At 72.1% G+C, this 52808-nt stretch carries 50 protein-coding genes and 1 tRNA gene (1 of these 51 only partly in view); 29 read left to right on the top strand and 22 right to left on the bottom strand.

Going from position 1 to position 52808, the window contains the following annotated elements:
• Window positions 1–73: 73 nt before the first annotated feature.
• The 3 genes from ABT122_RS11045 to ABT122_RS11035 form a co-directional block, all read right to left on the bottom strand.
• A complete protein-coding gene (locus ABT122_RS11045; protein WP_351548658.1) occupies window positions 74–346 on the bottom strand; it encodes a hypothetical protein in 273 nt (90 codons plus the stop codon).
• 673 nt (window positions 347–1019) lie between these two features.
• A complete protein-coding gene (locus ABT122_RS11040; protein WP_351548655.1) occupies window positions 1020–2231 on the bottom strand; it encodes a helix-turn-helix domain-containing protein in 1212 nt (403 codons plus the stop codon).
• 577 nt (window positions 2232–2808) lie between these two features.
• Window positions 2809–2880: transfer RNA gene (locus tag ABT122_RS11035), tRNA-Val, on the bottom strand.
• Between the two features lie 289 nt (window positions 2881–3169).
• Here ABT122_RS11035 and ABT122_RS11030 point away from each other — a divergent pair.
• The 3 genes from ABT122_RS11030 (at window position 3170) to ABT122_RS11020 (ending at window position 5651) form a co-directional block, all read left to right on the top strand.
• Window positions 3170–3907 (top strand): DUF4097 family beta strand repeat-containing protein, encoded by a 738-nt coding sequence (locus ABT122_RS11030; RefSeq protein ID WP_351548652.1) that lies wholly within the window; start codon window positions 3170–3172, stop codon window positions 3905–3907.
• A 100-nt stretch (window positions 3908–4007) separates the two neighbouring features.
• Window positions 4008–5375 (top strand): hypothetical protein, encoded by a 1368-nt coding sequence (locus ABT122_RS11025; protein WP_351548649.1) that lies wholly within the window; start codon window positions 4008–4010, stop codon window positions 5373–5375.
• Window positions 5376–5429: 54 nt separating this feature from the next.
• The gene (locus ABT122_RS11020) at window positions 5430–5651 is read left to right on the top strand and encodes an FmdB family zinc ribbon protein (protein ID WP_351548646.1); all 222 of its coding nucleotides are present in this window, start codon (window positions 5430–5432) and stop codon (window positions 5649–5651) included.
• A gap of 29 nt (window positions 5652–5680) precedes the next feature.
• Here ABT122_RS11020 and ABT122_RS11015 read toward each other — a convergent pair whose 3' ends face one another.
• Both ABT122_RS11015 and ABT122_RS11010 read right to left on the bottom strand, forming a co-directional pair.
• The gene (locus ABT122_RS11015) at window positions 5681–6325 is read right to left on the bottom strand and encodes a response regulator transcription factor (protein WP_351548644.1); all 645 of its coding nucleotides are present in this window, start codon (window positions 6323–6325) and stop codon (window positions 5681–5683) included.
• Window positions 6277–7488 (bottom strand): sensor histidine kinase, encoded by a 1212-nt coding sequence (locus tag ABT122_RS11010; RefSeq protein WP_351548642.1) that lies wholly within the window; start codon window positions 7486–7488, stop codon window positions 6277–6279. Before ABT122_RS11010 ends, ABT122_RS11015 begins: the two co-directional genes overlap by 49 nt.
• A 117-nt stretch (window positions 7489–7605) precedes the next feature.
• Between ABT122_RS11010 and ABT122_RS11005 the strand changes: the two genes are divergently transcribed.
• Window positions 7606–8253, top strand: a complete 648-nt coding sequence (locus ABT122_RS11005; RefSeq protein ID WP_351548679.1) for a DedA family protein — start codon at window positions 7606–7608, stop codon at window positions 8251–8253.
• A 95-nt stretch (window positions 8254–8348) separates the two neighbouring features.
• Here the strand turns inward: ABT122_RS11005 and ABT122_RS11000 are convergent, their stop codons facing one another.
• The 3 genes from ABT122_RS11000 to ABT122_RS10990 are packed head-to-tail and all read right to left on the bottom strand — an operon-like array spanning window position 8349 to window position 13060.
• The gene (locus tag ABT122_RS11000; protein ID WP_351548639.1) at window positions 8349–9164 is read right to left on the bottom strand and encodes an HAD family hydrolase; all 816 of its coding nucleotides are present in this window, start codon (window positions 9162–9164) and stop codon (window positions 8349–8351) included.
• A 32-nt stretch (window positions 9165–9196) separates the two neighbouring features.
• The gene (locus tag ABT122_RS10995) at window positions 9197–11857 is read right to left on the bottom strand and encodes a phosphoribosyltransferase (protein WP_351548636.1); all 2661 of its coding nucleotides are present in this window, start codon (window positions 11855–11857) and stop codon (window positions 9197–9199) included.
• A 36-nt stretch (window positions 11858–11893) separates the two neighbouring features.
• Window positions 11894–13060, bottom strand: coding sequence for an HpcH/HpaI aldolase/citrate lyase family protein (locus tag ABT122_RS10990; RefSeq protein ID WP_351548633.1), 1167 nt, complete (start codon window positions 13058–13060; stop codon window positions 11894–11896).
• A 211-nt stretch (window positions 13061–13271) separates the two neighbouring features.
• On the opposite strand from ABT122_RS10990, the gene ABT122_RS10985 reads away from it, so the two are divergent.
• On the top strand, window positions 13272–14057 hold the full coding sequence (locus ABT122_RS10985; RefSeq protein ID WP_351548630.1) for a TerD family protein: 786 nt from the start codon (window positions 13272–13274) through the stop codon (window positions 14055–14057).
• Between the two features lie 14 nt (window positions 14058–14071).
• On the opposite strand, the gene ABT122_RS10980 is transcribed toward ABT122_RS10985, so the two are convergent.
• From ABT122_RS10980 to ABT122_RS10955, 6 genes are all read right to left on the bottom strand, one after another.
• Window positions 14072–14806, bottom strand: a complete 735-nt coding sequence (locus tag ABT122_RS10980; protein WP_351548627.1) for a TerD family protein — start codon at window positions 14804–14806, stop codon at window positions 14072–14074.
• A gap of 127 nt (window positions 14807–14933) precedes the next feature.
• On the bottom strand, window positions 14934–16064 hold the full coding sequence (locus tag ABT122_RS10975) for a DUF475 domain-containing protein (protein ID WP_351548676.1): 1131 nt from the start codon (window positions 16062–16064) through the stop codon (window positions 14934–14936).
• Between the two features lie 99 nt (window positions 16065–16163).
• Window positions 16164–16739, bottom strand: coding sequence for a TerD family protein (locus ABT122_RS10970; protein ID WP_351548624.1), 576 nt, complete (start codon window positions 16737–16739; stop codon window positions 16164–16166).
• A 95-nt stretch (window positions 16740–16834) separates the two neighbouring features.
• A complete protein-coding gene (locus ABT122_RS10965) occupies window positions 16835–17410 on the bottom strand; it encodes a TerD family protein (protein ID WP_351548621.1) in 576 nt (191 codons plus the stop codon).
• A gap of 204 nt (window positions 17411–17614) precedes the next feature.
• Window positions 17615–18073, bottom strand: a complete 459-nt coding sequence (locus tag ABT122_RS10960; protein ID WP_351548619.1) for a peroxiredoxin — start codon at window positions 18071–18073, stop codon at window positions 17615–17617.
• A gap of 322 nt (window positions 18074–18395) precedes the next feature.
• Entirely contained in the window at window positions 18396–18818 is a 423-nt protein-coding gene (locus ABT122_RS10955) for a DUF3052 domain-containing protein (RefSeq protein ID WP_351548616.1), read from the bottom strand.
• A 472-nt stretch (window positions 18819–19290) separates the two neighbouring features.
• Here ABT122_RS10955 and aceE point away from each other — a divergent pair, with 472 nt between their 5' ends.
• On the top strand, window positions 19291–22023 hold the full coding sequence (gene aceE, locus ABT122_RS10950) for a pyruvate dehydrogenase (acetyl-transferring), homodimeric type (RefSeq protein ID WP_351548613.1): 2733 nt from the start codon (window positions 19291–19293) through the stop codon (window positions 22021–22023).
• Between the two features lie 63 nt (window positions 22024–22086).
• On the opposite strand, the gene ABT122_RS10945 is transcribed toward aceE, so the two are convergent.
• Window positions 22087–22452 carry a peptidase inhibitor family I36 protein gene (locus ABT122_RS10945; RefSeq protein WP_351548610.1) on the bottom strand — a complete coding sequence of 122 codons (366 nt, stop codon included), beginning with the start codon at window positions 22450–22452 and terminating at the stop codon, window positions 22087–22089.
• A gap of 235 nt (window positions 22453–22687) precedes the next feature.
• The gene (locus ABT122_RS10940; protein ID WP_351548607.1) at window positions 22688–24304 is read right to left on the bottom strand and encodes an MFS transporter; all 1617 of its coding nucleotides are present in this window, start codon (window positions 24302–24304) and stop codon (window positions 22688–22690) included.
• A gap of 123 nt (window positions 24305–24427) precedes the next feature.
• On the opposite strand from ABT122_RS10940, the gene ABT122_RS10935 reads away from it, so the two are divergent.
• From ABT122_RS10935 to ABT122_RS10915, 5 genes are all read left to right on the top strand, one after another.
• Window positions 24428–25108 carry a TetR family transcriptional regulator gene (locus ABT122_RS10935; RefSeq protein ID WP_351548604.1) on the top strand — a complete coding sequence of 227 codons (681 nt, stop codon included), beginning with the start codon at window positions 24428–24430 and terminating at the stop codon, window positions 25106–25108.
• A gap of 121 nt (window positions 25109–25229) precedes the next feature.
• The gene (locus ABT122_RS10930; protein WP_351548601.1) at window positions 25230–26441 is read left to right on the top strand and encodes an alpha/beta hydrolase; all 1212 of its coding nucleotides are present in this window, start codon (window positions 25230–25232) and stop codon (window positions 26439–26441) included.
• A 75-nt stretch (window positions 26442–26516) separates the two neighbouring features.
• Window positions 26517–27371, top strand: a complete 855-nt coding sequence (locus tag ABT122_RS10925) for a DUF4429 domain-containing protein (RefSeq protein WP_351548598.1) — start codon at window positions 26517–26519, stop codon at window positions 27369–27371.
• Window positions 27372–27549: 178 nt separating this feature from the next.
• Window positions 27550–28878, top strand: coding sequence for a sensor histidine kinase (locus ABT122_RS10920; RefSeq protein ID WP_351548595.1), 1329 nt, complete (start codon window positions 27550–27552; stop codon window positions 28876–28878).
• Window positions 28875–29561 (top strand): response regulator, encoded by a 687-nt coding sequence (locus ABT122_RS10915; RefSeq protein WP_351548592.1) that lies wholly within the window; start codon window positions 28875–28877, stop codon window positions 29559–29561. Before ABT122_RS10920 ends, ABT122_RS10915 begins: the two co-directional genes overlap by 4 nt.
• A 402-nt stretch (window positions 29562–29963) precedes the next feature.
• On the opposite strand, the gene ABT122_RS10910 is transcribed toward ABT122_RS10915, so the two are convergent.
• Both ABT122_RS10910 and ABT122_RS10905 read right to left on the bottom strand, forming a co-directional pair.
• Window positions 29964–30983: an aldo/keto reductase gene (locus ABT122_RS10910; protein ID WP_351548589.1), complete on the bottom strand. Its 1020-nt coding sequence runs from the start codon at window positions 30981–30983 to the stop codon at window positions 29964–29966.
• Complete coding sequence (locus tag ABT122_RS10905; RefSeq protein ID WP_351548586.1) at window positions 30971–31414, bottom strand: MerR family transcriptional regulator; 444 nt, start codon at window positions 31412–31414, stop codon at window positions 30971–30973. Before ABT122_RS10905 ends, ABT122_RS10910 begins: the two co-directional genes overlap by 13 nt.
• A gap of 104 nt (window positions 31415–31518) precedes the next feature.
• Here ABT122_RS10905 and ABT122_RS10900 point away from each other — a divergent pair, with 104 nt between their 5' ends.
• Window positions 31519–32034, top strand: coding sequence for a GNAT family N-acetyltransferase (locus ABT122_RS10900; RefSeq protein WP_351548583.1), 516 nt, complete (start codon window positions 31519–31521; stop codon window positions 32032–32034).
• Between the two features lie 10 nt (window positions 32035–32044).
• Window positions 32045–32857: a serine hydrolase domain-containing protein gene (locus ABT122_RS10895; protein ID WP_351548580.1), complete on the top strand. Its 813-nt coding sequence runs from the start codon at window positions 32045–32047 to the stop codon at window positions 32855–32857.
• Window positions 32858–32867: 10 nt separating this feature from the next.
• Here the strand turns inward: ABT122_RS10895 and ABT122_RS10890 are convergent, their stop codons facing one another.
• A complete protein-coding gene (locus ABT122_RS10890) occupies window positions 32868–33533 on the bottom strand; it encodes a pirin family protein (protein WP_351548577.1) in 666 nt (221 codons plus the stop codon).
• A 142-nt stretch (window positions 33534–33675) separates the two neighbouring features.
• On the opposite strand from ABT122_RS10890, the gene ABT122_RS10885 reads away from it, so the two are divergent.
• The 5 genes from ABT122_RS10885 (at window position 33676) to fabF (ending at window position 38626) form a co-directional block, all read left to right on the top strand.
• Window positions 33676–34860, top strand: a complete 1185-nt coding sequence (locus tag ABT122_RS10885; RefSeq protein WP_351548574.1) for a PucR family transcriptional regulator — start codon at window positions 33676–33678, stop codon at window positions 34858–34860.
• Between the two features lie 83 nt (window positions 34861–34943).
• On the top strand, window positions 34944–35873 hold the full coding sequence (locus ABT122_RS10880) for an ACP S-malonyltransferase (protein ID WP_351548571.1): 930 nt from the start codon (window positions 34944–34946) through the stop codon (window positions 35871–35873).
• 15 nt (window positions 35874–35888) lie between these two features.
• Window positions 35889–36890: a ketoacyl-ACP synthase III gene (locus ABT122_RS10875; protein ID WP_351548568.1), complete on the top strand. Its 1002-nt coding sequence runs from the start codon at window positions 35889–35891 to the stop codon at window positions 36888–36890.
• A gap of 116 nt (window positions 36891–37006) precedes the next feature.
• Complete coding sequence (locus tag ABT122_RS10870; protein ID WP_351548566.1) at window positions 37007–37261, top strand: acyl carrier protein; 255 nt, start codon at window positions 37007–37009, stop codon at window positions 37259–37261.
• A gap of 102 nt (window positions 37262–37363) precedes the next feature.
• Window positions 37364–38626, top strand: a complete 1263-nt coding sequence (gene fabF, locus ABT122_RS10865) for a beta-ketoacyl-ACP synthase II (protein ID WP_351548565.1) — start codon at window positions 37364–37366, stop codon at window positions 38624–38626.
• A 201-nt stretch (window positions 38627–38827) separates the two neighbouring features.
• Here the strand turns inward: fabF and ABT122_RS10860 are convergent, their stop codons facing one another.
• Window positions 38828–39322, bottom strand: a complete 495-nt coding sequence (locus ABT122_RS10860) for a DUF3145 domain-containing protein (RefSeq protein ID WP_351548562.1) — start codon at window positions 39320–39322, stop codon at window positions 38828–38830.
• Between the two features lie 268 nt (window positions 39323–39590).
• On the opposite strand from ABT122_RS10860, the gene ABT122_RS10855 reads away from it, so the two are divergent.
• From ABT122_RS10855 to ABT122_RS10840, 4 genes are all read left to right on the top strand, one after another.
• Window positions 39591–40517, top strand: a complete 927-nt coding sequence (locus ABT122_RS10855) for an SGNH/GDSL hydrolase family protein (protein ID WP_351548559.1) — start codon at window positions 39591–39593, stop codon at window positions 40515–40517.
• 70 nt (window positions 40518–40587) lie between these two features.
• Entirely contained in the window at window positions 40588–41880 is a 1293-nt protein-coding gene (locus ABT122_RS10850; RefSeq protein ID WP_351548556.1) for a pyroglutamyl-peptidase I, read from the top strand.
• 198 nt (window positions 41881–42078) lie between these two features.
• Window positions 42079–42432, top strand: a complete 354-nt coding sequence (locus tag ABT122_RS10845) for a hypothetical protein (RefSeq protein WP_451069178.1) — start codon at window positions 42079–42081, stop codon at window positions 42430–42432.
• The gene (locus tag ABT122_RS10840) at window positions 42429–43151 is read left to right on the top strand and encodes a carbon-nitrogen hydrolase family protein (RefSeq protein ID WP_351548553.1); all 723 of its coding nucleotides are present in this window, start codon (window positions 42429–42431) and stop codon (window positions 43149–43151) included. Before ABT122_RS10845 ends, ABT122_RS10840 begins: the two co-directional genes overlap by 4 nt.
• A 45-nt stretch (window positions 43152–43196) precedes the next feature.
• On the opposite strand, the gene ABT122_RS10835 is transcribed toward ABT122_RS10840, so the two are convergent.
• Complete coding sequence (locus ABT122_RS10835) at window positions 43197–44081, bottom strand: EI24 domain-containing protein (protein ID WP_351548551.1); 885 nt, start codon at window positions 44079–44081, stop codon at window positions 43197–43199.
• A 158-nt stretch (window positions 44082–44239) separates the two neighbouring features.
• Between ABT122_RS10835 and ABT122_RS10830 the strand changes: the two genes are divergently transcribed.
• The gene (locus ABT122_RS10830; RefSeq protein ID WP_351548548.1) at window positions 44240–46816 is read left to right on the top strand and encodes a M14 family zinc carboxypeptidase; all 2577 of its coding nucleotides are present in this window, start codon (window positions 44240–44242) and stop codon (window positions 46814–46816) included.
• A gap of 138 nt (window positions 46817–46954) precedes the next feature.
• Here ABT122_RS10830 and ABT122_RS10825 read toward each other — a convergent pair whose 3' ends face one another.
• Window positions 46955–47974 carry an NADP-dependent oxidoreductase gene (locus ABT122_RS10825; protein WP_351548546.1) on the bottom strand — a complete coding sequence of 340 codons (1020 nt, stop codon included), beginning with the start codon at window positions 47972–47974 and terminating at the stop codon, window positions 46955–46957.
• Window positions 47975–48063: 89 nt separating this feature from the next.
• On the opposite strand from ABT122_RS10825, the gene ABT122_RS10820 reads away from it, so the two are divergent.
• The 6 genes from ABT122_RS10820 to ABT122_RS10795 all read left to right on the top strand — a co-directional run.
• Entirely contained in the window at window positions 48064–48498 is a 435-nt protein-coding gene (locus ABT122_RS10820; RefSeq protein ID WP_351548543.1) for a MarR family winged helix-turn-helix transcriptional regulator, read from the top strand.
• A 54-nt stretch (window positions 48499–48552) separates the two neighbouring features.
• Window positions 48553–49152 carry a hypothetical protein gene (locus ABT122_RS10815; protein WP_351548540.1) on the top strand — a complete coding sequence of 200 codons (600 nt, stop codon included), beginning with the start codon at window positions 48553–48555 and terminating at the stop codon, window positions 49150–49152.
• Window positions 49153–49666: 514 nt separating this feature from the next.
• Window positions 49667–50710, top strand: a complete 1044-nt coding sequence (locus ABT122_RS10810; RefSeq protein ID WP_351548537.1) for a rod shape-determining protein — start codon at window positions 49667–49669, stop codon at window positions 50708–50710.
• Between the two features lie 20 nt (window positions 50711–50730).
• A complete protein-coding gene (locus ABT122_RS10805; protein WP_351548534.1) occupies window positions 50731–52428 on the top strand; it encodes a GAF domain-containing protein in 1698 nt (565 codons plus the stop codon).
• Between the two features lie 125 nt (window positions 52429–52553).
• Window positions 52554–52697 (top strand): hypothetical protein, encoded by a 144-nt coding sequence (locus tag ABT122_RS10800; RefSeq protein ID WP_351548532.1) that lies wholly within the window; start codon window positions 52554–52556, stop codon window positions 52695–52697.
• 73 nt (window positions 52698–52770) lie between these two features.
• A protein-coding gene (locus tag ABT122_RS10795) for an acyl-CoA synthetase (RefSeq protein ID WP_351548529.1) crosses the window boundary here: on the top strand, window positions 52771–52808 show its 5' portion. Its footprint extends 1402 nt past the window's final position; 38 of the gene's 1440 nt are visible here — the first part of the coding sequence; the start codon lies at window positions 52771–52773; its stop codon lies beyond the right edge, outside the window.

Below are 52808 nucleotides of genomic sequence, written 5' to 3'. Positions count from 1 at the left end.
TCACCGGGGCCGGGGCAGAGGCCGCATTCGCCCTGCCGGCACTCAGGGGTCAGGTAGCGGGGCGTGGGGGTGGTCATGAGGCGGGCCGCCGGAACGCCCGGACGGGAGCGGCGTCGTCGCCGGCCGGGGGGTGGGGTGCGGCGGTACGCAGAGCCTCGGCGATCTGTTCCGTGATCTCCGCGCTGGGCGCTCCGAGGGAGACGTACGCGCCACCGCCGCGCGTCACGACCGGGGCGACCTGGCGCCAGGTCTCCTCAGGGACACCGAGGTCCGCGAGGGCCGTCCGCATCGCGCGAACTGCGGCCTCGGCGGCATCCAGACTGGCTCGCCACGCCTGCGTGTCCATCACCGGCCCCCCTGGCGACTGCCTTGCTCAGATGCGACCTCACATCCGCGCCAGGCAGGAGCCGCACGGGCTGACCTCCCCAGATCGGCGGAGTGTCCCACCGGACGAGGTGGGACGGAGGCAGAGGAATCCAGCCGTGGGGCCCGGATCGTACGTCGGTCACCCCCTGGGATCGCGGGCCGAGTGCGGAGCGGCCGGTGCCGGGGAGCACGAGGAGCGCGGTAGTGGTGTCTCCCATCAGGAGGCAGGGGATCGGTACCGGTGCCTCCGCATCGAGGCGGACCATCATGTCCATGCCCACACTTCTGGGGAGTACGAGCGCGTCGAAGGTGTACCGCGTGGTCGCGATGAGGGCGGCTCCGGGCGATTCCCGGAGTCGCTCCATGATGTCGTTCTGAGCAGCGGGCGCACCCGGGATCGGATGGGCGCCGGGCGTGGAGCAGTCGGCGCTTTCACAGGTGCAGCCCGAGCGGGGCCGGTGACGGTGGCCGAGTGCGAGCGGCCACCCCAGCGTGTGGGTGTAGATGTGCGCAGCTTCTACCGCGTCTCGGGTCTCGATCGGCCCCATCGCCGCTCCCTGGTGATCGTCTGAATGCGTTGCGTGACGATCCGAGGGTGAGGCAGCAGGTGGGGCGCGTCCCCTAGATTTTCTAGGGGACGTTCGCTGGGGTGATCAGTGGACCAGCTCCATGTTCCTGACCAGGAACGACAGACTCGCCGCCTGTGAGGGGACACCGACGCGCGCCATATCCGCCACCGCTGCCCGGGCCATGGGATCGCCGAACACGTAGTGCGGGGCGGCGGAGGCGGCCGACCGGAGTTTTGTCACCGCGGAGGCGTTGCGTCCCATGCGGTGCAGCGCCCGGGCTTCATCGATGGCGAAGTGAGTGCGGCGCTCGCGGCTCGGGACCGTGGAGATGTTCACCTCCGGGACGGTGGTGAGCCCGGCCTCGGGCTGGTCGACCTCCACACCCACCTCGGCGGCGTGGACGGCCACGGTGCCCCGGCCGAACACCGTTTGAGATTCCAGGTCGTAGAACTCGGCGCCCAACCGATCGGCGTCTTCGAGCGCTGCGCCCAGCCGCGCCCACGCGGCCGTGCCCTGTGTGGAACGTGCGTGGGCGATGGCGCACCGCAGATGCAGGGCTCCCCTCATGGCGAGAGCGGCGGATGGCGGACGGGGCGCGGCGGCGATCGGCTCCAGGTCCCGCAGAGCGGCCTCCGCCACGACCACAGTCTCCGTCAGCGACGCCTGATGGAGCAGCGCCCCGCAACGGTCCCACGCCACAGCCGCCTTGGTGATCGGGTCATCCAGGGCAGTCGCTGCTCCGGCGGCGACCTCGGCAGCGGACCAGGCCAGATCGGGATAGCCGAGGCTGTTGAGGCACATGCGGGCGGTACGGGCGGCGTCGACCATGAGCCGCAGCGATTCCTCGCGGATGCCGCCTTCGGCCATCAGGAGTGCGCCGTTCAGGTCTTCGACCATGGCGGGAAGCAGGCTCGCGAGGCGCGGGAGATTGGCGGCCTGACGGGCTCTGTTGGCTTCCCAGGAGGCGGCGTGCATCTGGGCCAGCCCGGGGATCGATGTTCCGTGCTGCCTCAGGCCCGGGTGCCCGGACAGGATCAGACCTGCTCGGCGGAGGCCGGCACGGAGGGCCGGGATGTGAGCGTGGGCGATGGCACCGCTGTGGTGCTGAAGTCGATAGGGCTGCCCGAGGAGCCAGACCACGTCCACATCGGTCTGATCGGCGATGGCGGTGATGACGGAGTACCGGTCGAGGGGCTGCCGACCCGACTCGACGTTGGCCATCCAGGACTCGGTTCGGCCGAGGAAGTCGGCGAGTTGCACCTGTGAGAGGCCGGCTGCGTTGCGTGCGATCCGCACGCGAGTACCAATGTGCTCATGGGCAGGAAGAGGCATGATGAGGGCTCCTGTTCTGACCTGGACATTCAGAACGTACCCCCCTCCTGTGGCGCGGGGAACGGCGAATCCTCCCCAACACCCTTGGGGCACCTTCGTGTTGACAGGTCCGGGCCTCATGGGTGCGGTGGGTCCGCCACGATGGGCCCATGACCACGGAGGTGACCAAGCCCCCGACGCCCCGCGAAGAGCCGACAGCGGTCCCCGACCGCCTGGGCTCCGGTCCCGCCGGGGTTCACGACGCGGGGCGCACGGCACACCCGCGACACCTGGGTGAAGGAGGACCGGGTCGACCGCGCGCTGCGGTTCGCGACGACGGAGGGTGGGTGCCGAAGGACATCGAGGGCGGGTACGAGCGCGTCACGCCCGAGATGCGGCGGCACCGGCTGGACCGTCTGGACCGTCTGGAAGCACGGTGGCGACGGGGTCGGGGGCGAGGGAATGATCTGCCGTCGGGACGATCTCCCAAAAATCCTCTGAATGATCAAGAAAACCCCCCGGACCGACCTTGGTCCGGGGGGTTTTGCCTGTTCAGACACCGTGGGCGCGGACGGTTTCGAACCGCCGACATCTGCTTTGTAAGAGCAGCGCTCTACCCCTGAGCTACGCACCCGTGGATGAGGGAACAGCGTACATGCCGGACGGCCCTGCCCCGCAAACCCGTTCCCCCGGCCCGGGCGGCGGCGGGAAGCGGGCGTGGGAGAGGGGGGCTGGCCCCACCAACGAGACGGTGGCCGGCCGGATCGTCGGCGGGTGGGTGGGGTTCTAGCGTGAGGGGACATCGCGGGAACCAGCAGGGGGAATGATCACCAATGGCCGGGAGCCTTGTTCGACTCCGTCGTGAGCAGCGTCGTCGTGAGCACCGTCGTCGTGGGCGCGTCCGCCGGGGGGTGGTGGCGCTCGTGAGTGGGGGGCTGCTGGCCGGAGCGGTGGCGGGGTGCGGGAGTGCCGACGCGGAGAGCGCCCCCGAGGAGCGGAAGGTGTTCGCGCTCGCCGGGGAGAGGCTCACCATCGACAGCGACAACGCGGCCGTCGAGGTCGTCGCCGCCGATGTCGAGAAGGTCGAGGTGACCCGGCGGGTCGACGGGTGGGTCTTCGCCGGCAGCGGGCCCGAGGCGTCGTGGCGGCTCACGGGGGACCGGCTGGTGCTGCGGGTCAAGTGCTCCGGCGTCGTCACGGACTGCCAGGGGCTGCACCGGGTGACGGTGCCGCGCGAGGTCGCCGTGACCGTGATCGACGACAACGGGGGTGTCACCGCGTCCGGGCTCCGGACGCCGCTGCGGATCGAGACCGACAACGGGGATGTGACCGTGCGGAGGACCAGCGGGGCACTCGACCTCGTGAGCGACAACGGCACCATCACCACCGAGGGGGTCACCGCCGGCACCGTGCGAGCCCGGTCCGACAACGGGGACATCCGGATCGGGCTGGGGGCGGGGGCGGTGCCCGAGCGGGTGGAGGCGGTCAGCGACAGCGGGGACATCCGGATCGCGCTGCCGCGCGCCGGAGCCCCGTACGACGTCGGCGCCAAGAGCGACAACGGCTCGGTCGACATCGGCGTACCGACCGACGACGGCAGCCGGAACGCGGTGACCGCGACGAGCGACAACGGCTCGGTGAAGGTGCGCACCGCCGAGTAGGGCGGCCGGGTGGCGGGGCCGCGAACCAATCGGCCCGTGTGTTCGTCGGTACCAGGTGGGAGAATGTACCGGGTACGGCGACGCAGCACGGGAGAGGGATGTGACGGCGACACACACGCAGCCGCACGCAAGAGCGACAGCGAGTGGCGTCCGGGATGTCCTGGCCCTGGTGCTGCTGCCGGTTCCGCTGGCGGTGGCCGTCCTCGCCGGCTCCTTCACCGGCGGGGGTACGCGGCGCTGGTTCGGCGGGCGGGGCGAGAGCCGGCGGGCCGACGCGCAGGCCGCGAAGGACGCCGCCGCCGCTGCCTTCTACGAGCTGGACAGCGCCCAGCGCGAGCTGCGGATCTCCATCGAGACGATCACGGCCGTGGACAGCACCCCGCGGGCACAGCGGGCCGTGGACGGCTTCGCGGCCCTCGGCCGGCGGATCGACGAGGTGAGCCACCACTACATCACCGCCGTCGACGCGCACGATCTCGACCGGGACGACCTGGAGCCCGCCGCCGCCTCCCGGGCCCGCGACGAGCTGGACCGGGCGAAGGACGAGCTGGCCGGGGTGAAGGCCGATCTCGACCGGTTCGCCGAGGGGCTCGGACCGCTGCTCGACACGGCGGAGAGCCAGCTCGCCCGGCTCGCGCCGGCCGTGGAGCGGGCGCGAGCGGCGCTCCTCTCCGCGAGCAATGCTCTCGACACGGTGCGCGGCTCCGGAATGCGGGCGGACGATCTCGCCGCCCGGCTCGCCGCGCTCGCCCCCGAGCTGACCAAGCTCAACCAGGGCGCGGGCCGCCATGGCGTCCCCGGGACACTGCACCGCGCCGACCGGGTGCTGCGCGACGCCGAGGCCGTGCGCACCGAGGCCGAGCGGCTCCCCGAGCGCGCCGCCGAGATCGACCGGCGGCTGGTGTCGCTGCGTACCCGCGCGGAGGCCCTCACCACGCGGACCGAGTCCGTGGAGCCGGTCCTCAGCGAGCTGCGGCGCCGTTTCTCCGCCGCCTGCTGGCAGGATCTCCAGCCCGTGCCCGAGCAGGCCGCGCGCGGTCTGCGCCAGGCCGGGGAGAAGCTCCGCGAGGCCGCCACCGCCCGGGACGAGCAGCGGTGGCCCGACGCGACCGCCCTGCTCAGCACCGTACGAGCCCTGCTGAACAGCACCGACGAGGCCGTCTCGGCCGCCGGTGACCGGCTTCAGCAGCTCAACGCCGTCGCCAAGGACCCCCGGCAGGAGATCGAGCGCACCCGTTTCGCGGTGCGCGACGCCCAGCGCCTCGCGATGACCGGGCGGCAGACCCCCGATCCCCGCCACGCCCGTCCGCTCGACGAGGCGGTCGCCCGGCTGGACCGGGCCGTCGCCGGGCTCGACGGCCGCCACCCCGACTACTGGCACTTCCTCACCGAGACCGAGGCCGTCCGGCGCGCCGCCGCCCTCGTGGTCGAGCGGATCAGGGAGGACCGGGTCGCCGGAAAGCCGTGATCCCGGGCCCGCGGCCCCTGCCGCGCCCCGGGGCGGAACGCGTAGCCTTGCGCCATGCCCCGATATGACTTTCGCTGCCGCAGCTGCGGCGACACCTTTGAAGTGAACCGGCCCATGGCCCGGTCCGCCGACCCGGCCGTCTGCCCCGCCGGTCACCAGGACACGGTCCGGCTGCTCTCCACCGTCGCCGTCGGCGGGTCGAGCACCGGGCCCGCCCCCGCGCCGAGCGGCGGTGGCGGAGGCGGTGGCTGCTGCGGCGGGGGCTGCTGCGGCTGACCCCGCCCGCCGCGCGGGACGCGCGCGTCTCATGTGCCCAGGTACCGCAGCACCGCCAGCACCCTGCGCGAGTACCCCGGCGTCCCGCTCAGCCCCAGCTTCTCGAAGATCGCGTTGATGTGCTTCTCGACCGCGCTCTGCGAGACATGGAGCCGCGCGGCGATGGCCCCGTTCGCATGGCCCTGCGCCATCTCCGCCAGCACGTCCCGCTCCCTGGCCGTCAGCCGGGAGAGCGGGTCCGTGCGGCTGCCGCGCGTCAGCAGTTGGCGTACGACATCGGGATCGAACGCCGCCTCCCCCCGCGCCACCCGCTCCAGCGCGTCCAGGAACTCGTCCACCTGGACCACCCGGTCCTTCAGGAGATAGCCGACGCCCCCGGAGTCCGAGGTCAGCAGCTCGGTGGCGTACCGCTTCTCCACGTACTGCGAGAGCACCAGCACCCCCACCCCCGGCCAGCGGCGGCGGATCTCCAGGGCCGCGCGGAGCCCCTCGTCGGTGTGGGTCGGGGGCATCCGGACATCGGCGACGACCACATCGGGGCGCTCCCCCGCGACGGCCGCCAGCAGCCGCTCGGCGTCGCCGACCGCCGCCAGGACCTCATGGCCCTCCTCGGCGAGCAGACGTATCAGCCCCTCCCTGAGGAGGGTCGAGTCCTCGGCCAGCATGATGCGCACGGCAGCTCCGCGGTGATGGTGGTGGGTCCGCCGGCCGGGCTGTGCACCCCGAACCGGCCGTCGAGAGCGGCGACTCTGCTCGCGAGTCCGGTGAGCCCGCCGCCGGTGGGGTCGGCGCCGCCCGCGCCGTCGTCCTCGATCCGCAGCCGGAGCGTCCCGCCGTCGCCGCGCAGCTCCACCGCTATCCGGGTGGCCCCGGAGTGCTTCACCACATTGGTGACGGCCTCGGAGACGACGAAGTACGCGACGGTCTCCACCTGTCTGCCGGGCGGCTCGGCCAGTTCGCAGATCAGCCGCACGGGCAGCGGGGTGCGTTCGGCGACCGTCTCCAGGGCGGCGCGCAGCCCCGCCTCGTCGAGGACGGTCGGGTAGACGCGCCAGGCGACCTCGCGCAGTTCGACCAGGGCGCGGCGGCTCTCCTCATGGGCCTGGAGGAGGAGCTGGTCGGCGCGTTGGGGGTCGCGGCTGCGGCGGGCGCGGCCCAGCAGCATGCCGAGGGCGACCAGACGCTGCTGGACGCCGTCGTGCAGGTCGCGCTCGATACGGCGGCGCTCGTCGTTGACCGCGTCCATGACCTCGGATCGGCTGGTGGCGAGCTGGGCGATGCGCCGCTCCAGCGCGTCCTGGCGGCCGGGGCCGAGGAGGCGGCGGACGAGCCAGGCCTCCAGGAGTACGGTGCCGTGGACGCCCTGGGCGCAGAGGATCGCGACAAAGACCCCCAGGAGGCCGGTGGCGATCACTTCCAGCGGATAATCGATCCCGATGACGAACCAGCCGAAGAGGGCGAAGAGCATCCAGGACAGCCCGGTGAGCAGACAGGACAGAATGAAACCGCCGAGCAGGCCGAGCGGGATGCGGGCGAGGGCGTAGCGTGCGGCGCGGAGGTCGTCGTACGGCACGGGGGCGCGGCCGGGGGAGAGCCGGAACCGGGCGAGACGGCGCAGTTCGATCCCGGTCACCCGGCGGGCGAGCGGTCCCAGACGGCGCGGCAGCGCCCGGCGGGCCCGGGGCCAGGCGGCGACCGGAAGTGCGGCGAGCCCCGTGAGAAGCGCGAGAATGAGTTCCAGTACGGCGGTGACGGCCCCTGCGGCCAGCCCCGCCGTGCAGAGCGCGCCGCGCACCGCGACCGCTCGACCGGTTCCTCGTTCCCCCGTCCCATTCATGACCGGCAACCTAGCCGTTCGTTCCGTCCCGCACACTGGGGTACACCGCAAGGAAGTCTACGGACCTCTTCAGCCTCTCTTCAGCTGCGGTTTTCTACCGTGAAAGGCATGCATTCCATGATCATCAGCAGCGCTGCGGGCGCTGAGGGCGGTGCTCCGGGTTGGGTCACCGACATGATGGACACCCTGGGGGCGCCGGGGGCCGGCATCCTCATCGCCCTGGAGAATCTCTTCCCTCCGCTGCCGAGCGAGGTCATCCTGCCGCTGGCGGGCTTCGCCGCCAGCACCGGGAAGATGAATCTGTACGCGGCGCTGCTGTGGACCACCGCCGGCTCGGTGATCGGCGCGCTGGCGCTGTACGGGGTGGGGGCGCTGCTCGGCCGTGACCGGACGATCGCCATCGCCTCCAAGCTGCCGCTGGTGAAGGTCTCGGACATCGAGAAGACCGAGGCGTGGTTCAACAAGCACGGCACGAAGGCGGTGTTCTTCGGGCGGATGATTCCGATCTTCCGGTCACTGATATCGGTGCCGGCCGGGGTCGAGCGGATGCCGATCCCGATCTTCCTCGGGCTGACCACGCTGGGCAGCGCGATCTGGAACACGATCTTCGTGATGGCCGGGTATCTGCTCGGGGAGAACTGGACGGAAGTCACCGGCTATGTCTCCACCTACTCCAAGGTGGTGCTGGTGTTCGCGGTCATCGGAGTCGTGGCGTTCATCGGGGTCCGGGTCTTCAAGCCGGGAGCGGGCAGCCGGCGCAAATGAGCACGGGGGCATGACAGCGCCCCCGGGACCGGCCGTCTCTCCGCCGGTCCCGGGGGCGCTGTCATGCCCGCGGCCATGCTCACTGTGCCGCCGCCTCAGGGGGCGAGGAACCGCCGGAGGATCTCCTCGCCGGCGGCGACGCCCTTCTCCGCCAGCGCCCCGACGTGCGGGGCGCTCCAGCCGCTGTCCGCCAGCTCGCCGTGGCCGGGCCGCCAGCCCCGGTCGGCGGCGAGCAGCAGATCGGCGTCGAGGAGGGAGTCCCCGGCCGCGAGAATCCGCTCGGCACCGGTGCGGCGGGCCACCTCGCGCAGGGCCGCGCTCTTGGTGAGCGGCCTCGGTACGGCGTAGATCTTCCGGCCCTGGAGGGAGACCGACCAGCCCCGGGCGCCGGCCCAGTCGGCCAGCTCCTTGACCCAGCCCTCGGGCAGCAGGGCCCGCTCGACCACCAGATAGGCGAAGAGCTCCTCGGCGGTGCGCTCCTTCAGCAGCCAGGCCGGGTCGGCGGTGGCCCGCAGATGGGCGCGGATCTCGGCGAGCGGCGCGCAGCCGTCGGCGAGCCGGCCCGCGACCTGCCGCCGCCAGTGCGGGTCCGACTCCCCGTCGACGAGGATGTGGCCGCCGTTGGCGCAGATGGCGTACGCGGGGGGCGGGCCGGGGAGGTGGATGCGGCCGTACTGCTCCCGGGTGCGGGTGGTGGCCGGGACGAAGACGGTCTCGGCGGCGAGCCGGGGCAGCAGACCGGCCGCCTCCTCGGTGACATACGAGAGCGGGCGGCCCTGGTAGACCTCGACGCAGAGCAGCCGGGGGGCGTCCGCGTCGGCCATGGTGAGCTGGAGGGCCCCGGCGGAGTAGATGAGCGTACGGTCCAGATCGCTCGCGACCAGGGTGGCGGCGGGGCGGGGGGTGCTCACGGGACCGCTCGCCAGGGGGGTCACGGGGGTGCTCACAGGGACGTCACCGCCGTGCCGTCGGCGCCGGTCGCGCCGCGGGTGAAGCGCGGGTGGATCAGCCCGACACAGCTGTACGGGAGATCGCCGACCTCTTCGACGGGAACGCCGCGCTGGTCGGCGAGCAGCCGCACATGGTCGAGGTCGGCGCCGGCGCCGGCCCGGGCGAGGATCTTCCAGGGGACGCGCCGCAGCAGCACCCGGGTGGTCTCGCCGACTCCCGGCTTGACCAGGTTCACATCGTGGATGCCGTACTCCTCGCTGATCCGCTCGACGGCCGCCCAGCCCTCCCAGGTGGGGGCCCGGTCCGCCGCCAGCATCTCCTTGGCCTCGGCCTCCACGGTCGGGGCGACCTCGGAGAAGCGGGCGGCGACGGTGTCGAGGAAGTGTCCTGAGACATCGGCGGCGGCGAGGTCGCGGTAGAACTTCGCGCCGTGGAAGTCGTCCGGGCCGACGAGGTCGGCGCGGAGGACGGTGCGCGAGACCAGCCCGGAGACGGTGGAGTTGAGACAGGCCGAGGGTATGAGGAAGTCGTCGCGGGTGCCGTAGGTGCGGACGCAGCCGCCGGGGTCGGCGAGGACGGCGATCTCGGGCCGGAAGCCCTCGAACGCGGCGAGGGCGGCGCTCAGCTCCCGGGTGATGGCGCCCTTGCCGGTCCATCCGTCGACGAAGACGATGTCCGCCGGGTCGTGGTGGAGCCGGAGCCAGCGCAGGGCGTTGGCGTCGATGCCCCGGCCCCGGACGATGGAGACGGCGTAGTGCGGCAGCTCCAGGCCGTGCCGCCACTGGGCCCAGCGGCGCATCAGGATGCCGACGGGGGTGCCGGCCCGCGCCAGCGACACGAGGACGGGGCGCTCGGACTCCCGCTCGGCGAGAACGGTCTCGGTGACCGTGCCCACGGCGCGCGCGATCCGGGCGGCGGAGCCGGCCAGCGCGGTGCGGAACAGCCGCTGGTACTCCTCGCTGGGCTGGTACTCCACCGGCAGCGACTCGGCGTAGTGCGCGCCACCGCTCTGGATGGCCTCCTCGCGCTCCTCGGTGGGGGCCTCCAGCTCGGTGTCCGAGAGGTCCTGGAGCAGCCAGCCGACCTCGTCGGCGGCGTAGGAGGAGAACGCGGGGCCCCGGAGCGGGCCGGGGAGGGTGCCGGGCGGCGGCTCGGACGGCGGCTCGGACGGCATGGCGGCCCTTTCGGGTACGTGGCTGGGCACGACGGCGAGGACGAGGCGCGGGGTGTGGCCGGCGAGCCGGTCGAGCAGCCCGCCGGGGGCGTGGAGCGCGGGCGTGTCGGCGGTGGAGTCGACCACGGCGACGACCGCGTCGAACCCGGCGCCGGCGACGTTGTAGGCGTACCGCTCGCCGGGGCCGTCCGCCGGGCCGTCGTGGGCGGGGAAGACGAGCCGGGTGCGGATGGCGTAGCCGGGGTCGTCGACGGCGAGGACGGGTGAGCGGGTGGTGGTGGAGTACCGCACCTCGGCGGAGGTGAGCCGCTCCAGGGCGGTGGCGAGGCGCAGGGGCGCGTACATCAGCTCCTCGCACCCGAGGACGAGGACGCGGGCGGGGGGCTCCGCCCCGGGGGCCGCACCGGGGCCCGTGCGCGGGTCGGCACCGGGAGTGCCCGGGGCCGGGGGCAGGCCGATGACGCGGGCGGGGGCCTCCGCACCGGGGGCCGTGCCGGGGGCAGCGCCCGGGGCCGGGGGCAGGTCGAGGGCGTGGGCGAGGCGGGCGGCCATGGCGGGGAGCGCCGACTCCAGCCGGTGCCGGTGGGCGGGGAGGAAGCCGTGACGACCGCCGTCGGGCAGCCCGGCGGGCCAGTCAAGGGCGACCCGGCGCACCCCGCCGGGGCCGGTGAGCGGGCCGGCGAGCGGGCCGGGGGCAGGACCAGGAGCAGGACCGGGGGCCGGCTCGTCCCGCTCGTGCTCGGCGACCAGCGCCTGCCCGGCCGCCAGCACCCCCTCGGGAAGGCTGACCGTGCCCGACATCAGCGTCACCAGCTCCACGCGCGCGCCGATCTCCGCGGCGAACTCCGTCAGCCGGCCCCGGTCGGCCGGGGAGCGCACATCGACCAGCGCGACGATCACATACCGCTCGCGCGGCGCTATCCGGTGCAGCTCACGGATGGTGTTGAGGACCGTGTTGCCGGTGGAGAACTCGTCGTCGACAAGGATCAGCGGGCCCTGCCGGGAGAGCAGACCGGGGTCGTCGGGCAGCAGGAGGTGCGAGGTGGCGTGGGAGTGGGACTCCTCGAAGCCGCCCGCGCTCTCCACCCCGGCGACCGGACGGCGGGTGGAGTGGAGATACGGCGCGAGCCCCACCCCGTCCGCCACCGAGTGGCCGAGGCCGGTCGCGGTCTCCGCGTAGCCGAGGACCACCGCGCGGGCGGCCTCCTCGTCGCCCAGCAGCTCCCGCACCCGGACCCCGAGGCCGCGGCCCGCCTCGTACACCACGGCGGGCGACTGGGGCACATGCTTGCCCAGCACATTCGACACCAGCAGATGCGCCCGTTTGGGGTTGCGCCGCAGGGCGAGGCCCAGCAGGGCGGGGAGCCGCTCGTCCCCTTCGAGCCCTATGCCGAGGCGCCGCGCGACCCATGTTCCGGACCAGACCACCGTGACCGTCTCTTCTCTCTCGTCGTTCGTGCCGCGGGGTGCCGCCCGCACGGTCCACCGTTCACCGTTCGCCGCTCACCGGGTGTGTCAGGTGCCGGAGAGGCCCGCGGTGAGCAGCTCCACGAAGCCGATGTCCTCGCGGGCGACGCCGAACGCCTCGGCGCGCAGCAGGGTGCGCTCGGCCCAGGCCCGGTGCGGCTTCACCTCGTTCATCTTGTTCGTGTAGGAGGAACGCAGCACCCCGCCGCCGCCGCGCTCGGGGCGCAGGATGTCCTGGGCGTCGCTGTACTCCTCGTGGCTGACGACGGAGAGCGCGTGGACGGGCAGGACGTGGGAGGGGTGGATACAGGTCTTTCCGGTGAGCCCGTTGGCCCGGTCGAGTGCTATCTCGCGGAGGAGGCCGTCCAGGTCGTGCTCGATGAGCGCGGTGCGCACGGCCTCGGCCCGGACCTCCAGGAAGGGGCTGCGCCGCAGCTGGGGCTTGAACATGCGCTCCTGGAGGCGGAAGTACTCCCAGACGGGGCCGGTGACCGTGAAACCGGTGCCGTCCGCCCGGCCGAGGACATTGACCACGTCGGCGATGACGGCGGCGACGATGCGGACGTCGTAGGCGGTCATGTCCGGCGAGCGGCGCAGTCCGTAGGCGGAGCAGAAGTCGGTGACGCCCAGGCGCAGCGCCAGCACCCGGTCGCGGTACTTGTCGACGGTGCGGGCGATACCGGCGAGGGTCTCGGTCCTGGTCTCCAGATGGAGCAGCTCCGGTGACTCCAGGACGGGCATGGCGAAGAGCCGGTGCCCGGTGGCGGCCTCGGCGGCGGTGAGGGCCTCCAGGAAGGGGACGCCGCGCTCCTCCGTGAACTTGGGTAGTACAAAACCGGACAGTCTGCGGACGGAGGGTCCGAGGCGCCGGGCGAGATCGGGGATCTGGGCGGGTTCGCGGACCCGGATGAAGAGCAGCGGCAGCTCCCCGCCGCGCGCGTCGAGATCGGCGAAGTGGCGGACGAGGTTCTCCTCGGCCTCCTCCACGTCGGCGTCGTCGATGGAGTCCTCCAGGCAGAGGACCATGGAGACGACTCCGCTGGCGATCTGCTTGCGCACGTCGTCGGCGAGCCTGGGCCGGTTGGCCGGGCTGTAGAGCGTGGCCCCGAGCGCGGCCGCGAGCATCCTCGGCGAGGACGCGGCGGTGAACTCGGCGGGCTGCCGATGGAACAGCCGTTCGCGGGCGGCAGTCGAAATCTGCCCGAAATGACGCATGTGACTCCCCCGTACTGCTGAGCGGCCTGCCCTACTGACGTGGCCGGTAATAGTACGTACAGATGTATGTCATGAGTTCCCGGAGCCCATGAACTCCGCGTAACACCCTGATGTGGTTTAAATGTCCCATACCGTCCTGGGAGCGGGGCAACCGGCCCGGGGCACCGTGACGCGTTGTCCGGGCCGCCCCCGAGCAGGCAGGATGACGGGCATGACGCACACGATGATGAAGGGCTCGAACGTCCCCCTCCACGCGACCGCGGTACGCGCCGTGCTGCGCTGGACCCCGGGTGCCGGCCTCCCCGATGTGGATGCCTCGGCCCTGCTGCTCGGCCCCGATGCCCGTGTGCGCTCGGACGAGGACTTCGTCTTCTACAACCAGCCCCGGCACCCCTCGGGGCTGGTGCGGCGGCTGTCGAAGAAACAGGTCGGCGAGGAGCTGACGGACGCGGTCGAGGCCGACCTCGCCGCGCTCGACGGCTCCGTCGATCAGGTGGTGCTGGCCGCCTCCTCCGACGGCGACACCTTCCGGAACGTGCGCGACCTGCGGATTCTGATCTATGACGCCGCGCGCGGCGACGGGGAGCCGCTGGCGGTCTTCGATGTGCGGGCGGAGACCGGCGAGGAGACCGCGATCATCTGCGGGGAGCTGTACCGGCGCGGGGACCGGTGGAAGTTCCGGGCGGTGGGGCAGGGCTATCCCACCGGTCTGGTGGGGCTGGCCACCGATTTCGGTATCTCCGTGGACGAGAACAGCCCGGAGGCGGAGGCGGAGCCGGGCACGGCACCCGCGCCCCCGGTCTCGTACGGCTATCCGCACACCGCGCCGGGAGCGCCCGGCGCACGGCAGGCACCGGACCGCCCCGCCTACGGCTACCCCCAGCCGTCCTCGGGACAGGGCCGTACGGGGTACGGCTATCCGCAGCCCGCCGCCGTCTCCGCGCCCGATCCCGAGTTCCGGCTGCCGCCGATGGGCCCTCAGTTCATCCGCCCCTGAGAGCCCGGAGCCCGCTAGGCCCGGGTCTTGTAACCGCGGCCCCACTGGAGGCCCCAGCCATAGAGTCGGTCCAGCTCCGCCTGGAAGCCGTAGACGAACTTGACCTCGCGGCGCACCACCAGGTCGCCCTTGACGTTCTCCAGCGAGAAGACCGCGCAGGAGCGGGCCTGGGGGGCCTGTTCGTCCAGCTCTATCTCCACCCGGGGGCCGCTGCTCGGGTAGAGCGTCACCAGCGCGTGGGTGCGGTCGAAGGCCGGCGTCTGGTCGTAGATGTAGACGAAGAAGAGCAGCCGCTTGATCTCGGCGTGATGGTCGAGATTGACGTAGATCGTCTCGCCGGAGCCGGAGCCGAACCGGTCATCGCCGCTGAGGCGGACATACGGGGCCTCGTTGGTGGAGCCGAGGAAGTCGCCGAGCGGCTGGACGACGCCCTTGGTGCCGTCGGCCAGCTCATAGAGACAGCCCAGGTCGAGGTCGACATTGACCATGCCCTGGGTGTGGGCCTGCACCACCTCGGGCTTGAAGAGCTTGAGGGGGTGCCGCAGCAGCTGACCGCTCTGCCGGGACCTGCGCCCGATGTCCGAGGTGCGCATCCGCCAGGAGAGGTTGACGCGCAGATGCCCGGTGGCCGCCCCCTGCTTGCTCAGCGACACGGACGGGCGGCGCCGCGTCAGTGCGATGGAGTTCCCGGCGCTGCCCGTGTCGAACTGCGCCGATCTGCCCTGCCACAGGCTGTCCCAGAAGGCCATGCCCCGCCCCCAGTCCTCTCGTCGGTCCCCGCCGCCCCGCGCTCCGCGGGGCGGCCCGAGGCCGGTGCCTCGCCGCCGCCCCGCTCAGAGCGTTCCCTCATTGGGTGCCCGGTCACACCCCGGGGTCTCAGTGTGGCTCAGCCTTTTCGCCCAGGGCTTTCCCCTGGCCCGCGAGGGAGCGGTTGCGCCGGACCGAGGACCAGAAGGAGGCACCGATCAGCAGGACGCCGATCGAGCCGGTGATGATCTCGGGGATTTCGTACTGGATGGTGACGAGCAGGATGACCGCGAGCGCGCCGATCGCGTAGTGGGCGCCGTGCTCCAGGTAGACGTACTCGTCGAGGGTGCCCTGGCGGACCAGATAGACGGTGAGGGAACGGACGTACATCGCGCCGATACCGAGACCCAGGGCCATGAGCACGATGTCGTTGGTGACGGCGAAGGCGCCGATGACACCGTCGAAGGAGAAAGAGGCGTCCAGGACTTCGAGGTAGAGGAACATGAAGAAGGCGGCCTTGCCGCCGATGGCGACGGCCGAAACCTTCTTGCCGCTCGCCCTGGCCTTCTCCTCCTGCTCGTGCTCGCGCTCCTCCTCTTCCTCGAGTTTCTTCTCGAAGAAGCCCGAGAGCCCGCCGACGACGAGATAGGTGATCAGACCGGCGACACCGGACAGCAGCACCGTCTCGGCCTTGTCGGCATGTCCGCCGCCGTGCTGGTGGGCGCTCTTGGCGAAGGTCATGGCGCTGCCCATCAGAATGATCAGGGCGATGCAGACCGAGAGCATGTCGACCTTGCCGAGCTTGGCGAGGGGACGCTCCAGCCAGCCGAGCCACTTGATCTCCCGGTCCGCGAAAATGAAGTCCAGGAAGATCATGAGCAGGAACATGCCGCCGAAGGCGGCGATGGACGGATGGGCGTCGGTGACCAGTTCCTGGTATTTGTCCTTGTCGTTGAGAGCCAGTTCAACGGCCTCGATGGGGCCGATCTGCGCACTGACGGCCACAATGACGACGGGGAAGACCAGCCGCATACCGAATACGGCGATGAGGATGCCGATCGTGAGGAAGATTTTCTGCCAGAAGGCATTCATCTTCTTCAGGATTCCGGCGTTGACGACCGCATTGTCGAAGGACAGCGAGATTTCGAGGATGGACAGGATCGCGACGATCCCGAACGCGGTCCACCCGCCGTAGAACACGGCCGCGACCAGCCCGAGCGCGGTGACCGCGAAGGACCAGCCGAAGGTTTTCAGAACCACTGGCACCCAATCGTTTCCATGGGGACCCTCCCGGGCAGAGCCGGAGGAAGGCACTCCCCCGCGCCAGGGACGGGAAGATCCCCCGCTCTGTGCGCGGAATTATGAAACATTTACTCCGAAGTCTAGGGCGATGCCCCGCAGGCCCGACGCGTACCCCTGGCCGACCGCGCGGAATTTCCACTCGCCGTGGTAGCGGTACAGCTCGCCGAAGATCATCGCGGTCTCGGTGGAGGCGTCCTCGCTCAGGTCGTAGCGCGCCAGTTCCTGGCCGTCCGCCTGATTGACCACTCGGATAAAAGCATTGCTGACCTGGCCGAATGCCTGTCCACGGCGGTCGGCGTCATGGATGGAGACCGGGAAGATGATCTTGTCGACACCGGCCGGCACCTCCGTGAGACGGACCAGCAGCGACTCGTCGTCGCCGTCCCCCGCGCCCGTGAGATTGTCGCCGGTGTGCTCGACGGAGCCCTCGGGGCTCGTGAGGTTGTTGTAGAAGACGAAGTACTCATCGCCGAGGACCCGGCCGCCGCCGCAGAGCAGCGCGCTCGCGTCGAGGTCGAAATCGGCTCCGGTGGTGGTGCGGACATCCCAGCCGAGCCCGATCAGCACCTGAGTGAGGTTCGGTGCGGCCTTGGAGAGGGAGACATTGCCTCCCTTGGCGAGCGTGACGCCCATGATCTGGTCCTCCCCAGCGACAGAGGTGGTGCGGGTGTGCCCCGGCGCCGCGTTCGATGCGAAGGCGGCGCCGGGGGTGGTGCGGTCGGCAGGGCTCAGACGTTGACGCCGAAGTCCTGCGCGATGCCGCGCAGGCCCGAGGCGTACCCCTGGCCGATGGCGCGGAACTTCCACTCCGCGCCGTTGCGGTACAGCTCGCCGAAGACCATGGCGGTCTCGGTCGAGGCGTCCTCGCTCAGGTCGTAGCGGGCGAGTTCGTTGTTGTCGGCCTGGTTGACCACGCGGATGAACGCGTTGCGGACCTGGCCGAAGGACTGCTGACGGGCCTCGGCCTCATAGATCGAGACCGGGAAGACGATCTTGTCGACATCGGCGGGCACACCCGCGAGGTTGACCTTGATCTGCTCGTCGTCGCCCTCGCCCTCACCGGTGAGGTTGTCACCGGTGTGCTCGACGGAGCCGTCGGCGCTCGTGAGGTTGTTGAAGAAGACGAAGTTGCCGTCGTTGGTGACCTTGCCCTCGCCGTTGGTCAGCAGAGCGCTGGCGTCCAGGTCGAAGTCCGTACCGGTGGTGGTGCGGACATCCCAGCCCAGACCCACGACAACAGCGGTCAAACCGGGCGCGGCCTTGGACAGCGAGACATTGCCGCCCTTGCTGAGGCTGACTCCCACGGGTCCCTCCAGTGGTGTACGGGGGCAGCGCCCCCGTCGTGCGTTCGTGTTCGGATCAACGAATGGATCGGACCGATCCTAGTGACCGGTTCCCGCGCGAAACAGGTTTTCGCGCGAGTGGCCTGCCGGTGCCGCCGGCCGCCGGGAACCCGGCGGCCGGGGACCCGGCCCCGGGACCGCCCGGGGTCGGCCCCGGGCGCGGGCTCAGAGGGTTTCCAGCGCCTTGACGTACTCGTTCAGGTCGCGGGCGTCGGGGAGCGCGTTGACGACGCTCCAGCGGACCACGCCCTCCTTGTCGATGACGAAGGTGCCGCGGACCGCGCACCCCTTCTCCTCGTCGAAAACGCCGTACGCCCGCGAGGTCTCGCCGTGCGGCCAGAAGTCCGAGAGCAGCGGGTACTCCAGCCCCTCCTGCTCGGCGAAGACGCGCAGGGTGTGGATGGAGTCGTTGGAGACGGCGAGGAGCTGGGTGTCGTCGTTGACGAACTTCGGCAGCTCGTCGCGGAGAGCGCACAGCTCGCCGGTGCACACGCCGGTGAAGGCGAAGGGGTAGAAGAGGAGAACCACGTTCTTCTCGCCGCGGAACCCGGAGAGGCTCACCGTGCGCCCGTGGTTGTCCTTCAGTTCGAACGCGGGGGCCTTGGTGCCGACCTCGATCGCCATGACGTGTGAATCCCTTCGCTGAGACACTGAGACCGTTCGGGTGAGGGTGTCCACCCTAGGGTCCCCTCCCGTCCCGCGCGGGACGGGGGCGGGGCGGGCGGACCCGGGCACGGGCCGGACCGGGGGCGGGGCGGGCTCCCGGGCACGGGCCGGACCGGGTACCGGGAGGGCCGGGCGCCCGGCGGACCGGGCACGGGCTCCCGGGCGGGAGGGGGAGCGCGGGCCGGCGGCGGGGAATGCCGAGGCCCCCTCCGGCAGCGACCGGAAGGGGCGTCGAACTCATGTCCGGACTCAGGGCCCAGGACTCACTCTCTGTGACTGCTCAGCGCTTGGGGGCCACCAGCCTGCTGCCGGCCCAGTCCTTGGCCACGCTGATGCTCTTCGTCTGAGAGAGTCCGGCCGTCTGGGCGGCCTCGCTGATGTCGCTGGGCTCGACGTAGCCGTCCCGGCCGGTCTTCGGAGTCAGCAGCCAGACCACGCCGCCGTCCTCAAGGAGACCGATGGCGTCCACCAGTGCGTCTGTCAGATCCCCGTCCTCGTCGCGGAACCAGACGACAACGGCGTCGGCGACGTCGTCATAGTCCTCGTCCACGAGGTCCTGGCCGGTCACGGACTCGATGCCTTCGCGGAGATCCTGGTCGGCGTCGTCGTCGTAGCCGATCTCCTGGACCACCTGTCCGGGCTCGAACCCCAGCCTCGCTGCTGGGTTGGTCCGCTCCTCCGCGTGGTCCGCGGTCGCGCTCACGGCTTGCCTCCTGATCATGTTCGGTAGATGCTGCGGCCTCGCGCGTACGCGTGGCGTTGGCCGTAGTCCACACGGATGGGGCGGATCGCGCAAGTACCCGGCCGTCCAGACCGCCGAAACGGTGACGTTTGCGCCCGTCTCGACGCAACTCCAGACACGTTCCGCCACGACCTGGGCAATCTGCCACACCATTCGGACTTGTTTGCCACTTTACGTCCACTCGCCGCCCCCATCGGAACCGAACACCCAAACGGAACGCTTTACCGGGTTGGGCGTAAGGTTGCGATTTGACCCGCCCCGTCGGCGGGGACCGGTCAGGATGTCAGCGGGATCACGGGTTACCCCTCGGTAGAGATGACGTTTCCCTCCCCGGGGTACACGATGGAGGCGGTGCGGCACCGCCCGACAACTCCCGCGGGAACTCCCCATCGGACCCCTCCCGCGGAACTCTCCCGAGCAGCGAAGGAATAGCGTGGCTTCCGGATCAGACCGCAACCCGATCATCATTGGCGGCCTTCCCAGCCAGGTCCCGGACTTCGATCCCGAAGAGACCCAGGAGTGGCTGGACTCACTCGACGCCGCCGTCGACGAGCGGGGCCGGGAGCGCGCCCGCTATCTGATGCTCCGGCTCATCGAGCGGGCCCGCGAGAAGCGGGTGGCCGTGCCGGAGATGCGCAGCACGGACTACGTCAACACCATCGCCACCAAGGACGAGCCGTTCTTCCCGGGCAACGAGGAGATCGAGCGGAAGGTCCTCAACGCCACCCGCTGGAACGCGGCGGTGATGGTCTCGCGGGCCCAGCGCCCGGGGATCGGGGTCGGCGGCCACATCGCCACCTTCGCCTCCTCGGCCTCCCTCTACGACGTCGGCTTCAACCACTTCTTCCGGGGCAAGGACCGGGGCGACGGCGGGGACCAGATCTTCTTCCAGGGCCATGCCTCGCCCGGGATCTACGCCCGTGCCTTCCTGCTCGACCGGCTCAGCGAGGCCCAGCTCGACGCCTTCCGCCAGGAGAAGTCCAAGGCTCCGAACGGCCTCTCCAGCTATCCGCACCCCCGGCTGATGCCGGACTTCTGGGAGTTCCCGACCGTCTCGATGGGCCTCGGCCCCCTCGGCGCGATCTACCAGGCCCGGATGAACCGCTATATGCAGGCGCGGGGCATCGCCGACACCTCCGCCTCGCACGTCTGGGCGTTCCTCGGCGACGGCGAGATGGACGAGCCCGAGTCGCTCGGCCAGCTCTCCATCGCCGCCCGCGAGGGCCTGGACAATCTGACCTTCGTCGTCAACTGCAACCTCCAGCGGCTGGACGGTCCGGTCCGCGGCAACGGCAAGATCATCCAGGAGCTGGAGTCGCAGTTCCGGGGGGCCGGCTGGAATGTGATCAAGCTGGTCTGGGACCGCTCCTGGGACCCGCTGCTGGCCCAGGACCGCGACGGCCTGCTGGTGAACAAGTTGAACACCACCCCGGACGGCCAGTTCCAGACGTACGCCACCGAGACCGGCGCGTACATCCGTGAGCACTTCTTCGGCGGCGACCAGCGGCTGCGCGCCATGGTCGGGAACATGACCGACGAGCAGATCCTGCATCTGGGGCGCGGCGGCCACGACCACCGCAAGGTGTTCGCGGCGTTCGCGGCGGCCAAGGAGCACCGGGGCCAGCCGACGGTGATCCTCGCCCAGACCGTCAAGGGCTGGACCCTGGGGCCGAACTTCGAGGGCCGCAACGCGACCCACCAGATGAAGAAGCTGACGGTCGACGACCTCAAGGGCTTCCGGGACCGGCTGCACATCCCGATCACGGACGCCCGGCTGGAGGGCGGGGCTCCGCCGTACTACCACCCGGGCCGCGACTCGGAGGAGATCCAGTACATGCACGACCGCCGGGAGGCGCTGGGCGGCTATGTGCCGACCCGGGTCGTGCGGGCCAAGCCGCTGCCGCTGCCGGAGGAGAAGACCTACGCGGCGGTGCGCAAGGGGTCGGGCCAGCAGTCGATCGCCACCACCATGGCGTTCGTCCGGCTGCTGAAGGATCTGATGCGGGACAAGGAGATCGGCAAGCGGTTCGTGCTGATCGCGCCGGACGAGTACCGCACCTTCGGCATGGACTCCTTCTTCCCGAGTGCGAAGATCTACAACCCGCTGGGCCAGCAGTACGAGTCGGTCGACCGCGAACTGCTGCTCGCCTACAAGGAGTCGCCGACCGGCCAGATGCTGCACGACGGCATCTCCGAGGCGGGGTGCACGGCCTCGCTGATCGCCGCGGGCTCGGCGTACGCCACCCATGGCGAGCCGCTGATCCCGGTCTACGTCTTCTACTCGATGTTCGGCTTCCAGCGGACCGGCGACCAGTTCTGGCAGATGGCCGACCAGCTCGCGCGCGGCTTCGTGCTCGGCGCGACGGCGGGCCGGACGACGCTGACCGGTGAGGGCCTCCAGCACGCGGACGGCCACTCGCAGCTCCTGGCCTCCACCAACCCGGGCTGTGTGGCCTACGACCCGGCGTACGGCTTCGAGATCGCGCATATCGTCAGGGACGGTCTGCGGCGGATGTACGGCGAGAACGCCGAGGACGTCTTCTACTACCTGACCGTCTACAACGAGCCCATCCAGCACCCGGCCGAGCCGGAGGACGTGGATGTGGAGGGCATCCTCCAGGGCATCCACCGCTTCCGCCCGGGGACCGGCGGTGCCATCCCCGCGCAGATCATGGCCTCCGGCGTCGCGGTGCCGTGGGCGGTCGAGGCCCAGCGGATTCTCGCCGACGAGTGGGACGTACGGGCCGATGTCTGGTCGGCGACCTCCTGGAACGAGCTGCGCCGCGAGGCCGTCGAGGTGGAGCAGTTCAATCTGCTGCACCCCGAGGAGGAGCAGCGGGTGCCGTATGTCACCCGCAAGCTGACCGGCTCCGAGGGCCCGTTCGTGGCGGTCTCGGACTGGATGCGCTCGGTTCCGGACCAGATCTCGCGCTGGGTGCCGGGGCGGTACGCCTCCCTGGGCGCGGACGGCTTCGGCTTCGCCGACACGCGCGGCGCGGCCCGCCGGTACTTCCACATCGACGCGGAGTCGATCGTGCTGGGTGTGCTGACGGAGCTGGCGCGGGACGGGAAGGTGGACCGCTCGGCGCTGAAGCAGGCGGTGGACCGGTACCAGCTGCTCGATGTGAAGGCGGCGGACCCGGGCCCGGAGGGCGGGGACGCGTAGCACGCCGTACGGAACAGGGGGCGGCACCCGGCCGGGTGCCGCCCCTGTGGCGTCCGCGGGCGGTCAGCTCTCCCAGAGCTTGAACGCCCTGACGAGATGGGGCGAGCGCGGCGCCCAGGTCCCGGAGCCCGGGTAGGTCTCGAACTCGCCGGTCTCGTCGCACTCGGCGAACTGGTAGGTGGTGACCGGCCGCCCGGCGCGGTTGGCGAGGGAGCGGGCCGGGCGCCCGGCGGGCAGCGGGACACAGCTGTCGGTCCCGGTCTCGTACAGCTCGTACGTCCCGCGCGAGCCCTGGAAGTCCTCCCGCTGCCAGAGACAGAGCGCACCGGCGGGGCACTCGCCCGGCGGGGGCGCGGCGGTCGCGGTGGCGGTGGCCGGCGGCAGCAGGGCCGCGAGGACGAGTACGGAGGCGGCGATGGGCAGGCGCACGGAGGTCGGCTCCCTTGACACTCGGCTGACGCGCAGCGGTATGAGGATCGGTTGAGCGCACTGTGGCGTGCGCCGGGAGCCGGCGGAAGGATTCCCGGGCAGGATCACCCTCCCAGGGGACAGCGCGGCCGGGCGGGCCGGGGCCGGCGGCGTCATCCACCGCTCCGTCCGGCTGCGGAACAGCCCCACCGGGCGGGCCCGGTGGGGCTGTTGGGTACGAGGCCCCGGGGAGGGCTCAGATATGGGCCGCGCCCGCGCCCGCCTGGGCGTTCTCACCGCGCCTGGTCAGCAGGGCGACGAAGACCGCGACCACGGCCACCCCGGCCGCGACCAGGCTCGCCTGGCCCATCCCCGCCAGGAAGGTGTCATGGGCGACATCGCCGATCTTCGCGGCGATCTCGGGCGGAGTGCCCTCGCCGACCGGGGGGACACCCATCTCGACGGCCTTGGACGCCTGGTCGAGCTGTTCCCCGGTGAGCGGCGGAAGCTGGGCGTCGGCCCAGTTGCCCGCGAGGTCGCGGTCGACCCGGGAGGCCATGACCGCGCCGAGGACCGCGGTGCCGAGGCTGCCGCCGATCTGCATGGCCGCCTGCTGGAGGCCGCCGGCGACCCCGGACAGCTCCATGGGCGCGTTGCCCACGATCACCTCGGTGGCACCCACCATGACCGGCGCCAGGCCGAGGCCGAGGAGGGCGAACCAGAGGGACATGGCCAGGCTGCCGGTGTCCTTGGTGAGGGTGGACATCCCGAACATGGCGAGCGCGGTGAGCACCATGCCGCCGGCCAGCGGAATCCGCGGCCCCGTCTTGGTGATCACCGCGCCGGCCAGCGGGGAGCCGACGATCATCATTCCGGTGAGCGGGAGGAGGTGGAGCCCGGCGTCCACCGGGCTGAGGCCGTGCACGTTCTGGAGGTAGAAGGTGACGAAGAACAGGCCGCCCATGAAGGCGATGGCCATCAGCACCATCAGCACCACACCGGCCGAGAGCGGCACGGAGCGGAAGAGCTTCAGCGGGATGAGCGGCTCGGCGACCCGGCTCTCCCAGAACGCGAAGAGCGCGAAACAGACAAGGGAGGCGGCGATGAAGCCCCAGGTCTTTCCGCCACCCCAGCCCCATGTCGGCTCCGGCGCCTTGATGAGCGCCCAGACGATGCAGAACATGGCGGCGGAGAGCAGCACGATGCCGGGGATGTCGAAGGACCTGGGCGCGTTCGCCGCGCGGTGGTCCTTGAGGATCACCAGGCCGAGGACGAGCGCGAGGACGCCGACCGGGACATTGATGAAGAAGACGGACTGCCAGCTGACATGCTCGACCAGCAGGCCACCGACGATCGGGCCGCCCGCGGTGGAGGCGCCGATGACCATGCCCCAGATGCCGATCGCCATGTTCAGCTTCTCGGCGGGGAAGGTGGCGCGCAGCAGACCGAGCGCGGCGGGCATCAGCAGGGCGCCGAAGAGGCCCTGTGCCACCCGGAAGACGACCACCATCGCGATGCTGCCGGAGAAGCCGATGGCGGCGGAGGCGGCGGCGAATCCGACGATGCCGATGAGGAAGGTCTGGCGATGACCGAAGCGGTCACCGAGCTTGCCCGCGGTGATCAGGCTCACCGCGAGCGCGAGGAAGTAGCCGTTGGTTATCCACTGGACATCGGCGAAGGTGGCGTTGAGGTCGTCGGCGATCGCCGGGTTGGCGATGGCGACGATGGTGCCGTCCAGCGCGACCATCATCACGCCGATGGCCACGGCGAAGAGGGTCAGCCAGGGGTGGCCGCGGAGCCCCTTGGCCGGGGCGGACGGAGAATCCCCTGGATTCATCGGCGCGGCCTTGTCGACGGTGGTCTGACTAGTCATGCCGGTCAGATTAGTGACAGCGACTGACAGTTGACAATTCGATTCAGTAGTCGGTAACTGTCACCTTGGTCATAGGTACGCTGAGCTGCGGCGACGGCCCCGATCACGGGGTCGCGACCAGCGATGAGTGAGAGTCGGGTGACGGTGGAGTCGAGGGCCGGGGCGTGCGGACTGCGCGAGCGGAAGAAGCGGCTCACCCGCGACGGTCTCGTCCGGGCCGCGCTGGAGCTGTTCATCGCGCAGGGGTACGAGCGGACGACGGTGGACGAGATCGCCGACGCCGTCGAGGTCTCGCAGCGCACCTTCTTCCGGTACTTCGCCAGCAAGGAGGAGGTCGCCTTCGCCATTCAGTCGCAGGTCGAGTCGCACTTCCAGACGGCGCTGAGCCGCCGCCCGCCCGAGGAGGGCCCCTTCGAGGCGATGCGCAACGCGGTGCTGGAGGGCTGGGACACCCTTGAGGAGGTGATCGGCGAGACGGTCCCGGTCGAGCTGCACATGCGCAGCTATCTGGTGATCGAGTCGACGCCCGCGCTGATCGCCGCCCATCTGCGCCGCTCGGTGGAGCTGGAGGAGTCGATCGCCCGGCTGGTCGCCGAGCGCGAGGGCCTGGACGTGGACCGGGACCCGCGCCCGCGGGCCACGGTGGCGGCGGTCAGCGGGATGATGCGGGTGGCCGGGCGGCTGTGGAGCCTGGGGGGCGACTGGAGCCCGCGGACGCTGCGGGATCTGACGGCGACCTATCTGGACAGCCTGCGCCCGGCCCTGGCGGAGGACTGGCGGACGCCCCGGCGCGCCGGGGGCTGAGGCCGCGCGGCCCCGGCGGACCCTCGGATGTCAGGGCCCTTCCCCAACCGTCACCCTTGAACACGTGATCTCCCTCACGGTCCCGGCGAACCCTCACGCCGTTCTCCTAGGGTGTTCCGCAGTGACTTCCTTCGATTCCTCCCCCACCCTCGCCTTCTGGCGGGCACTGCTCGCGCTGGCCGTGGTGTTCCTCATGCTGGCGACCACCGGCTGGACCACCGTCCGGCACCAGGGCGGCCCGCGCGATCTTCTCGCGGCCGATCTGAGCGGCTGGACCACGGCACGGCTCGGCGGCAGGGTGCTCCCCGGCGCCCAGGAGGCCCCGAAGCGGCTCGCGGCGTTCTTCGCCTCGCTCTCCGCCTCGCAGCGCGCCCGGCTCGCGGACCGCTTCCCGCTGGTCGTCGGGAATCTCAACGGCGCGCCGGTCGCCCTGCGCTACCGCGCCAACCGCACCGCGCTCGCCCGCTCGCTCAAGCTGGAGCGCGCCCACGCGCGGAGCGCGGGCCTCAGCCCGGACGGGCGCCACCACGCCGGGCTCCGCATACACCGCTTCGAGACGCTGATGGCCCGGGGGCGCCAGATCCTCTCCTTCGACCCGTCCGGCCGCGGCCGGGTCGCCGAGGTGCTGGGCGATCTCGACCGGGCCGAGCGGGTCTCGGTGATCGTCCCCGGGGTCGACACCCAGCTGCTCACCTTCGAACGGACCACGGGCCGGTACACCGCCCCGGCCGGCATGGCCCAGTCGCTGTACGCCGCCGAGCGGACCGCCTCCCCCCGCACCCGTACCGCCGTCATCGCCTGGGCCGACTACACGGCACCCGTCGGTGTCGGTATGGACTCCGCGACCGGACGGCTCGCGCACGGGGGCGCGCTGCGGCTGGCGGCTCTCACCGAGACCCTGCCGGGAAAGTCGAAAGTTGCCCTGTTCTGTCATAGTTACGGCTCCGTGGTGTGCGGGGTGGCCGCGCGCCGGCTGCCGGCCCGGGTGACCGATATCGCGGTGGCGGGCAGCCCCGGGATGCGCGCCGCGCATGTCTCGGAACTGGAGGCCAGGGCCCGGGTCTGGGCGATGCGCGACGGCGACGACTGGATCGAGGCCGTCCCGCACGTGGAGGTCGGCGGGCTCGGCCACGGCGAGGACCCGGTGGCGCCCGAGTTCGGGGCGCGGGTGATGTCGGCGGCGGGCGCTATCGGCCACAGCGGCTATTTCGAGCCTGGAACGGAGAGTGTGGTCAACTTCGCCGAAATAGGGGTAGGGGCGTACGACGGCGTGAGCTGTGCGAGCGAGGACGACTCCTGCCGCAGTGATATTTACGGCGAAGCGGCGGCCTGACGCGCGTAGAACTTCGTTCAGAGCGAGGGAAACTGAGGGGCGACGCGCGGGCGACTGGCGCCTACGATGAGGTGCATGGGTGATGTACTGGCGGGAATTCAAGCCATATGGGAGTTCGAGTCCGACTCCGTGCTCATCCGTTTTGAACGGGGACACCGCACGCCGAAGCTGTTTCAGGCGCTCCGCGAACGCCGCATCCCCCACGAGGCGTTGGCGTCGGTGACACTCTCCCCGGGCAAACGGGGCACAACGGTGCTGCGCGCGGCGCCCAGACCCGGAGCCGATCCGCTGATGGAGGCGGCGGCCGGGCAGCTGAAGGAAGAGTGCGACCCCTACCGGCTGGTGGTGCCGGCCGACCGGGAGACCCTGGCGGAGTACTACGCGGACGAACTGCGCGCCGCGCTGCCCCTGGACGCGGACCAGCCCGCGGACCGGTACGCGGTGGCCGCGCCGAGCGCGCCGCTGCACTTCAAGGCGTACGACGGCAGAGCCTCCTTCGACGGGAAGCAGGTCGCTTTCCGCTGGTCGTGGACGGGCGCTTCGTCGGCCAAGTGGAAGGCGGGTGACCAGAGCTTCCCGGTGAGCGAGCTGACCGGGGTGGAGTGGCGTTCGCCGGAGGCGCCGGACGGCTGTCTGCGGCTGCTTCCGCGCGCCGAGCCGGACCGTCCGGCGCAGGCCGACAAGGACCCGGCGGCGGTGGTGTTCGGGCTGCGGAACGGGCCGGTGCACGAGTCGCTGCCGTTCGCCGCCGCGGTGCTGGAGTCCGTGCAGAAGTCGGCCCGGGCGCCGGCGCTGGCCCTGCGGACGGGCCGCCGGGACCCGGCGGACATCGCGGACCGGATACGCCACCTCGGGGAGCTGCACCAGGCGGGCCTGGTGACGGACGACGAGTTCAGCTCGAAGAAGGCGGAGCTGCTCGCGGAGCTGTGAGAGCGGGGGGCGGGGGGCCGAGTGGAGGGGGGCGGGGGTGTTCGGGGCGCGGGGCGTCCCGGCTGCCCGGGTGCAGGGGCAGGGGGCAGCGGGTCCCGGTGTCGTACCCCGGTATGACAGCCGGTCGGCTCCCCGGTATGACGCCCCCGGCGGCCGGGCTCCCTAGGCTGAACGGGCCATGACCGACGCACCCCCGTCCTCGCCCCCGACCGGGCCCCCGCGGGTCTCCCTGCCGCGCGCCGCCCGGCTCCAGCTCCGGCTGCTCGCCGCCGGGCTGACCACGCCCTCCGAGTCCACCGCCCCGCTGCTGTCCGCCTCGCCCCGGCGGTGGCTGCGGCGGCTGCCGTACGCCGTGGCCGCCGTCGCCGCCGCCATCCTGCTGCCGGTCGGCGTCCATGTGCTGACCCACGCCTATGAACTGCACGGCGGGCTCGCCACCCTGGTGAGCACCGGTTCCGCCGCACCGCTGCTGCTGGCGGTGACCCGGCCGCTGGAGGCGTGGTGGATCGCCTTCACCGCCAACGCGCTGGGCGCGCTGGCGCTGCTGGGCGCCGACGGGACGGCGGGGGACAGCTGGCCGTGGACCCCGGTGGGGATCACCGGCTATCTGATCCTGATGGTCTTCACCGGGCTGCGGGAGCCGCGCCGGACCCTGCTGGCGATCTGGCTGGCGACCGGTGCGGCCGGGGTGGTCTTCGAGCTGGTCTCGCAGCGCCTCAGCGACGGCATCCATGTGCTGCTGTTCGTGCTGAGCGGGGTGGTGCTGCTGGTGACGGGCGCGCTGCGGGAGCGGCGGGACGCGCAGCGGGGGCTCGCGGCGGAGAAGACCGTCAGCGAGACGGAGCGCGCCCGGCGCACCCTGCTGGAGGAGCGCGCCCGGATCGCGCGCGAACTGCACGATGTGGTCGCCCACCACATGTCGGTGATCACCGTGCAGGCGGACTCGGCGCCCTACCGGATCGAGGGGCTGCCGCAGGCGGCGCGGGGGGAGTTCGAGGTGATCGCGGCGGGAGCGCGGGAGTCGCTGACGGAGATGCGGCGGCTGCTGACGGTGCTGCGCAGCGACGGCGCGGAGGGGGAGCTGGCGCCCCAGCCGGGTCTGGCGCGGGTGCGGCAGATGGTGGAGGCGACGGTACGGGCGGGGGTGCCGGTGGAGCTGTCGCTCGGGGTGGACCCGGCGCGGGTGCCGCAGACGGTGGATCTGTCGGCGTACCGGATCGTGCAGGAGGCGCTGTCGAATGTGGTGCGGCACGCGCCGGGGGCGGTGACGGCGGTGTCGGTGACCTCCGACGGGACCGATCTGACGGTGCTGGTCGTCAATGGCCCGGCGGACGCGCCGGGGGCGCGGCTGGAGAGCACGGGGACCGGGCACGGGCTGGTGGGGATGGGTGAGCGCGTACGGTTGACCGGCGGCACGCTGGACACCGGTCCGCTCCCGGACGGTGGTTTCCGGGTGGCCGCGCGTCTCCCGCTGGCGGCGCCCGCGACCCCGGAGGATCTCCCATGACCATCCGTGTGATCATCGTCGACGACCAGGCCATGGTGCGGGCGGGGTTCGCCGCGCTGCTCTCCGCCCAGGCGGACATCGATGTGGTGGGGGAGGCGGCGGACGGGCGCGCGGGGGTGGCGGTGGCGCGCTCGGTCCACCCCGATGTGGTGCTGATGGATGTCCGGATGCCGGAGATGGACGGGCTGGCGGCGGCCCGCGCGCTGCTCGGTCCGCCGCCGGAGCCGAGGGTGGCGCACATCCCGAAGGTGCTGATGCTGACCACCTTCGACGTGGACGACTATGTGTACGAGGCGCTGCGGGCGGGGGCCTCCGGGTTTCTGCTCAAGGACGCCCCGCCGGCGGATCTGATCTCCGCCGTGCGGGTGGTGGCGGCGGGGGACGCGCTGCTGGCGCCGTCCGTGACGCGCCGCCTCATCGCGGACTTCGCGGCCCAGCGCCCGGCCCGCCGCCGGGGAGATCCGGGGCTGCGGCTGAAGGGGTTGACGCCGCGGGAGACGGAGGTGCTGGGGTTGATCGCGCGGGGGTTGTCGAATCAGGAGATCGCGGCGGAGTTGGTGGTGGCTGAGCAGACGGTGAAGACGCATGTGGGGAGGGTGCTGGGGAAGTTGGGGTTGCGGGACCGGGCTCAGGCGGTGATCTTCGCCTACGAATCCGCCCTGATCCGCCCGGGCCACCCCTGACCCGGGTGCCCGGCACCCCGCACCGCGCGGGCCCCGGTCGGGGACCGGCCCCCGAGCCCCCGCGCCTCAAACGCCGGCGAGGCTGAAGATGCCCGGCTCCCCCGCCAAGCTGAAAACGGGCACCTCGGCCCCACCCGACACAGACTGGACAAGGCCGCCAACCCCGGCCCGTCTGGGGGAGCTTGAGGACGGCCCCCGGGCCACGGGAACCCGCACCCTGCGGGCCACCGTCGGGGGCCAGCCCCCGAACCCCCGCGCCTCAAACGCCGGCGAGGCTGAGGATGCCCGGCTCCCCCGCCAAGCTGAAAACGGGCACCTCGGCCCACCCGACACAGACTGGACAAGGCCGCCAACCCCGGCCCGCTCGGCGCGAGCCCGCGCCGCAGGCACCCCCGGGCTCGGCTACTCCCGGGGAGTCGAGGTGTTCGACATGTCCGGGTAGCGCTCACCCGACACCCGGTCGGCGATCGGCTCCAGCAGGTCCAGCTCCCGCGGCGACAGCCGCAACCGTGTCGCCGCGGTGTTCTCCCGCACCCTCTCCGCCCTCCGCGTCCCCGGAATCGGCACCACCGCCGTCAGCCCGTGCACCTCCGCGCGCTGCTGCACCCACGCCAGCGCCACCTGGCCCAGCGTCACCCCGCGCTCCTCCGCGACCTCGCGCACCGGGTCCAGCAGGGCCGTGTTCGCGCGGGCGTTCTCCCCGGCGAAACGCGGCATCGAGGCGCGGAAATCCCCGGCCGAGAGCGTCCCCGCGGTCACCGCCCCCGTCAGAAACCCCCGCCCCAGCGGCGAGTACGGCACCACCGCCACCCCCAGCTCCGCCGCCGCGCCCACCGCGCTGCGCTCCACGTCCCGGCTGAAGAGCGACCACTCGGACTGGAGCGCGGCGATCGGGTGGACGGCGTGCGCCTCGCGCAGCTCCGCCCCGGTGACCTCGCTGAGGCCCAAGTGGCGCACCAGCCCCAGCCGTACCAGCTCCGCCATCGCGCCCACCGACTCGGCGAGCGGCACCGCCGGGTCCCTGCGGTGCATGTAGTAGAGGTCGATCACCTCGGTGTCCAGCCGCTTCAGACTGCGCTCCACGGCCGCGCGGACATAGGCCGGATCGTTGCTCACGCCCCGGTAGCCGGGGTCGTCACCGCGCAGCAGCCCGAACTTCGTGGCGAGGGTGATCTCGTCGCGGTGCGCCGCGACAAAGGGCGCCAGGAACTCCTCGTTGGCCCCGCGCCCGTACGCGTCCGCCGTGTCGAAGAGGGTCACCCCGGCCTCCAGGGCGACCTCCAGCGTCTCCCGGGCGGCCGGCTCGTCCGTATCCCCGTAGAACTCGCTCATGCCCATGCAGCCGAGCCCCTGCACGCCGACGAGAGGCCCGTCGGTGCCGAGCCGTCCGCGCTCGATGGGGTGTTCGCTCACCGGTTCCATCCGTCCTCCTTCTCCGGCGCCGTCTGCACGGCCTCGGTGTAAACCTCGATCTTGTAGTCGAGCACGGCGAGGGTGTCCCGCAGCTCCGCGATCCGGCTCAGCACATCGCTCCTGGTCCGCACCAGCAGATCGCGCCGGGCCCCGGCCGTGTGCCAGCCCTCGCGGGTCAGCTCGGCGAAGCGCACCATGTCCGCCACCGGCATCCCGGTCAGCCGCAGCTTGGAGACGAAGGCCAGCCACTCCAGGTCGCGGTTGGTGAAGCGCCGCTGTCCGGTGTGCGACCGGTCGACATGGGGCATCAGCCCGATCCGCTCGTACCAGCGCAGGGTGTGCGCGCTGAGCCCGGTGTGGGCGGCGACCTCGCTGATCGTGTAGCGGTCCTGCCCCTCGGGACGCGGAAACGCACGGGTACTGCTCTCGGTCAGCGTCATACCGCCCACGCTAAAACCTTGGAGTGCACTCCAAGCAAGCGCAACCGCCGCACCCGGCGAAATCCGATCGCCGGTCCCGCCCCCGGTGCTCTGGCCTCCGGCCCATGGATCACGCACGCCGGGCCACCCCGGCCGACGCCGGCGAACTGATACGGCTGCGGAAGGTCATGCTCGACTCGCACATCGGGGTGGACCCGGACATCTCCTGGCAGCGGCACGGCATCGCCGATCTGCGCGCCCGGCTCGGCGACCCCGCCTCGGGGCTGGCCGCGTACGTCGTCGGCCGGCCCGGCGGCGGGCTCGCGTCGGGGGCCATCGGGATGATCGACCACCGGCTCCCGGGCCCCGGGAACCCCCTGGGGCTCCACGGCCATGTCTTCAGTGTCGCCACCGACCCCGACATGCGCCGCCGGGGGCACTCCCGCGCCTGTATGGAGGGGCTGCTGGGGTGGTTCCGCGAGCGCGGGGCGGCCAAGGTCGAGCTGCGGGCCTCAGCGGACGCCGTGGCGCTGTACGCGTCGCTCGGTTTCGTCGCCGTACCCGACCCCTCGATGCGGCTCACCCTGGAGACCGCCCCTTCCGGATCACCCTCCCGGCAGCGCCCGGCGGGCAGGCTCTAGGCTCGTACGCATGCAGAGCCTGGCGATGATCGAGAACTGGCCCGTGCCGACCGCGGCGGCCGCCGCCGTACGAGCGGACGGCACCGTCGCCGGGTCCCACGGGCCCCTCGCGCACCGTTTCCCGCTCGCCTCGGTGACCAAGCCGCTGGTGGCGTACGCGGCGCTCATCGCGTACGAGGAGGGCGCCGTCGAGCTGGACGAGCCGGCCGGGCCCGAGGGGTCCACGGTCCGTCATCTGCTCGCCCACACCTCCGGTCTCGCCTATGACGAGCACCGGGCGACCTCGGCCCCGGGCGAGCGCCGGGTGTACTCCAACGCGGGGTTCGAGGCGCTCGCGGACCATATCGCCGGGGCGACGGACATCCCCTTCGCCCGCTATCTGCACCAGGCGGTGCTGGAGCCGCTGGGGATGACGGCGACGGCGCTGGAGGGGTCGGCCGCCAAGGACGCCGTCTCCACCGTCGCGGACCTGGCGCGCTTCGCCGCCGAACTCCAGGCGCCCCGGCTGCTGGACCCCGGCACGCTGCGCACCGCGACGCACGTCGTCTTCCCCGGGCTCGACGGGCTGCTGCCCGGCTACGGCAGGCAGCGGCCGAACGACTGGGGCCTCGGCTTCGAACTCCGGGACGGCAAGTCGCCGCACTGGACGGGGGCGTCGTCCTCGCCGCGCACCTTCGGCCACTTCGGCCAGTCGGGGACGTTCCTGTGGGTCGACCCGGACGCGGGCGCGGCCTGTGTCGCGCTGACGGACCGCGCCTTCGGGCCGTGGGCGATCGAGGCCTGGCCGCCGTTCACGGACGCGGTCCTCGCCGAACTGCGCTGACCCGCCGCCCTCAGACCCCCGGCAGCTCCCAGATCAGCACCTCCGCCGGGCCCGCCCCCGCGCCCACCGGCTCCGGGGCCCGCCCGCCGGTGATCCGCGCCGTGTCCCCGGGGGCCAGCTCCACCCCGTCGAGGCGCACCGCGCCGCGCACCACGTGCAGATGGACGGCCGGCGCCGCCGGCAGCGCCACCCGCTCCCCCGGCCGGGGACCGCGGACATGGAGCCGCGCGCCCGCCCCCGGCAGCGGGTAGGGGCGCGCGGGGTCGAGGCCGCGCACCACCTCGTACGAGGGGTCACCGCCGGGCTCCAGCGGTGTCAGCCACATCTGGACGAAGACCAGCGGTCCGGGCCCGTCGTTGCGCTCCTCGTGGCGCACCCCGGAGGCCGCGCTGAGCCGCTGGAGGTCGCCGGGGCGCACCACGGTGGCGTGGCCCGCCGAGTCGCGGTGGGTCAGCTCGCCCTCGGTGACCCAGGTGACGATCTCGGTGTTGCTGTGCGGGTGTTCGGCGAAGCCCGCGCCGGGGGCGAGACGCTCCTCGTTGACGGCGACGAGGGCGCCGAAGCGGAGGTTGTCCGGGTCGTAGTGGGGCCCGAAGGAGAACGAGTGCCGGGTGTCGATGCCGGAGTCCGGCTCGCCCCCCCGATAGCGGTCCGCCGAGCGGCGTACGTCAATCACTCCCCCACCGTAGGGCACACGGGTGGCACCGGCGGAGCCCTGGCAGGTCACGGGCCGTACGCCGGTCCCCGGGCCGGGCGCCCGCCCCGGCAGGGAACCCCGGCACCCATCGGTGCCGTCCGGATAAGGCACTCTTGTCCCCGTGCCCGAACCCGCAACGAACGACGCCCACCCGCACTCCGCGACCCTGCGCCGCCTGGAGCAGTCATCCGGCCGGCTCGCCGCGAACGCCATCGCGCGCATGGACGAGACGCTGCCCTGGTACCGGGCGATGCCACCGGAGAACCGTTCGTGGATCGGTCTGGTCGCCCAGGCCGGCATCGCCGCGTTCACCGAGTGGTTCCGGCGTCCCGACACCCCGCAGGCGATCTCCACCGATGTCTTCGGCACCGCGCCGCGCGAGCTGACCCGGGCGATCACGCTGCGTCAGACCGTGGAGATGGTGCGCACCACCATCGAGGTCATGGAGACGGCGATCGAGGAGGTCGCGGCCCCCGGGGACGAGTCGGTGCTCCGGGAGGCGCTGCTGGTGTACGCCCGGGAGATCGCCTTCGCGACCGCCCAGGTCTACGCCCAGGCCGCCGAGGCGCGGGGGGCCTGGGACGCCCGGCTGGAGTCGCTGGTGGTCAACGCGGTGCTCTCCGGGGAGGCGGACGAGGGCGCGGTCTCCCGGGCCGCCGCGCTGGGCTGGAACTCACCGGACCATGTGTCGGTGATCCTCGGCACCGCTCCGGACGGTGACAGCGAGCTGACGGTGGAGGCGATCCGCCGGGCCGCCCGGCACGCCAAGCTCCAGGTGCTGACGGGGGTGCTCGGCAACCGTCTCGTCGTCATCGCGGGCGGCAGCGACAATCCGCTCCAGGTCGCGAAGGCCCTGATCGGGCCGTATGCGGCGGGCCCGGTGGTGGCGGGTCCCGTGGTGCCGGACCTGCTGGCCGCGACCCGCTCGGCGCAGGCCGCCGCGGCCGGTCTCAAGGCGTGTTCCGCCTGGCAGGACGCCCCGCGCCCGGTGCTCGCGGACGATCTGCTGCCGGAGCGCGCCATCGCGTCCGACCCCGCGGCGCGGGAGCAGCTGGTGGAGGAGATCTACAGACCGCTGGAGGAGGCCGGATCGGCGCTGCTGGAAACCCTCAGTGTCTATCTGGAACAGGCGAGCAGCCTCGAAGGCGCGGCCCGCATGTTGTTTGTTCACCCCAACACCGTGCGCTACCGGCTCCGACGTGTGACTGACGTCACCGGATGGTCACCCTCCGATGTACGCTCCGCCTTCACTCTGCGAATCGCCCTCATCCTCGGGCGCTTGGCCGACGGGGATTCCCAGTCCTAGACTTTTGTGGGACACCAACAATTCCCCTGACGGTTCTTCGTCCCTGTCCCCACGGGCGGCCTAGGCCGTAGACAAGAGAGAGTGTGAGAGTGCTCGTACTCGTCGCTCCCGGCCAAGGCGCTCAGACGCCCGGCTTCCTGACTCCCTGGCTCGACCTCCCCGGCGCGGCCGACCGCGTCGCGGCCTGGTCCGACGCCATCGATCTCGACCTCGCCCACTACGGCACCAAGGCGGACGCGGACGAGATCCGCGACACCGCGGTGGCGCAGCCGCTGCTGGTCGCGGCCGGCCTGCTGGCCGCGTCGCAGCTCGGCGACGTCTCCCCGGGCGCGGTGGCGGGGCACAGCGTCGGCGAGATCACGGCCGCCGTGTTCGCCGGAGTGCTGAGCGAGGCCGCGGCGCTGGGCTTCGTCCGCGCCCGCGGACAGGCGATGGCGGAGGCGGCGGCCGTGAGCGAGACGGGCATGGCCGCGGTCCTGGGGGGCGACCACGACACGGTCGTGGCGCATCTCGAAGGGCTGGGCCTGACCGCCGCGAATGTGAACGGCGCGGGTCAGATCGTGGCCGCGGGCACGGCGGAGCAGCTCGCCGCGCTGGCGGCGGACAAGCCGGAGAAGGCCAGGGTCATCGCGCTGAAGGTGGCCGGGGCGTTCCACACCCGCCACATGGCGCCGGCGGTCACCGCGCTGGAGGCGCGGGCGGCCGAGCTGACGCCGGGCGACCCGGCGGTGCCCTATGTCTCCAACCGGGACGGCGCGGTCGTCACCTCGGGTGACGAGATCGTGGCGCGGCTGGTGGGCCAGGTGGCCAACCCGGTGCGCTGGGACCTCTGCATGGAGACCTTCACGGCGCGGGGCGTCACCGCGATGCTGGAGGTCTGCCCCGGTGGCACGCTCACCGGGATCGCCAAGCGGGCGCTGCCCGGGGTGAGGACGCTGGCACTGAAGACCCCGGACAATCTGGACGCCGCCCGTGAGCTCATCGCCGAGCACGCAAGCGCCGACGCGGTCTGACAAGGAGAGCCGAAGATGGCGAAGATCAAGCCCAGCAAGGGCGCTCCGCACGCGCGGATCATGGGTGTGGGCGGCTACCGGCCCACCCGGGTCGTGCCGAACGAGGTGATCCTCGAAACGATCGACTCCTCCGACGAGTGGATTCGCTCCCGGTCGGGCATCGCCACCCGTCACTGGGCCTCCGACGAGGAGACCGTGAGCGCGATGTCCGTGGAGGCCGCGGGCAAGGCCATCGCCGACGCGGGGGTGACCCCGCAGCAGATCGGTGCCGTGGTGGTCTCCACGGTGTCGCACTTCAAGCAGACCCCGGCGGTCGCCACGGAGATCGCCGACAGGATCGGCGCGAACAAGCCGGCGGCGTTCGACATCTCGGCGGGGTGCGCGGGCTTCGGCTACGCGCTGACCCTCGCCAAGGGCATGGTCACCGATGGCTCGGCCGAGTATGTGCTGGTCATCGGTGTGGAGCGGCTGAGCGATCTGACCGATCCGGAGGACCGGGCGACGGCCTTCCTCTTCGGTGACGGCGCCGGCGCGGTGGTCGTGGGCCCCGCGAAGGAGCCGATGATCGGACCGACGGTGTGGGGTTCGGAGGGCGACAAGTCCGAGACCATCACCCAGACCGTGCCCTGGACGGAGTACCGCGACGGCTCGCCGGCGAAGTTCCCGGCGATCACGCAGGAGGGCCAGGCGGTCTTCCGCTGGGCCGTGTTCGAGATGGCGAAGGTCGCCCAGCAGGCGCTGGACGCGGCCGGGATCAGCGCGGACGACCTGGATGTCTTCATTCCGCACCAGGCCAATATGCGGATCATCGACTCGATGGTGAAGACGCTGAAACTGCCGGACCATGTCACGGTCGCGCGTGATGTGGAGACCACCGGCAACACATCGGCCGCCTCGATTCCGCTCGCGATGGAGCGGCTTCTGGCGACCGGTCAGGCCAAGAGCGGCGACACGGCGCTCGTCATCGGCTTCGGGGCGGGTCTCGTCTACGCGGCAACGGTCGTTACTCTCCCCTAGTCGACCGGATCATCCGGGCCGGTTTCCCCGACCGGATCTCCGGGCCGGTTTCCCCCGGAGCGGCTGCCGGATCATCCGGACGCCACACCTCTGTTACAGAATCGAAGGAGCGCCACATGGCCGCCACGCAGGAAGAGATCGTTTCCGGTCTCGCGGAGATCGTCAACGAGATCGCCGGCATCCCGGTCGAGGACGTCCAGCTGGACAAGTCCTTCACCGATGACCTGGATGTCGACTCGCTGTCCATGGTCGAGGTCGTCGTCGCCGCCGAAGAGCGCTTCGACGTCAAGATCCCCGACGACGACGTCAAGAACCTGAAGACCGTCGGCGACGCCGCGGAGTACATCGCGAAGCACCAGGCCGCGAAGTAACGGTCCCGGGTTTCCGGCCTGAACCCTCAGGCGCGCTTGTCGCCACCCGCACGGTGGCGTCGTGCACATTCAGCACCCCCTACACGTGGAGAATGAATTCCTGTGGACTCGACCAATCGCATTGTGGTCGTCACCGGTATCGGCGCAACCACACCGTTGGGTGGCGACAGCGCGTCAACCTGGGAGGGCATGCTCGCCGGGCGCTCCGGAGCGAAGCTCCTGGACGATGAGCGCTTCGCCGACCTCCCGGTGCGGATCGCCGCCCGCGCGGCGGTCGAGCCGGGCGATGTGCTGCCCCGTCCGCTGGCCCGCAAGCTGGACCGCTCCGCGCAGTTCGCGGTGATCGCGGCCCGTGAGGCGTGGGCGGACGCGGGCTTCACCGGTCCGGCCGGCACCGACGAGCGGATCGCCCCCGAGCGGCTCGGCTCGGTGATCGCGTCGGGCATCGGTGGTGTGACGACGCTGCTGGACCAGTACGACGTACTGAAGGAGAAGGGCGCGCGGCGGGTCTCCCCGCACACCGTGCCCATGCTCATGCCGAACAGCCCCTCCGCCAATGTGGGCCTGGAGGTGAACGCCCGGGCGGGCGTGCACGCCATGGTGTCCGCGTGCGCCTCGGGTGCCGAGGCGATCGGCTACGCGGTGGAGATGATCCGGACCGGGCGCGCCGATGTGGTGATCGCCGGTGGTACGGAGGCCGCGATCCACCCGCTGCCGGTGGCGGCCTTCGCCAACATGATGGCGATGTCGAAGGACAATGACGCGCCCGAGAAGGCCTCGCGCCCCTATGACAAGGGACGGAACGGCTTTGTGCTCGGCGAGGGCGCCGGTGTGGTCGTCCTGGAGTCGGCCGAGTACGCGGCCAGGCGCGGCGCGCGGGTCTACTGCGAGGTGCTGGGCCAGGGCCTCTCGGCGGACAGCCACCACATCGCGCAGCCGGAGCCCGAGGGCCGGGGCATCGCCGCGGCGATGCGGAACCTGCTGGAGAACACCGACCTCAAGCCCGACCAGATCGCCCATCTGAACGCGCACGCCACCTCGACGCCGCTGGGCGATGTCGCCGAGGTGAAGGCGCTGCGCCAGGTGCTCGGTGACGATCTGGACCATGTGGCGGTCTCGGCGACGAAGTCGATGACCGGTCATCTGCTGGGTGGCGCGGGCGGTATCGAGACCGTGGCGACGGTGCTGGCGCTGTACCACCGCACCGCGCCTCCGACGATCAATGTGGACGAGCTGGACGAGGAAGTCGACGCGGACATCGTCCGCGACGAGCCCAGGGCGCTGCCCGAGGGCACGATCGCGGCGATCAACAACTCGTTCGGCTTCGGCGGCCACAATGTGGTGCTGGCGTTCCGCACGGTCTGACGGCCTGCGGCCCGCCGGGCGGCGGACACCGGCCGGGTGACGGGATGACGCCGGCCGGGTGAGGACAGGGCCCGTACTCCTTCGGGGGTGCGGGCCTTCGCCGTGCCCGGGGTCTCGGCCGCGCCCGGGACCTTCGCCGCGCCCGGGGTCCCCGCCCTGCCCGGGCTCCGGCCGTGCCCGCCGGTCTCTCTCCCGGGCGGCTCAGACGACCTGGTGGAGCCAGCGGACCGGGGCGCCCTCACCGGCGTACCGGAAGGGCTCCAGCTCGTCGTCCCAGGGCTTGCCGAGGAGCTTCGCGATCTCGGCCGCGAGGTCGGTCTCGCCCTGGGCGGAGCGGAGCAGGGCGGCCCGCAGCCGGTCCTCGGGGATCAGGATGTCGCCGTGCATTCCGGTGACGGCGTGGAAGATGCCCAGCTCGGGCGTGGCGCTGTAGCGCTCGCCCTCCGCCGTGGCGCAGGGCTCGGCGGTGACCTCGAAGCGGAGCAGATGCCAGCCGCGCAGCGCGGAGGCGAGCTTCGAGGCCGTGCCCGCCTGGGCCTGCCAGGAGAACTCGGCTCTCCAGGTGCCCGGCGACGCGGGCTGGCGAATCCAGTCGAGCTGGACCCGCACACCGAGCACGCCGCCCACCGCCCATTCGACATGCGGGCAGAGCGCGCGCGGTGCGGAGTGAACGTACAGAACGCCGCGTGTCGTCACCGGGACCTCCAGTGTGGGACGAGGATCGCCTTCCCAGCGGCCTCAGTAAACAGCATCAGGAGTTAATCTCCACAAAAGGGACAGCATGTGACGTGATGTAATTTACCGGAACCGCTGGAGCGTCTGGGCACGATACTCCGGGGCGACGGGGAAAAAGCTACCGTGCGTACGCGGCCGCGGGGTGACGTAATCTCGGTCCTGGAGCCGTACGCACCAAGCTTTCACCCGGCAGGACCTCGGGGGCATCTGATTCGGAGGGGAATCGGGGATGCACGACAGGCGCGAGAGCCTTGGCACTACACGGGGACGGAGGGCCCGGGCGACCACCGCGGCCCTGACCGCCGCCGCACTTCTGACCACCGGTGTGCTCACCGGATGTGACGTCTCGTCCGACAGCTCCCGGAGCGGCGGCTCGCCCGCCAAGAAGCGGCCCGCGCAGGTGTGGGACCGCAGCCCCCGCTCGATCGCGGCCGTCGGCGACTCCATCACCCGCGCCTTCGACGCCTGTGTCGTGCTCTCCGACTGCCCCGAGGCGTCCTGGGTCACCGGCACCGACGCCGCCGTCCGCAGCCTGGCCTCCCGGCTGATCGGTGAGCCCGGCGCCATCGCCCGGCGCGCCTGGAACTTCGCCCGCACGGGTGCCGAGGTCGCCGACATCGCCGCCCAGATGAGCCGGGCCGGGGCACGGAAGCCCGATCTGGTCACGGTGATGGTCGGCGCCAATGACGCCTGCGCCGACTCGACGGCGCTGATGACCCCGGTGGCCGACTTCCGGGCCTCCTTCACCGAGGCCCTGCGGGAGCTGCGCCGCAAGGCCCCCAAGTCGCATGTGTACGTCTCCAGCGTGCCGGATCTGAAGCGGCTCTGGTCCACCGGCCGGGACGACGCGCTCGGCCGGGCGATCTGGCAACTGGGCATCTGCTCCTCGATGCTGGGCGACGCGGAGGATGTGAGCGCCAAGGCGGACCGGCGGCGGGCCGAGGTGCAGGGCAGGGTGATGGCGTACAACACGGTGCTCAAGGAGGTCTGCGCCAAGGATCTGCGCTGCCGGTACGACGGCGGGGCGGTCTTCGACTACCGCTTCAGCGATGATCTGCTGAGCCGCTGGGACTGGTTCCACCCCAGCAAGGACGGACAGGGCGTGCTGGCCGAGATCGCCTACCGGAACATCACGGCGGCCGAGCCCCCGGTGTGACCCCGGCGGGTCTGGTCAGGGACACGATCATGAGGTGATACTTCCGCACACCCGACGGAAGGTTCCCCTCATGCCCCCGATATCCGTGTCCGCCCATGCGGCCGTGATCGCCGCCCTGCTGGTGCCGCTCGCCCTCACCGCCCCCGTACCGGCGTCGGCCGCGCCCCCGGCTCCCCCGTCGCCGGCCACGGAGACGGCCACGGCGGCGGCCGGGGCGGCGGCCGGGGCGGAGGAGGCGCGCCTCGACCGGGCCGTGCCCCGGGAGATCCTGCGGCGCGCCGGCTTCGACACCGTGGCGCCCCGGTTCGGCGGCGCGCTGGACGGCGCCCGCTCGTACCGGGACGCCGAGCGGGCCGTCGCCCGCCACGGTGCGGCGCTCTGGGAGCGGGCGGTGGACCGGGCGCAGGGGCGGGGGCCCGCCCGGGGCGATCTGAGCCGGGACGACGACCGGCCGCTGTACTGGGCGCGGCTCGCGATGACCCGGGAGCTGCGGCAGTGGGAGCCCGGCTTCACGGTGGCACCGGAGCGGCGCGCCCGGCTGCTGGACCGGCTGGAGCGCTCCTCGCGCGGCCAGGACTCGATGGGGTTCCCGGGTGCGCGGGGCCGGGGCGATGACCGGGTCAAGCGGGTGGTGATGACCGGTTTCGACCCCTTCACCCTGGACCGGGACATCCGGATCAGCAATCCCTCGGGCGCCACCGCCCTGGCCCTGGACGGCACCTGGATCAGGACCGCCGACGGTCCCGCGAGGATCGAGACGGCGGTCTTCCCGGTCCGCTGGCAGGACTTCGCCGACGGGTCGGTGGAGCGGACGCTGCGGGCGCGGCTGCCGGAGGCGGATCTGTTCACCACGGTGAGCCAGGGGCGGCCCGGCCGGTTCGACATCGAGCGGACCAACGGCGCCTGGCGGGGCGGGTTCCCCGACAACGAGAACATCTCGGACACCGGGACCGTGCCGGTGAGCGACCCCGCCACCCAGCCGCAGTGGACGTCGTCGACGCTGCCGCACGCGGCGATCACCGCGGCGGACACGGGCCGTTTCGCGGTCCACGACAACACGGCGGTGACGGAGATCCCGGCGGGTGGCACCACTCCCGTGAACCGTCCCGACGGGCCCACGGAGGGCTCCACGGCCCGCTCGGGCGGTGGCGGCAACTATCTGTCGAACGAGATCGCCTACCGGGCGACGCTGCTGAGGGACCGGCTGGGGCTGACGATCCCCGGGGGCCATGTGCACACCCCTGTACTGGAGTTCGGCGCGGGCAACACCACGGAGATCACCGATCCGGCCTTCCTGGCCAACCGGCGGGACATCGTCGCGCAGGTGCGGGAGATCATCCGGGTGTCGGCCGGGCAGGGGTAGCGGGCCCGGGGACCGCCCCGGGAACGGGCGGCGGGCGGCGGGCGGCGGGCGGGGCCGGACCGTCCGTCCCCGGGTCCCACCCCGGGTGGTCCGATCATGGTTCCCCGGGTGGTCACGGGGGGTAGCGTTCTGGTGCCAGGGAAGAACGGAGACCGGTACGCCCCCGCACAGGGCGAGCTGCGGTACGAACGGAGTCCGGTGATGGCCGGCGGAACGCATGAGGCACGGCTGCTGCCGTGGTCCACCCCCGAGGGCAAGCCGTGCTACCTCGACGGCGACGGAACCGGCTACATCTCACGGGTCGCGGACACCATCGAGAGCGTACAGCTCGGCCTGGCGGGCGAGCTGATCACCCACGCCGACGAGCTGCTCGCGGAGGACGGCACATCCCCCGATCAGCTGCGGCTGATGCTCACCCAGATGACGGAGGCGCTCCGCAATGTCCACCGCATCGCGCGCAGCCGGGGTGCCCGGCTGCCCGCCCCCGTCCCCACCCCGGACGACCCCGCCCCCGACGACCCCGACGGCGGCCCGGCGATGATGGGGGCATGAGAGTCGCAGCCGCGCAGTTCGCCCCCGTACCGGGCGATGTCGAGTCCAATGTCCACACCATGCGGACTCTGGTCGGGACCGCGTCCGAGCAGGGCGGGCGGCTGGTCGTCTTCTCCGAACTGGCGGTGACGGGGTACGGATTCGGGCTGGTCGCCCACGACCCCGCGCTCCGGCTCACCGAGGACGACCCGCGGCTGGAGCCGCTCCGGGCGGTCTGCCGGGAGACCGCCACGGCGGCCGTGGTCAACGCGGCGGTGCTCACCCCGGGCGGTGCCCCCGCCATCACCTCGCTGGTCATCGGGCCGGACGGCGCGCTGCTGACCCGCTACGACAAGCAGCGTCTGCACGATCCGGAGCCCGAGGTCTTCACGGCGGGCGACCGGGACGGCCGGTTCACCCTCGACGGCGTACGGTTCGCGCTGGCCGTCTGCTACGACAACCGCTTTCCCGAACTGGCCGAGCGGGCCCGGGCGGACGGCTGCGCCGTCTATCTGGCGAGTTCGGTGCTGGAGGAGGGGAACGACTCGTTCGAGAAGGTCTATCCGGTCCGGGCCCGGGAGAACGGGCTCTGCGTCGTGCTCGCCAACCAGGTGGGGCCGAGCGACATCGGCCCCTGCCCGGGCGGGAGCGCGATCTGGGGCCCGGACGGAGGGCTGCTGGCCGGCGCGGGCCGGGCGGCGCCCTCGCTCGCGGTGGCGGACCTGCCGATCAGCGCCTGAGACCGGCCGGCCGGCCCGCGCCCGGGGCGCGGGCCGCTCCCGGGGTCAGCTCTTGAGGTAGGGGTCGCGGGCGTCGCCGGGACCGGAGGGCTCGCTCCCCGGAGCCGCCGGCCACACCACCGGCGCCGGGGCACCGGCCCGGGGCGCGGAGGCGGCCGCGGGTCCGGCGGACGGCCCGGGCTCCGGCCCGTCCGGCGCGCCCGCCAGCTCCCGCACCATCAGCGTCGCTCCCGCCACCGCGCCGGGCATCAGGAACACCGCCACGAACGGCACCAGGAACACCAGCGCCAGCGGCAGCCCGAAGCCCAGCGTCATCATCCTGCGGCCCCGCAGCAGCCGCAGCCGCTCCTTCAGCTCCACCCCGCGCCGCTGGAGGGCGACCGCCGTCAGCTCCTCCGCGAGGAAGTAGCCCGTGACACAGAACCCGAGCACCGGGACGACGGTCTGGCCGACGACCGGGATGAAACCCGCGGCGAAGAGCAGGACGCCGTAGAAGGTCACCCGGACCACGATCCGCAGCGAGTCCCGCCCGGAGATCCACAGGTCCCGCAGGAGCGAGAGACCCGACTCGGGCACCGCGCCGCCCTCGGAGCGGTCGACCTCCTCGGAGAGCGACTCGTAGAAGGGCTGGCCGACCAGGAGGGTGACCGCGGTGAAGGTGATCACCGCCAGAAAGAGCCCGAGGGCGAAGACCAGACCGGTCAGAAAGCCACGGAAGAGCCCGAGCCACGGCGAGGACCAGTCGTCGGCGAACGGTGTCGCCCAGCCCACCAGATCGTCCGCGCCGTAGCCGAGCCCGACCAGCGCCCCCGCGTACAGCACGAGCGTCAACAGCCCGGGCAGCAGCCCGAATCCGAACCAGCGGCCATGGACGCCGACCCAGCGCTGGCCCTTCACCAAGTAGCCGAACCCCGCCCCGAAATCACTCATGGAGCCACCCTATCGGGCCCGGTGGCCCGAACCCGTTGGCCGGTTTCGTAGGAAAGACCCCTTGCTTGTTGGCGACATGACCAGGTAAACCCCTCCGTATTGATCGTTGCGGCATACATGTCACTCGATCGACCCCCGATCCCCGGAGGTACTCACGCATGGGCATATCCAGACCCGTCCTGGTCACCACCGCCGCGTTCGCGGTCGCCGTGCTCCTCGCACCGGTGTCCGCGACCGCCTCCCCCGGTGCCACGGCCCTTCCCGCGAAACCGGTGCCGTCCGGCGGCTCCGACCCCGTACGCGAGCGGGGCGGCAGCGACTCGGCGCTCGCCCGGGCCCGGCCGTACCTGGGCCCGCCGTCCGCCACCGCCGAGGCGCTGCGGCACCAGTCGCCGTCGTTCCACCGGGACCTCGGCTATCCCCGGCACACGGCGCTGAGGACCCCGGCCGTCAACCCGGCCGACAAGTCGATCAAGCTGGGGCTGATTCCGTACCACTCCATCGCGCCCCGTCTCAACGCCCTCCAGAAGCGCAGCGACCGGGTCAGTGTGGAGATCGCCGGCAAGTCGGCCACCGGGCGCGATCTCTATCTCGTCACCGTCACCGAGCCGGAGAGCCGCCACGAGGCGCGCGACCAGGAGCGGATGCGCGAGCGGATCGAGAACGAGCCGGTGTCCGCCGCCCGCGACCGGCGCATCAAGTCGGAGTACAAGACCCCGGTCTTCATCAACAACAACATCCACGGCAACGAGTGGGAGGGCACGGACGCCGCCCTGAAGCTCATCGAGGAGCTGGCGACGGCCAAGGACGCCGGGACGGCGGGCCTGCTGGCGAAGAACCGGATCTATCTCAATGTGACGGCCAACCCCGACGGCCGGGTCGCGGGCACCCGCGCCAACGCCAACGGCTTCGACCTCAACCGTGACTTCATCACCGCCTCCCAGCCCGAGTCCCGGGCGATCCGGCAGCTGGCGATCGACAAGCAGCCCGCGGTGATGCTCGATCTGCACGGCTATGTCAACGGCACGCTGATCGAGCCGACCACCCCGCCGCACGGCGAGAACTACGAGTACGACCTCTTCCTGAAGAACTCCTACGCCAACGCCCTCGGCATGGAGAAGGCCGTCAACGACCTCGGCTACACCGCCGAGAAGGACGGGGTGCGCCCCGCCGAGATCCCCTTCCGGGACCAGGCGGAGGGCTGGGACGACTGGCCGCCGATCTTCACCCCGCAGTACATGCCGTTCCAGGGCGCGGTGGCCTCGCACACCATCGAGTTCCCGATGCGGGTCAACAACAGCTCCTACGACAGCCTGCCGGTGGAGGAGCTGCGCCGGCGGTCCGCGATCAACACCGGGATCGCGGGTGCGGCGATGCGCGCCACGCTCGACTACACCCGGGCGAACCGCGCCTCGGTGATCGCCGACCAGATCGAGACCTTCCGGCGCGGCGCCACCGGCGCGGCGCAGGTGCCGGTCTCCGAGGAGACCGTGCCGGGTGTGCCGGGGATCGGTCCCGAGGACGTCTACACGACCACCTTCCCCCGGGCCTATGTCATCCCGGCCGGCGAACGGCAGCGCAGCGCCACCGCCGCGGCCCGGCTGGTGGACCACCTGGTCGCCAATGACGTCCGGGTCGAGCGGGCGGTGCTGCCGTTCCGGCTCGCCGGGAGGACCCACCCCGCCGGCTCGTACGTCGTGGACATGCGGCAGCCGAAGCGCGGTATCGCCAATGTGATCCTGGCCGAGGGCCGGGACATCAGCCCCGATGTGTCGGCGATGTACGACATCTCGGGCTGGAGCCTCGGGCTGCTGTGGGGCGCGACCGTGGACAAGGCCGTCAGCGGTGAGCTGAGGGTGCTGAGCCGTCCGGTTGACGCCGCGTCGGCGACCGGCTCGGTGGCCCGGCACGGGGATCTGAAGCTGCGGCTGGACGACCCCCGGGAGCTGGCGGCGGTGAACGCGCTGCTCGCGCAGGGCGTGCAGGTCCGGCGTACGTCCGACGGCGCCGCGATCGTGCCCGCGTCGGCGCGCTCGAAGGCGAGGGTGCTCGCCGACCGGCACGGCGTGGCCTTCACGGCGACGCACGAGCGCGGTGTCGCTCCGCTGAAGCGGACCCGGGTGGCCGCCGCGGTGACCTCGGGCGAGCAGTTCGCGCTGCGGGAGATGGGCTTCGACGTGGTGCCGGTGTCAACCTCGGTGCTGAACGCGGGCTTCGACTGGTCGGGCACCGATGTGCTGATGGTGTCGGCCGGGCTCAGCCACGCGGCTCTGACGCCCGCCGCGCGGGACGCCTTCCGGGCGAGCGGGGCCGGTGTGGTCGGCCTCGGCGCGGACGGCGCCGCCTTCACCGGCGCGGCCGGGCTGATCCAGGCCACGGCGGTCGAGGGCAACGGCGACGCCAATGGCGTGGTGCGGGTGTCCAACGCGGGCGGCCCGATCACCGGCGGCGCTCCCGGGCACACCTTCGTCTACTCGCCGGTGTGGTTCACCGGGCTCGGTACGGGAGTGCGGGTGGACCAGTCGTACGGCACCGGGAACCCGCTGGTGTCGGGCCACTGGCGGGCGACCGCCGAGGGCACGGGCGGCCCGGCGGACGCGGCGGGCAGGCCGTCGGTGGTCAGCGGCACATCGGCGTCGGGCACGCCGGTGGCGCTGTTCGGCACGGAGCCGCTGTTCCGCAACCACCCGAAGGGCGCGTTCGCGCAGATCGGGAGGGCGCTGCTGAACCGCTAGGGAGTGCCGTCCGGATCGGGCCCGCGCGCCGGGCACGATCCGGAAGGGACGACCCAGCCGGTTCGGCCCGGTCCGCCTGGTGCGGTACGGGACCGAGGGCCGCGTCCCCGCGGGGGTGCGGCCCTCGGCCGTGCGTCGTCACGCGTCGAGAGAGACGATCATCTTGCCGGTGTTCTCGCCGCGCAGCAGCCCGACGAACGCGTCGTAGCCGTGCTCGATGCCCTCGACCACGGTCTCGTCGTACTTCAGCTCCCCGCTCGCGATCCAGCCCGCGACGTCGCGGACGAACTGCGGCTGGAGGCCGAAGTGGTCGGAGACCAGCAGGCCCTGGAGGCGGAGCCGCTTGCCGATGACCATCGGCAGATTCCGGGGGCCGGGCTCCGGCTCGGTGTTGTTGTACTGGGCGATCATTCCGCAGAGGGCGGCGCGGCCGTGGAGCCTGAGCGAGCCGATCGCGGCTTCGAGGTGGTCGCCGCCGACGTTGTCGAAGTAGACATCGATGCCGTCGGGGGCGGCCTGCTGGAGCTGTTCGGCGACGGAGCCGTTCTTGTAGTTGAAGGCCGCGTCGAAGCCGTACTCCTCGGTGAGGAGCTTCACCTTCTCGTCGGAGCCCGCCGAGCCGATGACCCGGGAGGCGCCCTTGATCCGCGCCATCTGGCCGACCTGGCTGCCGACCGCGCCGGCCGCGCCGGAGACGAAGACCGCGTCCCCCTCCGTGAAGGAGGCGGAGACGAAGAGCCCGGCGTAGGCGGTGAGACCGGTCATGCCGAGCACGCCGAGGTAGGCGGAGAGCGGGGCGAGCGCGGCGTCGACCTTGGTGGCCTGCTCGGCGGGGACCTCGGCGTACTCGCGCCAGCCGAGGTTGTGCACCACGTGGTCGCCGGGCGCGAGGCCCTCGGCGGCGGAGGCGACGACCTCTCCGACCGCTCCGCCCTCCATGGGCCGGTCGAGCTGGAACGGGGGCAGATACGACTTCACGTCGTTCATCCGCCCCCGCATGTAGGGGTCGACCGAGAAGTGCAGGTTGCGCACGAGGACGCGGCCTGCGGCCGGTTCCGGGACCGGTACCTCGCGCAGGGCGAAGTCCTCCTCCTTCGGCCAGCCGTGCGGGCGGGCGACGAGGTGCCATTCACGGGCGGACGCGGGAAGTGCGGACATGCTCGGATGCCTCCTAGAACGTTTCATTACCTGAAACAATCATGTGCCTGGATATTTTATGTTGTCAAGTTTTAACGTAGGCTGTCGCCATGACCACCAGCTCACGCCCCGACCCTCTGACCCTCGAAGTCGTCGATCTCATCGGCACGGTCGTGGCCCGCTACTTCGCGGAGTACGAGGAGGCGGCGGCGCAGCACTCGCTGACCGGCGCGCAGGCGAAGGTGCTCGGGCTGCTCAGCATGGGGCCGACGCCGATGCGGCAGATAGCCCAGAAGATGAAGTGCGAGCCGTCCAATGTCACCGGCATCGTGGACCGGCTGGAGCTGCGCGGCCTGGTCGAGCGCCGGCCGGACCCGCACGACCGCAGGGTGAAGCTGGCGGCGGCCACCGAGGAGGGCGCGAACACGGTGGGCCGGCTCCGCGAGTCGCTGGACTTCGCGCGCGAGCCGCTGGGACGGCTGTCGGAGGAGGAGCGGAGGGCGCTGCGGGATCTCCTGCGGCGGATGCTGGGCGAGGACGTGTAGGGCGCCCGTGAGGGCTGCGGCGGGGGTGCCCGCGGCGCGGGGGCGCCGGGCAGGATGGCGGGTATGACCGCTGCCGCGCCCTTCGGGCCTCTCGACTTCCAGCTCGTCCTGCTGCGCCGGATGGCCGACTTCCAGCCGGAGCTGGTGGAGGGGGCCCGGCGGGAGCTGGGGGCGTCCGTCGCCGGGATGCGGGAGGCGAACCGGCGCTGGCAGGCGATGGTGCGCTCGCCCAGGGGGCGGGGGGCGCTCGCGCGCTACCGGTCGGTGCTGGGCGCACCGGAGAGCGCGGCGCGCCGGCGGATCGGGGATGTGGAGTGCGAGGCGCTGGTGTGGGGGGTGCCGCTCTGGCCGGATCTCCGGTTCGAGGTGCTGGCGGGGGTGAAGGGGGGTGCGGTGTGGAACGAGTGGTTGGTGCGGGCGCCGGGGGTGGCGGGGCCGGAGCTGCGCACGGAGGAGGACCTCGTGCCGTGGGGCTGCACCGTGGAGGAGGCGGGGCGCGCCTTCCCCCCGGCGACCCTGCTGGAGGGGTCGGCGCCGACGCGCCACCGGCTGGCCCTGACCCTCCCGTCCGGGACCCGGCGGGTAGCGGATTTCACCTGGGGCCTCCTCCAACACCTGGAGGCCCCGACCACACCCGGCGCTCCCGGCGCTTGAGCCCCCGGGGCCACAGCAAACCCGCACACCCAGCCCGCCAAGCGCTTGAGAACCACCCCCGCACACACCCAGCCCGTCCGGCGTTTGAGGACGGACCCTGAAGCACAGGACCCCGCACACTCCCGGCCCGCCCAGCACTTGAAAACACCCCCCCCGGGGCCACAGCAAACCCGCACACCCAGCCCGCCAAGCGCTTGAGAACGACCCCCGCACACACCCAGCCCGTCCGGCGCTTGAGGACGGACCCTGAAGCACAGGACCCCGCACACTCCCGGCCCACCCGGCACTTGAAAACACCCCCCCCGGGGCCACGGGAAACCCGCACACCCAGCCCGTCCGGCGCTTGAGGACGGACCCCGCGCCACGGGAAACCCGCACTCCCAGCCGGCCCGGCCATCGAGCACGCCCCCTGGAAGCCCAGAACCCCGCGGGCACCCGGGTGGGTGACCCGGCGCGCGGGGCATTGCGGGGCGGTGGACGATGCCAGCAGGCCCCGCACCCGGGAGGACACCCCGTGACCGTCAGTCTCGAACAGCTCCGCCGCTGTCATGTCGCCGTCGACCTCGGCGCCGCCCGCACCCGAGTCTTCGTCAAGGGCGCGGGCCTCGTCGTCGACGAGCCCAGCGTCGCCGCCGTCAACACCCGCACCGGCGCCCTCATCGCCGTCGGCGCCCTCGCCGAGAAGATGACCGGCCGCACCCCCGACTACATCCGCGTCGCCCGCCCCGTCTCCGGCGGCACCGTCGTCGACATCGAGATGGCCCAGCGCATGCTCCGCCACCTCCTCGGCGAGAAGCTCCGCCGCCAGCTCCGCCGCAAACCCCGGCTGCGCGCCGCCGCCTGCACCCCCCATCTCAGCGACCCCCTGGCCCAGCGGGCCGCCGTGGAGACCCTGGTCGGCCTCGGCGCCCGCCGGGTCGAGCTGGTCGACACACTGATCGCCGCCGCCGTCGGCTGCGGCCTCCCCGTGGAGCAGCCCACCGCCACCATGATCATGGTGTGCGGCGCGGCCACCACCCAGATCGCGGTGCTCTCGCTCGGCGCCATCGTCACCGCCGAGCGCATCCCCGTCGGCGGCAACGCCATCGACCACGCGGTCATCCAGCATCTGCGCACCCAGCACGAGCTGATGCTCCCCAGCCAGTCGGTGCGCCCCCTCCAGCTCGCCCTCCAGAGCAACGGCCTCCACTCCCACGGCCCCGAGTCGACCGAGATCCACGGCCGTGATGTCGCCACCGGCCTCGCGCGCTCGGTGCTGGTGGACACGGCGGCCGTGCGCAACGCCATCCACACCCCGCTCACCTCCGTCATCGACGGCATCGGCAAGGTGCTGCGGGACTGCCCGCCCGACCTCGTCGCGGACCTCGCCGACCGGGGGATCATGATGGTCGGGGGGAGCGCGCTGCTCCCGGGTTTCGACCAGATGCTGCGGGACGCCACCGGGATGCCGGTGCAGATCGCCGAGCGGCCCGACATCTGTGCCGTCCTGGGGCTCGGTGCGATGCTGGAGGGCAAGATCCAGCCACTGGTTCTCAATCCGCTGGCCGGGGTCGACTGAGCGCGGAGACGGGCGGCGGCGTGAGCGAACCGGGCGGGCCCGCGGAACCGGAGCCCCGGCTGCCGGTGCTCCTGGAGGCGTTCCTCGGCGTCGGCACCGATCTGGAACTGCCCGGCACGCTTCAGCAGATCGTGGACACGGCCACCGAGCTGGCCGGGGCCCGGCGCGGCGCACTCGGGGTCGTCGACCCGGAGCACGGGGTGCTGACCGAGCTGTTCACCTCCGGTCTCGGCGAGGCCGAGCGGGACCGGATCGGCCGGGAGGCGCTCGGCCGGGCGCCGGGCAGCGCGGCCGGGCTCATCGGACTGCTCTCCCCGACCCCCGAGCCGGGCGCCGGGGCCGGGGGCGGGGTGCGCTCCCTGCTCGGGGTGGAGATCCGGGTGGACACCGAGGTGTTCGGCACGCTCTATCTCGTCGGCAAGCGCTCGGGCTCGTTCACCGACGAGGATCTCGCCGTGCTGCGGGTCCTGGGCTCCCGGGCGGGGATCGCGATCGGCAACGCCCGGCTGTACGAGAGGGCCCGCCAGCGGGAGCGGTGGATCGCGGGCGCCGCCGCCGTCACCACGGCACTGCTCACCGGGGAGAGCGCGGAGGACGCGCTGATGACCGTGGCCGAGCAGGCCCGCATCCTCGCCCGGGCGACGGCCGGGGTGGTGCTCCAGCCCACCGATGAGGGCGGGATGGAGATCGTCGCCGCGTCCACGGCGCGCGACTCGACCGACTCGACCGGCGCGGACAGGGCGGACGGACCGGGCGGACCGGAGGAGGGGAGCGAGGAGCAGGAGGAACAGGAGAAGCAGGAGGAGGACATCGTGGGCACCACCATCGCCCCGGGCTCCCCGGTGCTGGTGCAGCTCCTCGGCGGCGAGCCGGTCTTCATCGACGACTCGGCCACCGACCCCCGGATGACGACTCCGGTCCGGACCCGCTTCGGCCCCTCGATGATGCTGCCGCTCCAGAGCGGCGGCCGGCTGATCGGGACCCTCGCGCTGCCCCGGGGGCGGCACGGACGTCCGTACACCGCCGAGGAACGGCTGCTGGCCACGCAGTTCGCCTCCCAGGCGGCGCTGGCGCTGGTCCTCGCCGACGCCCAGCACAACCGTGAGCAGCTCGCGGTGTACGAGGACCGCGACCGGATCGCGCGGGATCTGCACGACCTGGTCGTACAGCGGCTGTTCGCCACCGAGATGATGCTGGAGTCGACCCGGCGGCGGGCGGCGGGCGACGACTCCGACGAGCTGCTGGGCCGGGCGGTGGACGAGCTGGACTCGACCATCCAGGAGGTGCGGACCGCGATCTTCGCTCTCCAGCAGCCGCCGGCCGAGGTCCCGACGAGCTTCCGGGGCCGGGTGCTGCGGGAGACGGCCGGGGCCTCCGCGCTGCTCGGCTTCCGGCCGTCGGTACGGTTCCGGGGCGCGGTGGACGCCCTGGTGCGGGAGCCGGTGGACGGGCAGTTGCTGGCCGCGCTCCGGGCGGCCCTGGCGGCGGCGCACCGGCGGGCGGACGTCACCTCGGTGGAGGTGGACATCGACGCGGCGGCCCGCCTCCCGGACGGCCGCACGGGCATCCGGCTGGTGGTGACCGACAACGGCCGCCCCGAGCCCGGCGGCACGGACGGCACGGCCGGCACCGACGGCACCGACGACACGGCCGGCGCCGACGGCGCCGGGCGCCCCGGACGGACCGGCACCACGGTCACCTGGGAGGCCCCTCGCTGACACCGCGCGGGCACCGGAGGGGCTGTGGCGGATGGACGCCAACCCGCCCTGCGGGGCTCGTCCGCTGGCTAGTCTTCAGCCATGCGAATGACACTGGGAGCGACCCGGACGCACCACCCCACGGCATGAGACCCGGGCCCCCCGCGCACCGGCGGGCCCCTCGGGCGGCCACCCTGCTCGGATGGCTGGTGACGGGCTCCGTCCTGCTGGCCGCGCTGCTGGCGCTCGCCCTCTGCGGGACGCTGGTGTGGTGGCTGGAAGTGGGCTGAGCCGGTCCCCGGCCGGCCTCGGCGAGGCCCTGCCCTCCCCCCTCCCTCTGGAGACGGATATGGAGAACGACGAGTGAGTGACCTCTTCCCCGCCCTGAGCGGCGCCCCGGA

It is taken from the genome of Streptomyces sp. NPDC001985 (assembly GCF_040296845.1).
Classification (GTDB): Bacteria; Actinomycetota; Actinomycetes; order Streptomycetales; family Streptomycetaceae; genus Streptomyces.
The sequence above is the reverse complement of the archived record's forward strand: the minus strand, read 5'-3'. Positions and strand labels throughout refer to the sequence as shown.

Bases quoted from the DNA above. Each gene is read 5' to 3' on its own strand.
- ABT122_RS10960 (WP_351548619.1), bottom strand. From the start codon at position 18,073: ATGGCGATCGAGGTCGGCACCAAGGCCCCCGCGTTCGAACTGAAGGAC.
- ABT122_RS10900 (WP_351548583.1), top strand. From the start codon at position 31,519: ATGGATCACGCACGCCGGGCCACCCCGGCCGACGCCGGCGAACTGATA.
- ABT122_RS10830 (WP_351548548.1), top strand. From the start codon at position 44,240: ATGGGCATATCCAGACCCGTCCTGGTCACCACCGCCGCGTTCGCGGTC.
- ABT122_RS10970 (WP_351548624.1), bottom strand. From the start codon at position 16,739: ATGGGCGTCACGCTCGCCAAGGGAGGCAATGTCTCCCTCTCCAAGGCC.
- ABT122_RS11010 (WP_351548642.1), bottom strand. From the start codon at position 7,488: ATGAATGGGACGGGGGAACGAGGAACCGGTCGAGCGGTCGCGGTGCGC.
- ABT122_RS10980 (WP_351548627.1), bottom strand. From the start codon at position 14,806: ATGGCCTTCTGGGACAGCCTGTGGCAGGGCAGATCGGCGCAGTTCGAC.
- ABT122_RS10850 (WP_351548556.1), top strand. From the start codon at position 40,588: ATGCCCCCGATATCCGTGTCCGCCCATGCGGCCGTGATCGCCGCCCTG.
- ABT122_RS10905 (WP_351548586.1), bottom strand. From the start codon at position 31,414: ATGACGCTGACCGAGAGCAGTACCCGTGCGTTTCCGCGTCCCGAGGGG.
- ABT122_RS10920 (WP_351548595.1), top strand. From the start codon at position 27,550: ATGACCGACGCACCCCCGTCCTCGCCCCCGACCGGGCCCCCGCGGGTC.
- ABT122_RS10875 (WP_351548568.1), top strand. From the start codon at position 35,889: ATGGCGAAGATCAAGCCCAGCAAGGGCGCTCCGCACGCGCGGATCATG.
- ABT122_RS10940 (WP_351548607.1), bottom strand. From the start codon at position 24,304: ATGACTAGTCAGACCACCGTCGACAAGGCCGCGCCGATGAATCCAGGG.
- ABT122_RS11005 (WP_351548679.1), top strand. From the start codon at position 7,606: ATGATCATCAGCAGCGCTGCGGGCGCTGAGGGCGGTGCTCCGGGTTGG.
- ABT122_RS10935 (WP_351548604.1), top strand. From the start codon at position 24,428: ATGAGTGAGAGTCGGGTGACGGTGGAGTCGAGGGCCGGGGCGTGCGGA.
- ABT122_RS10815 (WP_351548540.1), top strand. From the start codon at position 48,553: ATGGCGGGTATGACCGCTGCCGCGCCCTTCGGGCCTCTCGACTTCCAG.
- ABT122_RS10985 (WP_351548630.1), top strand. From the start codon at position 13,272: ATGACGCACACGATGATGAAGGGCTCGAACGTCCCCCTCCACGCGACC.
- ABT122_RS10840 (WP_351548553.1), top strand. From the start codon at position 42,429: ATGAGAGTCGCAGCCGCGCAGTTCGCCCCCGTACCGGGCGATGTCGAG.
- ABT122_RS10910 (WP_351548589.1), bottom strand. From the start codon at position 30,983: ATGGAACCGGTGAGCGAACACCCCATCGAGCGCGGACGGCTCGGCACC.
- ABT122_RS11020 (WP_351548646.1), top strand. From the start codon at position 5,430: ATGCCCCGATATGACTTTCGCTGCCGCAGCTGCGGCGACACCTTTGAA.
- ABT122_RS10855 (WP_351548559.1), top strand. From the start codon at position 39,591: ATGCACGACAGGCGCGAGAGCCTTGGCACTACACGGGGACGGAGGGCC.
- ABT122_RS11045 (WP_351548658.1), bottom strand. From the start codon at position 346: ATGGACACGCAGGCGTGGCGAGCCAGTCTGGATGCCGCCGAGGCCGCA.
- ABT122_RS10835 (WP_351548551.1), bottom strand. From the start codon at position 44,081: ATGAGTGATTTCGGGGCGGGGTTCGGCTACTTGGTGAAGGGCCAGCGC.
- ABT122_RS10820 (WP_351548543.1), top strand. From the start codon at position 48,064: ATGACCACCAGCTCACGCCCCGACCCTCTGACCCTCGAAGTCGTCGAT.
- ABT122_RS10870 (WP_351548566.1), top strand. From the start codon at position 37,007: ATGGCCGCCACGCAGGAAGAGATCGTTTCCGGTCTCGCGGAGATCGTC.
- ABT122_RS10990 (WP_351548633.1), bottom strand. From the start codon at position 13,060: ATGCGTCATTTCGGGCAGATTTCGACTGCCGCCCGCGAACGGCTGTTC.
- ABT122_RS10800 (WP_351548532.1), top strand. From the start codon at position 52,554: ATGAGACCCGGGCCCCCCGCGCACCGGCGGGCCCCTCGGGCGGCCACC.
- ABT122_RS10925 (WP_351548598.1), top strand. From the start codon at position 26,517: ATGGGTGATGTACTGGCGGGAATTCAAGCCATATGGGAGTTCGAGTCC.
- ABT122_RS10915 (WP_351548592.1), top strand. From the start codon at position 28,875: ATGACCATCCGTGTGATCATCGTCGACGACCAGGCCATGGTGCGGGCG.
- ABT122_RS10825 (WP_351548546.1), bottom strand. From the start codon at position 47,974: ATGTCCGCACTTCCCGCGTCCGCCCGTGAATGGCACCTCGTCGCCCGC.
- ABT122_RS10895 (WP_351548580.1), top strand. From the start codon at position 32,045: ATGCAGAGCCTGGCGATGATCGAGAACTGGCCCGTGCCGACCGCGGCG.